We start from the raw sequence: 57,671 nt of genomic DNA, 5'->3' as shown, positions 1-57,671 counted from the left end.
CGGATGCTTCCTTGAACCAGGGTAGCGAAGCAAATTGCCGCCCGCTGGGGCAAATCGGCTGGCATCTTGCGACCACGATCCACGAAATGCTGACGCGTACCGGATTAAGCTTCTCCGGGCCGGAAGGCGAAGAAAAAGCGCCGGCCTCGGCTGCGCAAATTGCTGAAGCGTACCGTCAGACCTCGCAAGCGATGATGGATGCCATCCAGTCCCAGTGGACGGATGCGAAGCTGGCCGAGACAAGCGATATGTACGGCAGCCTATGGCCGAACGGGCTGACGCTGCGAATTTTCATTTCCCATGAAATCCATCACAGAGGGCAAATGACGATGCTGATGCGCCAGGCCGGGCTGCGCGTCCCTGACATCTACGGCCCGACGCGCGAGGATTGGATCGAAAGCGGCAGCCAGCCGCAGCTGTAACAGGCTTGTGCTGCGCCGGAGTGACGGCAGCCAGGCGCGAAGCTGGCCGAAGCGCTGGAGCGCAAGGTGCAAAACATGCAGCTAGGCGAAGCTGGCCGAAGCTGGGGCGCAAGGTGCGAAGCATGCAACCAGGCGAAGCTGGCCGAAGCTGGGGCGCAAGGTGCGAAGCATGCAACCAGGCGAAGCTGGCCGAAGCTGGGGCGCAAGGTGCAAAACACGCAGCCAGCCTCGGCCAGCTTATCAACAGGTCCAGCTCCATAAAAGGGGCGCATAAAAGGCAGGAGCCTTCACGCAAGCGGTGAATGCTCCTGCCTTTTTGCATACCCTGCAATTTCCGCGCCATTGACCGACCGATTCATGTGTTGTTTCCTTCTGCGCCTATACGGCTGCTCATTTCCTGAATGCTCAGATGATCTGAAATAAAGGGCTTTCCCGCACATGATGCACCGGAACCGCCGGGAACATCGCGGCCAGTCGTTCCGCCAGCAGCTTCATCCCCGGCTCCTCGCTTTCGGCATGCCCTAAGACAAGCAGCGCCTTACGCTTTCCTTGCCGGATCGCTTCGCGCACATATTCCGGCGTTTCCCATTCCGGTCCTTCGCCGTAGATCAGCAGCTCGACGTCCTCCCGCTCGAATAGCGGGATCGCCGTCGCGCCGCCGCCCCGGTACCCGGCCAGCAGGCCGAGCCGGGTACAAACCATGTCCGGATCTCCGAGAAGCCGGACATACGGAATGCCGAGCCGCTGCTTGACCAGCCGGGCGATGTCCTTCAACGGAGCCGGAGGAATGGCCAGCAGCGAAGCCGCAGGCTGATGCTCGCGCACATACGGCTCCCACGCCAGCTCACGGAGCAGGCCGACCATAATGCCGTCCGGCTTGTAGCGGTGCATGTAGTCATGGAAGCGAAACACCGCAATATTCGTCTGCTCGATAAATTGCCGCTTGGCTTGCTGCACGGAGCCTGCGCTGCTGCCGCTCTCGGCTTCGTCCCAGTGCGAGAAAAACAGTCCTTCATGCGCAATGACCAGATTAGCCTGCCTCGCCAGCGCTTGCTCCAACACCGATTGAGTCGGCATGAAGGCCGTCACGATGCCTGTCACTTCCATCTGCGGATCGCCGAACTTCAGTGTGTCTACCGTTTGCTCCAGCTTGCCTGCAGGCTGAATCAGCGCCTCAATCACCATTTGTACAGTCGGTCGCACGGGCTTCCCTCATTTCCCTAATTCCGTCATATTCATGCCGGTATGTTCAGGCTTTCCTTACATGCCGTTCGGATAAACGATCACCTTCAGGGTGCTGCTTTTATGCTTCGAGGCCTGCTCCAGCGCTTCGCCGGTTTGGTCAAGCGTGTATTTGCCGCTGATGAGCGCCTCCGTCTCGACCAAGCCCGATGCCAGAAATTCAATGCCCATCGGGTAGGTGTTGGCGTAGCGGAAGATGCCGGCAATATCCAGCTCATTGTCCGCGATAAATGGAATCGGCAGCGGAATGTCATCCTGCGCAGGCAGCCCGATGATCGCCAGCTTGCCTCCGCGCCGGATCGACTGGAGCGCAGAGCGCAGTGCGTGAGGACTGCCCGCCGTCTCCCAGGCCACATCCACGCCTTCCCCGCCGGTCAGCTCTCGGATTATCGCCGCCGCATCGTGCTCTCTGGCGTTAATGGCATGGGTCGCTCCCATCCGGAGCGCCGCCTCCAGCCGCTTCGTCTCCAGATCGGTGACGAAAATCCGGCTTGCGCCAAACGCTTTGGCTGCGGCAACCGCCATCAGCCCAACCGGCCCCATCCCCATGATGGCGATGGTGGAGCCTGGCTGCAGCCTGGTGCGCTTCGCCGCATGAATGCCAACCGAAAACGGCTCGTTCAGCGCCGCCGTCTCGAAGCTTAGCTGATCGGGGATCGGAAATACGCAATCCTCGCGGATCGTGATATATTGGACGAACGCCCCGTCTACCGGCGGCGTCGCCAGAAATTGCACATCAGGACACAGATTGTAGCGTCCCTCCTTGCACAAGCGGCATTGGCCGCAGGTGACGCCAGGCTCGACCGCGACCCGGTCGCCGGGCTGCACGCGCTTCACGGCGGACCCCACCGCCCGGACGATCCCGGAGCATTCATGGCCGAGAATAATCGGCTTCTCCACGACGAAGCGGCCGATGCGGCCTGTTTCGTAATAGTGAACGTCAGAGCCGCAAACCCCGACCGCCATCACTTGAATCAATGCTTCATTTGGCCCCGGAACAGGGACTGGCAGCTCCTGAATGACAATTTCTCCTGGCTGCGGCATGACCGCCGCCTTCATGGTTGCTGGCAAGCTGAACATCGTTTCATCCTTCTTTCAATTGGAGTAGTGGCGCGCCTGACGCGAGCCGGTCAAGCTGTCTACCCCTTGACAGAGCCGAGCAGCGCGCCTTGGGGGACATGCTTTTGCAGGAATGGATAGCGGGCGGCTGCAAATGTAAAACCAGACTGTCGAGATCGTCTCGACAATCTGGTCAGCCTCGCGGTCTGTCCAGACCGGACATCAGACCGTGGACAGAGGCAGCCCGTGCCCGGCTTATTCATACGGGGCGATTTCCTGAATGGAGCCGTCCTCGTTGTAATAAAGCTCGGCATACTTGACGCAGCGCTTGTGGTTCACTCCGCCGGATAGCGAGCAGTCGTGATAAAATAAAACCCATTTCTCGTCAACCTGCACAATCGAATGATGCGTCGTCCAGCCGCTCACGGGCGCAAGCAGCCTCCCTTTGTACACATAAGGCCCCTGCGGCCGCTCGCTCACCGCATACACGAGGTAATGCGTCGTTCCGGTTGAATACGACAAGTAATACAAGCCGTTGGCTTTGTGAAGCCACGCGCCTTCAAAAAACCGCCGCTCCTCGTCACCCGCCGTAAGCGGCTGACCCGCTTCATCAACGATCGACACAGGCTGCGGCGCCTGCTTAAAGGTCAGCAGATCGTCGCTTAATTCCGCGATCTGCGGTCCGAGTGCGGGCAGCGCTCCGTCCGGACCCGCCGCCTCCGCGTTGAAGCGGCCCTCCTGCCATTTCTCCAGCTGCCCGCCCCACAGACCGCCGAACACCATATAAGCCCGCTGATCCTCATCAACCAGCACGGCCGGATCGATGCTGAAGCTGCCCGGGATATAGCTCTCCTCCGCCTGGAACGGCCCCGACGGCGAAGCGCTTGTGGCCACGCCGATCCGGAAGATGCCTTCCCGGTCCCGGGCCGGGAAAAACAAATAATACGTATTGTTTCTATACGCGGCATCCGGCGCCCAAAGCTGCTTGGAAGCCCACGGAATGTCCTTGAGGTGAAGCGCTTCCCCGTGATCCACGCACGGAGAAGTGAGAGTATCCATGGACAGCACATGGTAATCCTCCATCGCATACTGATCGCCGTTATCATTGGAGGGGCCATCGTGGTCGAGATCATGCGAAGGATAAATATAAATTTTGCCTTCAAATACATGCGCGGACGGGTCTGCCGTATAAATATGCGTCACCAGCGGTTCTTTGGGCTTCGACGAGTTCATGAGAATACGCTCCTTTTTTTGGGGGTGTTGGGGGATGTCATCAGTTCCGGGCAGCCGGTCGCGGACGCGCTCGCGCTCGAAACCCTCTTGCTCACACCGACCTTTGTGGCGGCAATCTTCAGACGTACGCTCGCACAAACGGTCTGCGCGGGCGGTATTGCTCGGGCATTCATCCGCTGCTCGGCCTCAGGTCAGGACCAGCCAAGTGTTTTCTTGCCTGCTTCCAGCGCGGCAATAATACGCTCCACGTCATAGACACTGCCCGTCCATGTCCCTCCGCTGACCGATTGCAGCGCAGCCCATAGCCGGGTATCGGCGGGAAGCTTGGGGTCTGCAGCCAGGCCGGGATGCGGCTCGCGAGCGGCCAGCATGGCGGCGCCTTCCTCCGGCGTCAGCGCTGTCTCCGTCTCCGCGTCACCGACAACATGCAGACTGCCTTCAAGGCTGTTGCGGTCGATCACGATATCAATCCAGTCGCCGTCGCGCAGCTTGCCGATCGGACCGCCCGCCAGCGCTTCCGGCCCGACGTGCCCGATGCAGGCGCCGGTCGACACGCCGGAAAACCGGGCGTCGGTAATAAGCGAAACATGCTTGCCGAACGGCAAATGCTTCAGCGCCGAGGTCAGCTGGTACGTTTCCTCCATGCCTGTCCCCGAAGGTCCCCGCCCGATGAGCGCCATCACATCACCTGCCTGGATACGCCCTGTCTTGATCGCAAGGATCGCTTCCTTCTCCGAGGTAAACACCTTCGCCCGGCCCCGGTGGCGATACACGCCATCCGGCTGTACGACCGACGGATCAATGGAGGTGGACTTCATGACCGACCCTTCAGGGGCGAGGTTGCCTATCGGAAAGGTGATCGTGGAAGTCAAGCCCCGCTCGCGAGCCCGGGCCGGACTCATGATCACCTCGTCCGGATCAACGCCGTCCAGCTCTCGCAGCTTGCGGCGCATCGTCTGCCGCCGTTCGCTTTGCTCCCACCAGTCGAGCACCGTCTTCAAGGTTTCGCCGCTGGCGGTCAGCACCTGCTCCTCAAGTACGCCGAGCCGCCGCAAATGAAGCATGACCTCGGGGACGCCCCCTGCGAGAAATACCCGGACAGTCGGATGATCGTCCGGACCGTTCGGCAGCACGCTGACAAGCCGGGGCACCCGCTTGTTGATCTGAATCCAGTCCTGTACCGTCGGCACAGGCAGACCCGCTGCATGCGCAATCGCCGGAATATGCAGCAGCAGGTTGGTAGAGCCGCCAAAAGCCGCATGCACGGCCATCGCATTGCGGATCGCCGCTGCTGTTAACATATCCTTCAGCTGCAGCCCCCGCTCCTCCAGCTGCATCATCGCACGGGCCGACTGTCCGGCCAGCGCCAGCCAAACCGGTTGCCCGGACGGCGCAAGCGCCGCATGAGGCACCGTCATCCCAAGCGCCTCGGCAACGACCTGGGCGGTGGCCGCCGTCCCGAAAAACTGGCAGCCGCCGCCAGGTGTCGCACAGGCGCGGCAGCCAAGCTCTGCGGCTTCCTTGAGGCTCAACTCGCCGCTTGCGTAACGCGCGCCGATCGTCTGTATTTTCCCCGCATCCTCCCCATCGGTGGGCGGCAGCGTCACGCCTCCGGGTACGATGACGGAAGCCAGTCCGGGCAGGCCGGCCAGCGCCATCATCATGGCGGGCAGCCCCTTGTCGCAGGTGGCGATGCCAAGTATGCCGCGGCGTGTCGGCAGCGAGCGAGCCAGCCGCCGAAACACAACAGCCGCATCATTACGGTAAGGCAGCGAGTCGAACATCCCCTCCGTTCCTTGCGAACGCCCGTCGCATGGATCGCTGACATACCCGGCAAACGGCACCCCGCCTTGCGCGGCAATTTCTTCGGCAGCGGCCTGAACGAGCAAGCCGATCTCCCAATGCCCGGTATGGTAGCCGAGCGCTACAGGGCTGCCGTCTTCCTTGCGGATGCCGCCCTGGGTGCTGAGCAGGAGGTATTGCTTGCCCTGCAGCCGGGAAGGCTGCCAGCCCATCCCGACGTTTTGGGTCAGCCCGAACAGCTCGCCGCTTGGCGCATGCCGGAGCATGTCCGGCGTAAGCGGCAGCGCGCCGGACGGCCCGGCTGCGTGCGAAGCGAGCTCGTAGAGGTCCGCTCCTTCCTCGCTTCCCCCCATGATCCTATCCAATAATTCGCTCATCGCTATGCCGATCCTCCTTGAGATCGAGTCGGTAAGGTGAAGCTTTTGCTCCGCTCAGGCTTTAACAAACACGGTTTTGATCGACGTGAAAAATTCAATCGCCGCCTGGCCCTGCTCGCGGGAGTGGGAGCTGGACTGCTTCATACCGCCGAACGGGGCTTGCAGCTCCACACCTGCCGTTTCAGAGTTGACGCGAATAAGCCCCGCATCCATATCCTGAATGAAATGCAGCAGGTTTCCGATGTTCTGGGTATAAATGGACGCGCTAAGTCCGTAATCCGAATCATTGGCCAGCCGGATGGCGTCCTCCATGGAGTCGGCGACCATCAGCAGCAGGACCGGCCCAAAAATTTCCTCGCGGGCAATCGTCATCTCCGTCGTCACTTCATCGAACAACGCCGGCGTGACATAGAAGCCCTGCTGCAGCTCCGAGTCGTCCGGGCGAACACCGCCATACAGCAGCTTTGCGCCCTCGTCGATCCCCTTTTGGATGTACGCCAGCACGGTGTTCATCTGGCTTTCATTTGCGCACGGTCCCATCCAGGTGGACGCCTCTAACCCATGTCCCACCTTGATCGTCTGCAGCCGCTGCACGAGCTTGTCGCGGAACGCCTCATACACGTCGCGCACGACGATAATGCGGCTGGTCGCGGTGCATTTCTGCCCTGTGGACCGGATGCCGCCGCTGATCGTAGCGTCCGCCGCCAGCTCCAGATTCGCATCGGCCGCGATAAGAATCGGGTTTTTCCCTCCCATTTCCAGCTGGTATTTCGCGCCTCTCGCCAGCGCTGCCTGACCGACCCGCTTGCCAACGTCATTGGACCCGGTAAACGTAATGCCGTTCACATCCGGATGCTCCGCCAGCCCTTGGCCGATCACCGAGCCGCTGCCTGTAACCAGATTGACGACCCCGGCGGGAAATCCGGCCTCGGCGAGGCATTCGATCACCTTGGCCGCAGTCACTGCGGCATCCAGCGCGGGCTTGAGCACAACAGCGTTGCCGTAGACAAGCGCCGGGGCCAGCTTCCAGATCGGGATCGCCACCGGGAAATTCCACGGGGCAATGACACCCACAACACCTAGCGGGACGCGGGTTGTAAACATAAGCGCCTCACTGTCGGTGGAAGGAATGACATCGCCGACCTTGCGCAAGCCTTCGCCCGCATAGTAGCGCAGGATCGCGACGCCCCGGGCCGTTTCTGCGCGGGCTTCGGGCAGCGTTTTGCCCATCTCCCGGGTCATGATGCTCGCAATCTCGTCCAGCCGCTGCTCCAGGATATGGGCTGCTTTATACAGCAGCTCCCCGCGGGCTGCGCCGGAAAGCTTCCGCCAGCCGTACTGCGCCGCTTTCGCCAAAGCTACCGCATCGTTTAAGTCGTCAAGCGACGAAGACTGGACAAAACCGACCGTTTCGCTGCGGTTGGCCGGATTCATACTGGGCACGGTTTGTCCGGTGACGGACGCCCGCCATGCCCCACCGATATAATTGAGATACACAGGCGCTTCAGTAACATGGGCTGCCACGAATTATTCCTCCTTCTGCGGATAAAGCGCTGCATCGTGCATGCAGCTTCAATTGGGCTGTTGCCCGGCTTCGAGTTGTCTGCCAGGATAGCCGGTCGTACTTGTTCAGGCGGCTGCTACGACCGTATTGACGAGCGTGCCGATCCCGGTGATGTCGATCTCAATCCGGTCCCCTGCCGCCAGTGTAAACTCGTTCGGCGGTACAATGCAGGTTCCGGTTAACAGCACCGTCCCTTCGAACATGTCGTTATCCCGTTTGAGGTACGCCGCCAGCTCCTCCAGCTTGCGCTTCAATTGCTTCGTATTCGCTGTTCCTTCGACCGCCAAGCTTCCCTCGCGGTAAATGCGGCAAGTGATCTGCAGACTGTAAGGGTCTGCGACCGTGTCCGCCAGCCTGACCGCCGGGCCAATCGCGCAGGAACGGCGCCATATTTTGGCCTGCGGCAAATACAGCGGGTTTTCACCTTCGATATCGCGGCAGCTCATATCGTTGCCGATCGTGTAGCCGACGATGATCCCGTCCGAATCCAGCACAAGTCCAAGCTCCGGCTCGGGAACTTGCCAGGCAGAGTCGCTGCGCAGCTGCACAGCGCCGTTCGGACCGACGGTCCGCGCAGCCGTCGATTTCATGAAAATTTCCGGCCGCTCCGCATCATACACCTTATCGTAGAAGGTAAGCTGCTCCGCATGGCTGCCCGCCGCTTCGTAGTTGCGGGCTTCTCTGCTGCGCTCATACGTAACGCCGGCCGCCCATACCTCCGGAGCCTCAAGCGGAACAAGCAAGGTTAGCGCGGACTCTTGCTCGGCAAGCGGCGCGGCGGCAGCGGCGGCTTCCTCGACCAGCGCCAGCGCCGATAGCTGCCGGGATCTGGCTGCCTGCAGCAGGGACATGAAATCGGCGTAAGGCAAATCATAAATTACGCCAGCATCCGTTACGGCGGCCAGCTGCGGTTGAGAAGCTTTGACATATCGGATGATTCTCATCGTACAGGAACACTCCCATTTGTTTTATATTATAAAACTATGTTCTTGAAAAAGTTTACGCCGACCCTCATCGAGCCCGGATTAACGAAAGGACAAGGCCCGGTTGAACGCGCAGGCCAAGGCCTAGCTCCGATACCCGAGGAGAGCGGATATGCTGGCCGCTTCGCTGCGGAGCAAGGCGATAAACTGCGCAAACTGCGCATCATCAACCGCGGAGATAAGCGTTGATAAGCTCATCGCTGCGATAACGTGACCCGAATGGTTACGGATCGGAGCGGCTGCGCACCGTACGCCCTGCTCATTCTCCTCGTGATCGACAGCAAATCCCTGCGTCTCCACAACCGCCAGCTCGGCTACAAATTGCTCCCGGTCTGTGATCGTTTGGACCGTGTGCCGGACAAACGGGTACTGCTGCAGCAGCTTGTGGAGCTCCTCCGGCTCCAGATCCGCCGCCAAAATTTTGCCGACCGCGCTCGTATGCAGCGGAATGCGGCGGCCGATGCGCGAATAACGGATCGCGGCTTTTTCTCCCTCGACCTTGTCAATGTAAACGCCTTCCTTGCCTTCGCGAATGACAAGATTCGTCGTTTGCCCTGTGCTGGCTGACAACGATACAAGATGCTTGCGGGCGACCTCGCGAATGTCGAGCTGCTGGAGCAGCAGCTGTCCCTTCTCGATCAGCCGGATGCCGAGCCGGTATTTGCCGGAATCGGCATTCTGGTCGATGTAGCCGTGGATTTGCAGCGTTTTCAACAAGGCATGCACCGTGCTTTTGTGCAGCGCCATCTTTTCGCTGATTTCGGTAATTTTTAACTCGGTCGTATATTCATCAAATAAGTCGATAATACGCAGCGCTCTGTCTAACGCTTGAATGAGGGGCATCTGTAATCTCCCGATCCTGGCATTTGTTTTATATTATAAAACCAAGTTCTTGAATTCAGCTAAATCTTAGCACGAACTGCGCCAAGGATCAATCCCCGATCTGCCGGCGGTCTTTGCTGCAGGCGGTTGCCGCAGTTCCGGCAGCTCGGGGACGCCGAATGCCGCCCACAGTCATGCGGCATTGTGCCTGGCGGGTCATGGTTGTCCGTGATGCCGTGCCAGACCGCCAGCTCCTGCCAGGCGTGGGGCTGCCCTGCCAAACGTCCGGCAGTTTGGCAGCTATTTGCTCACGGACGCGTAGTAATCCGCAAATACGTCGGCGAAGGCATTTGCGGTCAGCAGAGATTCCTGCAGCGTATTGTTGGCGCCGCCGAATTCCAGCAGCAGGCTGCCCGACGAGACGGATTGATTATATTCCCCGTCACCTTGACTGGAATCTTTCAGCAGCACACCGCGCGATAAGCCGGGATATTTCTTTTCCAGCCCTTCGTGCAGGGCTTGCGCAAACTTTTTATTTTTCGGGTACTGGTTGTGGCTCGTCCCGATGACAAATAAAATTCGCGCATACGTCTTGCCGCCGATCGTTACCGAGGTGTTCGCCCTGGGCACATCGCTGTCCCGGTGAATATCGAAAAAATAAGATAACGAAGGGCTTGCTTTCGCAGCAGTCTGGACCGCTTTACGAGACACGACATAGGAATGCCCAAACCCAAGCTTTTGCTCCGCGAGCTGCTCGGCAAAGTCCATATTGGACGCAAAGGACGAAATCCCCTTCTGCTCCAGTACGGTCCCGAGCTGCTTGCCGACCAGCGTAATGTTTGTCGTCCGGTCGTCAATGGAGGCGCCGGCTGTGCTGCGGGCGACATTTTTCCATGATTCGCGATTATGCGTATGGTAAATATATACCTGCTTGCCCGCCAGCTTGGCTGCATCCGCATCGCTGCGGCTTGCCGTATCGGTCTCTACCACCCAGGCGGCGACATATGCCGTCGTTTTATTGCCGAGCGAAATCCGGTACCAGTCGCCTTCCTGGGCGACAATCGGATACGACTGGCCAGGCTGCGCCTTGGCGACAATGGCCTCATCAGTGCCCGGTCCCTTGCGCAAATTGGTAACATCGGTAATATGGACAACCGACTCCTTGCCCGGAGCGGACTGTCGGGGCTGGGACGGCGGTTCCGGCTGCGGCGCGCCCGGCTTGCCGGAAGCGGCCTGCGGCGGGTCCTGAATTTGCTCGACGTAGTCGTTGAACACCCAGCCGTTCGTTTTGTCCGACAGCTTGATATGTACCCATTGCTCCTGCTCGTCCAGCACCTCGTAGCGCCCGTTCGGACCAATCATCTGGATGACGGTCGCCGTCAGCTTAGGCGCTGTCCGTACGTTCAGCCGGTCCACCGTGCTTCTGGCGTAGGTGACCTGGGTCGCGTCCTTGCTGCTGCCGGCTTTGGCTTGAGCGCCTGCGGCTCTCGCAGAGGACGGCGTCTGTCCGAATGCGGCATCGGCCGTGCCGAGCAGCAGACATGCACTGACAATTGCACTTCCGATTTGATAACGCAGCAAGAAAGGTCCTCTCCTCTATGTCGAAAATACGGTCAAAGTGTTCAATTCGACAGAGGCGGGCGAAATCCTGCCAGAGTTTGCTGGATTGGGGCGAATCGTCTAAGCGTACGACAACCCTCTCGCTAGCTTTACCTCCAAATTGTAGCGCGTGAAAAAATCGAGGTTAGCGGAAGGCGAGCCTTATGAGTGCCATTAAGCTCAATAACCGCTTGGTGAGCGGCGCTGCCCATTCAGGCTGACTCGCAAGGCTTCTCCGCTTTCAAACGCTGGATTAAAAAATCGCCGTTTGACATCGTAACATTGGTTCTGTTTTCATGGTACCTCCAACCATTACTTAATGCATAGTGAATCAGTTTTGCACAAATGCCAGGTTGCATCAGATTAATTTCCCAATTCACATTCCAGGAAAACAGGATCGCAAAACATGAGGTTTTAGTAGCTGCTGCGTATATTTTGAAGCTTATGTATTCGTTCTCTGAACGTTGATCAATAATACAATAAAATAACTGATTATTAACCGAAACCTTCTTGATTTCCTTTGCAAATAACTTCATGAAGCTCCCCCTAAACCAGCCAATCGACCTTGGCATGCCGCTCAATCGCCTCGATCAAAAACTGACCAAATGACGGACTAATTTGTACCGCCGTCCCTTCTCTTCCCTCAAACCATTGATAGACAGGCGGTTTATGTCCCGCATGCAGCTCTCCTTGAAAAAGCCTGCCTGACCAATGGCCGACCGCCAGCAAAAACTCCCGGTATGCCTGCGGAAGCACGTTGCCGATCACTCGCTCCAGCTCGGCAAGCTCATGCTCCGTACAGCCTGTGAACGACTGCCCGGTCTGCAGCTTTTTATCGCGCAAACGGGCCAAAATTCCATCCTTGCGCCAAAAATCCGGAGCGTTCATTTCCACAGAATCCTCTTTTCCTGTCCTTACTTAGCTCATATCCAGATACGGCGGGCTGGACTGTTCGGGCCTCCGGCGGGATACGCCGCAAATAAAGGTCAAATCAGGCTACAAAGCCAGCAGCGAATCCACGTCAAGGTGAATCACCCCGCCAGGAAACGCCGAGGTTTGCGCGCAGACGGACAGCTTATAGCCGGGATCAAGCTCATATTGCCTGAACCGGTAATGCGCCCATGCATCGCCGGACGCCAGCTCAACAAGCTTGCCCTGCTTGCGGAAGCTGAACGACTTCAGCGGAAGGCCAAGCCCTCTGCCGTCGGCTTTGATCAGAGCCTCCTTCAACGTCCAAATGTCAAAAAAATAGTCCATGCGCTGCTCCTCGGGCAGCGCCGCCAGCTGCGTCAGCTCCGCAGCGGAACATACATGCTCGGCAATGTGCAGATCAAGCGGCTTGACCTGCTCCACATCAATGCCGACCGGACGCGCATCCACCGCGCAGACGACCCAGTCGCCCGCGTGCGAAACATTAAAATGCACAGCGTCAGTTTCTGCCAGCTGCGGCTTTCCATAAGCATTGCAAGCGAATCGAAGCTGGCTGCCCTCCAGCCCGGTCAAACGGCTGATCGCAGTATACGCCAGCAGCTCCCCGATCGCCGAACGGGCGGCGTCCTGCACGTACCGCATACGTGCGACCTTGAGCTGCTTTTCCGGCGACAGCCGGGGGCGAAGCCGGTCCAGCATCGGCCGGTCCGGCTCCGGCGTTAAATGTACAGCAAACACGTGCAGCGTAAGCAAATTCGGTTTCCTCCTGCTCCTCATTCATAGCGCAGCGCTTTCTGTATGTATTCGATCCGAGCGTTCGATTTCCTGTCGCTTCACAATTAGTTCATGTAACGGGCAACAGCACGTGACCTCTCCTTCAGGAGAATATCAAGGGCTGTTTGCCGACAACGCGTTACAATTTATTAAAAATTCTGTACAGGATCACGGCGATTTCCGCTCGGGTGACCTTGTCATTCGGACCAAGCAGCTCGCCGTCTCCGATCACAAACCCTTCCTTAACCATCAAAGCTATCCTGTCCACCGCATACGGCGCCACAGCCGAATGGTCTCGGAACCGCTCGATGTCCGCCGGGCCGCCCGGACGCGCGCTTGCTTTCGCAAGCTCGAGAGCTCTTGCAGCAAGCACCATCATATCCTGGCGGGATATAGACGCTTGCGGATGGAAAGCCTTGTTGTCCAGGCCCTGGCTGATCTCGCTGAAGTCCGCTGTCAGCCCCAAGGTTCTGATCAGCAGCACCAGGAAGTCTGCCCTTGTAGTATGTTGCTCCGGTGCAAATGTCGTTTCGGAAGTATCGGTGATGTATGCTGCCGTATGAAATACTTCAGCCTATTATGAGCCATTCCCTGCATCCGTTCATAATCCTGAGTGAACTTGGATGTGCGCGACATAACCTCCTGTTATAATAAATAAACACGATAAAAAGATCCCGAGATCCTCACCGCGTTAATGATTCATCCTTCGAACAACTTCGCATAACTTGCTAGTCATGGAAAAGTAACATACAAAAAAAGGAGGTACCTGAATGAGAGTGATTGATTTGTCATTGCCGATTTCAGATGGGATGCCTGTTTATCCCGGCGATCCGCAGGTCATAGTCAAGGTAGCGCATACCTACGGGAGCCATACCTGGGAGCTGCGGCGGCTTGCAATGGGCAGCCATACCGGAACCCATGTGGACGCGCCTTCACATATGCATCCTGGCGCCGCGACATTGGACGAGCTGCCGTTGACGCGATTTTTCGGAGCGGCGCGCGTCGCGAGAAGCGAAGACCCTGCTTGGCCGGAAGGCCGGGGGCTGTTTTTCATCGAAGCGGTCGGGCTGGAATGCTTCGACCGGCTCGCTGTGCTGCAACCGCCATTCGTTGGCGGTGAGCTGTCCGAAGAACTGGAGCGGGCGTTGCTAGGTATCGGAGTGGTGACGTACACGGGGCTGCAGAGCCTGGAGCTTCTTCCCGGCGGAACCGACTTTATGTTTTACGGGTTTCCTCTGCGGATTGCCTGTGGCGACGGGTCCCCGGTTCGGGCTGTTGCGGTGGTGGAGGCGCAGCAGGCTTCCGGAACAACCTGTGGCTGAAACAAATCGTGACAGTCCAGGACGCAGGTGCTTGTCCGTGACTGTCACTAGGTTTACTGGGATGCTGGAAATGGCCGCGTGCGGAGCCGCGGATGCTCTGGAAGCACAGCGGCCAGCAGTCTCTGCACCGCCGGCTGCGAGGACTGGAAAATTTGGTCCTTGTCCTCGCACAGCTCAACAAGCTCCCCTTTCTCCATCACCGCGAGCTGATCAGAGATCGAATATGCGGCTTTCACATCGTGGGTGATAAATAAATAGGAAAGTCCAAATTCCGTCTTCAAATCGCGAAGCAGCGCCAAAATATGGGTTTGGTTCACCATATCCAGACTGCTGACCGATTCATCCAGCACAATCAGCTTCGGCTTGAGCGCAATCGCCCGGGCAATATTAATTCGCTGCAGCTGGCCGCCGCTGAACTGATGCGGATATTTACGCATATCCTCCGGCTTCAAGCCTACGCATTCGAGCAGCTCGCCGATCATTCGCTTTTGCGCCTGCGCGGACAAGCGCTCGTAGTTGTCCAGCGGCTCCCCGATAATGCGTTCAGCCGTCATTCGCGGGTTGACCGCCGCATAGCAGTCCTGAAAAACGACCTGCAGGTTGCGCCGCAGCGATCTGCGCACAGCCGCATCCGTTTGATACAAATCCTGTCCTTGAAACCATACCTGGCCATGCTGAGGCTGCTCCAGCCCCAGAATCACTTTGCCAAGCGTACTTTTTCCCGCGCCGCTTGTGCCAAGCAGCCCGAGACAAGTCCCGGCTTCGAGCGACAGCGAGACGTTGGAGAGTACGGGCGACCGCCGGGCGGAACGCCACAGCTGCCGCCGTTCTCCGTACGTATGGGAAACTTCCTTCACCTGCAGCAGCATAAGCTCACCCTCCTCCTGCTTCAGCTTGCGGTCTGCCGGGCAGCGCAGGTCTCGCTGTCAGCAGCTGTTTGGTGTACGCATGCTGCGGCTGATCGAACAGCCGGCACACCTCCGCCTGCTCCACGATCCGCCCGCGCTGCATCACCGCAACCTCATCCGCCAGCTCCGAGATCACGCCGAGATCATGGGAGATCAGCAAAATCGCGGTGCCGCACTCCACCCGGAGACGATCAAGCTGCCGCAGCACTTGCAGCTGGTTGACAACGTCGAGCGCTGTTGTCGGTTCGTCCGCGATGACGACAGCCGGCTTCAAGCACATGGAGATCGCGATCATCACCCGCTGCAGCATGCCGCCGCTCAGCTGAAACGGGTATAAGCTCATCAGCTTGGCAGGCTCCGGCAAATTCATCTGCTCCATCGAAGCCATCGCCAGCTCGCGCGCCTGCTTGCTTCCAAGCGTGCTGTGGGTGCGGATCGTCTCGATAAATTGCATGCCGATCGTATAGACCGGCGTAAAGGCGCTCATCGGATTTTGCATAATAAATCCCATTTCCTTCCCGCGAATCCGTCGCATTTCCTCGGCCCGCAGCCCGTTCAGCTCGCGGCCGTTCAACCGGATGCTGCCCTCCGTCACGGCTTGCTTCCGATCCAGCAGCTGCAAAAGCGCGCTGCACGTGATCGTTTTGCCGCAGCCGCTTTCTCCGACCAACCCGAGCACCTGACCTTGCTTGAGCTCAAATCCGATTTGCTCGACCAGGGTCAGCAGCGCCCCCTGCTCTGTTTTTACTTTGACCTGCAGGCCGCTCACCTGCAGCACTTGGCGACTTTGCTCTGTCATGGGCCTCATTCCTATTCAAGCCTATTTACATGGAAATTTTAATAGCGTCGTTTGACTCCAAACCGGTCTGACAAAGCTTCGCCCAGCAAATTGCAGGTCATCACGACCAGCAAAATCAATAGGCCCGGATAGATCATTAATTCAGGATAACTGCGGATAAATGCTTTTCCTTCGTGAATCATCGCTCCCCACTCGGGCGTAGGCGGCTGAATGCCCAGGCCGAGAAAGGACAGCGCCGAGATGTCCATGATGGCCCAGCCCATCTCCAGCGTGCCCATCACCACAATGGGCGGCAGCACATTCGGGATAATATGCCGTCGCATAATGCTCCAGGAGGAGGACCCGCTAACCCGGGCGGCCGTAATGAAGTGACGCTCCTTCAGGCTGACGACCAGGCTGCGAAACATGCGGGCGTAATACACCCACTGCACAAGCGCCAGCGCGAGCACAACCTGCAGCAGTCCCGGACCGAACACGCCGACGATGCCAAGCACAAGCACAAGATTCGGAAAGGCCATGACCCCTTCGCAGAAACGCATCAGCAGCGTGTCGACCCAACCGCCCTTGTAGCCCGCGATCAGACCAACCACGAGGCCAATGCCCAGAGAGCTGACAAAAATAATGACGGCCAAGCCAAGTGAAATTCGTGCGCCGTACAGCAGCCGCGACAAATTGTCCCGGCCCAGATGGTCGGTACCGAGCCAATAATCAGCCGAAGGCGGCTTCAGCTTGAGCGCGAGGTTCACCTTGATCGGATCATGCGGTGAAATCCAGGGAGCCAGCACCGTCACGAGCATAAACAACGCTAAGATGATTGAGCAGGCCGTAATCATATTCCGGCTTTTGAGGGCGACGCGGAGGCGTTCCATCATGATGCAGCCCTCCCCTTCATCGAAATTCGGGGGTCCATATACAGCTGCACCAGGTCAACGATTAAGTTGCATACGATGAACAGACCAGCGGCCAGAACGACGTAGCATTGGATGACCGGAATATCTCGATTGAAAATCGCCTCGACAAAATAGCGGCCGAACCCCGGCCACGAAAACACCTGCTCGACAATGATCGTCCCGGTGAGCAGCTTGCCGAGGTTCATGCCAAGCCCCGTGATGACCGGTGAAATGGCCAGCTTCATGACATGCCGGACCATAATGATCGTTTCTTTGATGCCGCGCGTCCTCGCATACACGACATAAGGCTCCTGCAGCTGCTCCAGCACGCTTGTCCTGAGCAAGCGAGTGTAGATGGCGATCAGCGCCAGCGACAGCGTTAACGTCGGCAGCACGAGATGCGCCCACGAGCCGCGCCCTTCCACCGGCAGCCAGTCCAGCTTGACCGCGAAAAAAAACATAAACAGATAGCCGAGCCAAAATTGCGGAATCGACGCCCCGAAAAAAGCAAGCAGCCGACTGATCCCATCAATCAGGCTGTTTTTGTACAAAGCGGACAAAAAACCGAGAGGCACGCTGACCAGCAGCGCCAAGCCGACGCTGCTCAGCGCGAGCTGGATCGTTGCCGGCATTTTGGCCGTGACCTCCTCCCAAACGGGCTCATTCGTCAAATACGAGCGGCCGAAATCAAGCCGGCTGATCTGCATGACGGTCCGCGCATACTGTACGATCAAGGGCTGATCCAGCCCGAATTCATGCCGCTTCTCGGCTAAAATTTCCTCGGTCGGATGAATGTGGGCCGCCGTCAGGTAGGCTTCGGCCGGGTCCACAGGGGACACATGGATCAGCGTAAACGTAATGAGTATGGCGAACAGCGCAATGGGAATGATGGCAAGCAGTCGCTTCACGATATAGCTGACCATGAATAGCCTCCCCGCTGGTTACTGATTCGTTTCGATTCCGTCGAATGGATGCTCGTCCCGGTTCGCCGGGAACTTGAACGTTTTCATCGTTTTTTGGTACACGACCGTTTTCTTGATATACGATACAGGCACAATGGCCGATTGCTCCTGCAACGTTTTCAAAATCGAGCTGTACAGCTGCTGGCGTTTCGTCTCATCCGTCGACGCCAGCGTCTCGCGTACCTGCCGGTCAAGCTCCTGCTTCATCGGCAGACGGGCATGGGCTTCCGATACGCCCCAGCCTTTTTCGGCGACGACATTAATGAAGGAATGCGGATCATACGGCGCTCCGTAGTTATACCAGAAGTCCACATCAAATTCGCCCGCTTTCCGGCGTTTGATCTGCGTCGTTAATTCAAGACCGGTCAAGTTCAGCCTGACGCCAATGCCGGCCCACTCCGCTTGCATCGTTTCGCCCATTCCTTTTTGAATCGGATCGGTTTTGTCATAGATCAATTCCAGCTCAAGCGGCTTGCCGTCCTTTTCACGTACCGTTTTGCCAGCGGGGAGCTTCCAGCCTGCTTCGTCCAGGTACTGGTTCGCTTTCTCTACATTGTAGGCAATCGGTTGAACGTCGACTTTGGTATACGGGAAGTTGTTGGATAAAATAGCGTCCGCCTTTTCCTCCAGCCCCAAGGTGATGCCCTCCACCATCGCCTGCTTGTTAAAGCCGTGCTGGAGCGCAAGCCGTACTCGCAGGTCCGTCAGCTTGTCGTTGGACGTATTCAGCAGCAAGCTGCGCGTGCCGACAGGCTGGGACAGCTCCGTTGCGTATTTATCCGATTTTTTCAGCTGGTTAAAGGAGTCCATGCTGATGACGCCTTCGCCGTAGATCAGGTCCAGCTCGCCTTTTTCAAACGCCAGCACGCGGGTTTCGGCATCCGGAATAATTTTCACCGTCACTTTATCAATTTTCGGACTCGTTCCCCAATAATTCGGGTTGCGCGTAAACACAGCAAATTCGTCCTTTTTGTAATCGGCCAGCATCCACGGTCCGGTGCCTACCGGCTTTTTCAGGCCCTTGGAGGTATCGCCGTCGTCCGGGAAGCCGGCTTCGCCGAGAAAGCGCACAGGCCGAACAAGCGAAAGATCCTGCAAGGCCGGGTAATAAGGCGCCTTCAGAATCAGCTTGAACGTATATTCGTCAATGACCTCCGTCTTGTCCAGCGCATTGATCACGCCAAGCCAGCTGTGCAAATTCGGATTTTTCATCACGGCATCGAAGTTTTTCTTCACGATCGCAGCGTTAAACGGCGTTCCGTCGGAAAATTTGACATTTGGGCGGAGCTTGAAGGTATATTCCTTGCCATCAGGGGAAATCGTCCACGATTCAGCCAGGTTCGGCTCCAGCTTGCCGCCGTCCTTGTAGCTGATCAGCGGCTCATAGATCATGGATTGGGCAAACAATTGCGAGGGGTTGTACGTATGCGAATTCATCGTCCCGACATCCCGAGGCCAGGACATCGTAATCGCCTTCTCGGCGGCCACCGCTGTCTTGCCGGTGTCGGCGGCTGGAGCCTGCTCCTGATTCGAGCAGCCGATCAGGGCGGCCGAGACGAGCATAATCGCAGCCGTCACCGAAAGTAATGTTTTCTTGCTTCTGCTGAGCATGGTGTGATAAACTCCTTTTTCAATCGTTAATAATGATTCTCATTAATAATAGTGAAAAGCATGTGGCGTGTCAATGAACATGCTGTGTAAGCTTTACGCGACAGCGGGCAAGCAGCAAATGTGAAAAATCCGCCCTTTGCTCCCCCGGCAAGCAAGCTTGGCTCGTTGGGAAAACAGCGGGCGGATATGAGCTGCTGACAGATGAACGGAGGTCATTAGCCTTGTCCGCTCAGGAAATATGAAACTCCGGAAACGTTGGCGTATCCGCAAGCAGCGAGCGAGTGTACGGATGCCGGGGGCTGGAAAGAAGCTCCCCGATCTCCGCTTGTTCGACGATGGCGCCTTGCTGCATGACCATCACTCGCTGGCACAGCGAAGCGACCACTGCAATGTCATGCGAGATAAACAAATAACTCATGTTTTGGCGCTGATGCAGCTCGCGGAGCAGGACGAGCATCTGAGCCTGAACCGATACATCCAGTGCGGACAGACATTCGTCCAGCACCAGCAGCTTGGGCTCCGGCGCCAGCGACCGGGCGATGCAGACACGCTGGCATTGGCCCGTGCTCAGCTCATGCGGATACCGCTGCAAGAAGGCAGCGGGCAGGCCGACGGCCTCCAGCAGGCGTATCAGAGCAGCTTCCAAGCCTTGCCTGCCCCCGCCCGGCTTGCGCTGAAAGTGGCGGACGGATTCCAGCAGGCTTCGTCGGACCGTCCAGCCGGGATTCAGGCTGTTGCGCGGGTCCTGGAATACCATCTGGATCTGCTGATGGGAGCTTCGCCGGACCGCACGCTCCTGCAGCGAACGTCCGTTCCACTGCAGGCTGCCCGCATCCGGCCTCTCCAGCCCGACGATACAGCGGGCAAGCGTGCTTTTGCCGGAGCCGGACATGCCGATTAGACCGACAATTTCCCCTGGCCCGATCGAAAAGCTGATCTCGTCCAGTACCTGCTTGCCCTGATACGTTTTACGCAATCGTTCCACGTTCAGCAACCGCTGTTCCTCCTCTGTACGCGTCACTTGCCTCCCCGGCCGCAGCCGGGATGCGAAGGGACGGAATCGCCGCGAGCAGTTGGCGGGTGTACGGCTCCTGCGGATTCGTAAATACCTCGCGGACCGTTCCCTGCTCAATGATGCGGCCTTCCTTCATTACACAAATCCGGTCGGCTACCTGGGCGACGAGCCGCAAATCATGCGTAATGAATATCATCGCCGCCTGGCGCTCCCGCTGCAGCCGAGCCAGCAGCTCCATGATCCGCGCCTGGGTGCTGACATCCAGCGCGGTCGTTGGCTCATCCGCGATCATCACGGCGGGCTCATTGATGATCGCCATCGCAATGACAACCCGCTGACGCATTCCGCCGCTCAGCTGATGCGGATATTGCTCCGCCGCCGTTTCCGGCAAGCCAACCTGACGGAGCAGTTCATGGACATGCGCCTTGAGCTTGGACTTGCCCGCCGCAGCCCATAAGTCCGGATGGGCCGTCATACATTCGCGCAGCTGCTCGCCGATTTTCAGCACCGGGTTCAGCGAATCCATCGGGTCTTGGGTAATGTAGGCCAGCTGGCGACCGCGCACCTTCCGCCATTCGTGCCATCCCCACCCTGCCGTATCCGCTCCAAGCAAGCGGACCGTCCCGGCGGTCTGCTCAAGCGGCTCGCGCAGCAGGCCCATTAACGCGAGTGCCAGCGTGCTTTTGCCAGAGCCGCTTTCACCGACCAGCCCGAGACATTCGCCGGGCCGCAACTGCAGGCTGACCGCTTCCAGAATTGGCTTCGGCGTGGCTGGCTTGCCTTCGGCGGCGGCGACCGCCAAGCCTTCGACTGCCAGCACAGCGGCTGCCGGCGGCGACGCCAAAGCCGCTCTCGTCTGCCGCTCTGCCGTTAAGGCTTCCAGCGGCCACGCTGCCGTTCGCGTCGGCGCTGCTCCTTGCCTCTTCTCGGCGGACGCTGCAGCACGTCCGGCCGCAGCGTCCGTCAGCTCCGCTTGCGCTTCCGGTCCAGCCGTCCGACCTGCCGCCGCCTCCAGCGCTGCCAGCACCCGGCGCCGCTTTCTTCTGCCGCCGAACAGACGCGGCATCTGCGCCGTTCGCGGCTCCAGCGCGTCTTTCAGCGTATCGCCCAAATAATTGGTGCCCAGCACCATCAGGAAAATGGTCAGCCCAGGCGCGAGAAACAGCCACGGCGCTTCCTCGATGTAAGCGCGCCCCTCATTCAGCATGGCTCCCCACTCCGGCTGCGGCGGGCGAATGCCGAGCCCGAGGAAGGACATCGAAGCGATGCTGAGAATGATACTGCCGATATCCAGCGTCACCAATACAAGCATCGGTCCCGTAATCGAGCCGAGAATATGCGTCCCGATAATTTTCCATGCCGGAATGCCGGAGGTTCTGGCTGCCTGCACGTACACGTCATTGCGCACCGATAACACGAAGCTGCGGAAAATGCGGGCAAAGGACGGCCACGAAACCGCCGCAACGGCAATCATCAGGCTGGTTAGACCCGGTCCCATCATGGAAGCGAGCGCAATCGCCAGCACAAGCTGCGGGAACGAAAACAGCACATCCATCAGCCGGGTAAGCGCCATATCGACCCAGCCGCCGAAGTAACCGGCTGCAAGCCCGATCACGAGGCTTAATGTAATAATCAGACTGACCGCCAGCAGCGACGCGCCCAGCGAAGCTTGGCCCCCGTGCATCAGTCGGGACAGCACATCCCGGCCGTAATTGTCCGTGCCGAGCCAATGCTCGCTGGACGGCGGCAGCAGCGCCTGCTTGTAATCGACCTTGAGCGGGTCGTAGTCGGAAAACCAGGCTGCGCCGACCGACATCACCGTGATCAGCACGATCACGCCCAACAGCATAATCGCCAGCGGATCGGATTTCAGCGCAAGCAGCAGACGTCCGCGAAATCGTTTATCCATGCGGTCCCCCTTGCTCCAGCCGAACCCGCGGGTCCATCCAGCGATACACAATGTCCACGATCAGATTCAGCCCAATATACACAACAGCCATCAGCAGCGCAAAGGCCTGAATGACCGGATAATCCCGCCCGGTAATCGCATCCACGACATAACGGCCGACCCCCGGCCAGGAAAATACGGTTTCAATAATGACCGTCCCGCCGATCAGCCCGCCTACGATAAGTCCAAACGAGGTCAGCACCGGCAGCAGTGCATTCGGCAGTGCATGCTTGAACAAAATGGTTCTGCGGCGCAGCCCCTTCGCTTCGGCCAGCATCATATAGCGCTGCGAAAACACCTGCAGCAGGCTCGTCCGCAGCAGCCTGGCTGTCACGGAGGACAGACCGATGCCAAGCGTCAGCGCCGGCAGCAGCAGATGCCAGGCTCCGCCCCGTCCCATCGTCGGCAGCCAGCCGAGCTTAACGGCGAACCCGTACATCAGCACCAGCCCGAGGAAAAAACTCGGCACCGACACGCCGATCAGCGCGATGACCCGCGTCACATGATCGGCCAGCTGGCGGTGGTACACCGCACCGGCGATGCCGGAAGGAATCGCGATCAGCAGCATAATCAGCAGCGCGCCGCCGGCCAGCTCCAGCGTAGCCGGGAACCGGCTCAGCAGCTCCTCCAAAATCGGCGTCCTGCTGCGGAAGGATACGCCGAGATCGCCGCGCGCGATTTTCCACAGCCAGGAGCCGTACTGGACGACAAACGGCTGATCCAGCCCAAGCTGCTTGTGCAGCGCCTCGGCATCCTTCTCCAGATCGCTCAGATTGGTGCTTGGATCAAACATCGTCAGCAAAATCGCCCGTGCCGGATCGCCCGGAATAAACCGGATCAACGCAAAGATAAGCAGCGTAATTCCAAACAGCGCAGGCACCGTCAACAGCAGCCGTATGGCCGTGTAGCGCAGCAGCTTCATTTTGTGAGGTACATGCCGGGTACGATTTTGGTTTTCAGGTTACTGTCGATCCCTTTCACCTTCGTCGTATAAGCGGCGCCCCAGCGTGTGTTGTTGAACAGATAAATAATGGGCACATCCTGCTGCACGAGCGTTTGAATCTCTTGAGCCAGCTTCACTTGCTTGCCTGCATCGAATTCGGACGTCAGCTGTTCAATCAACTTGTCCACCTCCGGATTGCTGTAGCCGCCGTAGTTGGACGCCACACCCGTATGATAATACGAATACAGCTGCCCGCCGATATCGCCGGTCGCCGTGCCGCAGGAGCAATACGTTGCGGTGTCAAAGCTGCCATCCAGCATCATCTGGTTGGACGCCGTCGTTTCGACCGGGTTCAGCACGATCTCAATGCCCACGCCTTTGAACTGCGACTGCAGCGCGACGGCCAACGGCTGGAACACCGTGTACGTGAGCATGCTGAGCTTCAGCTTCTGCCCGTCCTTGTTGGCGCGGATGCCGTCGGCGCCCTTCACCCAGCCGGCTTCGTCCAGCAGCTTTTCCGCTTGTGCGCGGTCCGTCTCGGCTCCGGTCGCAATCGCGTACGGCAGGCCAGCCGGGAAATGGCCGGTCGCCTTGGCGGCAAAGCCCCGGCTTACCCCTTCGATCAGCTCCTTGCGGTCAACCGCGAGGTTAATCGCCTGGCGAACCCGCTTGTCCTTCAGCGCAGGCACCTTCTTCATATTCAGCCACAGATTGGTCGTCTGGCCGATCGGGAAATACGTAGCGAATTTTGTGTCCTTCTCATAAGACACCCGCTGCTCAACCTCCACGTTCATATCGGCATCGGCGTCGCCGTTTTTCAAAGCAAGTAAACGCGCCTGCGCATCCGCGCCCAATCTGGCTTCGAGCCGCTGCAGCTTTGGCTTCTCGCCCCAATAGCCGGAGAACGCTTCAGAGATCAGCAGCTCGCCCGGCGTAAATTGCACAGGCTTCATAAAGCCGGTCAAATCCGCCTGCGTATTAAACTTGTCGCCCAGCCGCTCCGCTTCGGCCGTATTATGAATCGCAAAGCCATTCAGCTTGAACACAAAGTTAGGGTCAGGCTTCGGCGTTTTCATCAGCAGATGCTGGCTGTCCTTCACCGTAAATTCCACGCCGCCGATCTGCGAAGGGCCGCGTTTGTTCAGCTTCTGGTGACGCTCCAGCGCCGCCTTCACCGCCGCCGCATCCATTGCCGCACCGCTCCAAAACTTCACATTCGGCTGCAGCTCGATTTCCCACAACGTCGGCTCGACGTTTTTCCACGATTTTGCCAGCCAAGGTCGGATTGAGCCGTCGTCATTCAGCATGACCAGCGGCTCGGCGATGCCGTCGGACGTAATCCGTTGGGCATCAATATGGACCGGATCAAGCGAGCGCGGCATATTCAGCGTCACATATTTTAACACCTGCTCGGCCGCCGCCTCGGTGGAGCTTGCCCCGGATGGAGCAGGCGAAGCGCTTTCGCCGCCCGGCTTGGAGGAGCAAGCCGCCAGCAGCAGGATGATCAGTACTAGTGCGATGGATCTGGATGTTTTCCAGCTTCGTAAATCAGATGTCATGTCGAATGCCTCCCGGTTGCATTGAAGTTAGTTGCAGTTGATTGAACTTAGTCGAAGTTGATTGAAGTTAGTTGAAAGTTGAACATGGTTTTGCTGCCGTACTGCCGTTTCATCCGTATAACCTGCTGCAACGCCTCCTTAGATTTCACTGTGAACTTGCGTCTACGGCGTGAAGAGACCAAAAAAGGCATCTCTACCCGAAGAAATAAGGTAAAGATGCCCGCGTTATCGTAAGCAAACCCCGATCAAGGCCATTCATGAAGAAGTGGCCGCGTTCCCGAGGCAGGTCAACGCTTCTCTTAACACTTCCCTATCTTCCGTAGGTTAACGCAGTGTTGTCAGAACAGGCAGGTCTCCTGGCTCCGGAATTCACATCAGCAGCGGCCTTCCCGAATCCTTTCCAGGACCAGTGGCATTATCGCTGTGACTTCTCCGTTACAGTGGCGGGACCGCGTCGGCATTGCACCGAACTTCCCTTTTAAGCTCTGGCGTTTCTTACATTTGCCAAAGCACCCATTCCCACAATATGAAATTACATACTGCTCTATCATACACGAAAATCATAGATTTGCAATTGCCGGCCGCTTACATCTGGTTTAAGATTTTGGTCTGCTCGTCAAGCAGTCCGGCCGCTTCGCCGATGCTGACAAATTCGGCCACCGCCTGCTGAATCTGGCCCTGGCTGCTTACAATCGCTTCACGCAAGCTGAGCGAGCTGACATTCACCTTGCCGACCTGCTCGGATACACCCGCAATCGACGTTTCAATTTCTTGCGCGGCCGCCTGCACGTGCTCCGCCAGCTTCCGAACCTCGGTGGCTACGACTTGAAAGCCGAGTCCGTGCTCCTTCGCATGCGCAGCCTCGATAGCCGCATTGAGCGCAAGCAGATTCGTTTGCGAGGCAAACTCGCGGATCGTCAGCACGATGCGCCGGATAGAGCGAATTTTTTGCTCCAAATCGGATAACACGCTGCTGTTCAGCTCGTTATCGCTCACAACCTGATCCATCACGGCCGCTACCCGTTGACTGCGGCTTATCCCTTCCGTCGTGCGGCCAAGCAGATCCGCCGCCATCCGCTGCAGCTCGCTCGTCAGCCCGGCGGCCGTCCGCTCCCGCTCCGAGATATCTGTCGCTACCTTCAGCACGGCCACCGTTTGGCCGTTCGGGCCAAGTACCGGCATGTAGGTCGCTTCCAGCCAAATTTGCGCGCCGTTTTTGGCGACGCGGACAATTTTCTGCTGAAAGGCGACGCCTGCACGCAAGTTGCTCCAAAGCCGCTCGTAAGCCGGGCTGTTGACGAACCCCGGCAGGCAAAACTGCCGGTGCAGCTTGCCGGGCAGCTCTTCGACCTTGTAGCCCATGGCGCTGGCAAACCGTGCGTTGGCCCACAGCACCTCGCCCTGCAAATTAAATTCGATCATGGCAAGCGATTGCTCCATCGCTGCCAATACAGCCTGATTTTCCAGCACTTGCGTGCTTGTCGTTGCGCCTTGCTGCTTGTCTGACATGGCTGGCTCTCCTCATTGCGCCGCTTCTGTTGGCGGTCGGCTTTAGTTGATATGCTTGCTCTTGCATTCCTGATCAGCCGCGCAGATGACCGGCCGGCCCTGGATGCCGGCTGGCGATCAAGGATGGCAACGATCATCAAGCCGCTGCTGCGGGCTACGACTGCGTATCCGGCTGTTCATGCGACCGGAATTCCAGCAAGCCTGCCCGGGTCACCTCGTCCCGGTGAATTTCGGACAGCTCCTCCAGCAAGGTCATCCCGCGTTCGGTCAAGCGCACAAATACGCTGCGCCCATCCTCGGGATTCGGAAATCGCTGTACCAGCTCAAGCCCCTCACAGCGCTTGACCAGCTCGATGCAGGCATGCGGAGTAATTTGCAGCCGCTCGGCCAGCTCCTTGGGCGTCGCATAATCGCGCTCGGGGAAGCCCATGATCGCAAGCATCAGCTGGTGGTATTGCGGCGTTAATCCTTTCGCCCGCGCCGCTTCCTCGCTGAAGCGAATAAATTTGCGGATGCGATAGCGAAATAAGGCAAGCTGTTCGTATATTTCTTTCGACAGTTTTCCTGGCTGCATGATCCCGTCCCTCTCACCAAATTAGAATACTTCCAATGTACCGTATTCTCGGGCCGGGGACAATGATAATCCGTACCTCGCTTACGTAATGTTACCTTTATAGGCGAGTTTCGTTACGATTCGTTGGAAACAGAAATTCGGGTCGTTTTATGTTAGTTTATATAACATAAAAACCTTGACTTCAATCGCTTTGCGATATATATTTTGAACAACGGTGTTAGGTTTTATGACTTACATTCCCTGTCTAGAAATGCTGGTGATCCCGATATGGCAACGAAAAAAATAAAAAGCGTGTGTCCCTACTGCGGAGTCGGCTGTGGGATCGTTCTTGAGGTGGCAGATAACCGGGTCGTCAAGGTAAGCGGCGACAAGGAGCATCCGACCAATTTCGGACGGCTCTGTACGAAGGGCAACACCTGTGAGCAGGCACTTACAGAATCCGGACGTCTGGAGTACGCGCATGAGCGGCCCGCCCGCGGAGGCGAGCTGATCCGGAAGCCGATGGACCGGATGATCAGCGAAACGGCTCGGCGGCTGCGGTCGATACTCGACGAGCACGGTCCGGACGCCCTTTCCTTCTACGTATCCGGCCAAATGTCGCTGGAGTCGCAATATCTCATTAATAAGCTCGCAAAAGGGTATGTTCGCACGCAGCATATCGAGTCCAATTCACGCCTCTGTATGGCGAGCGCGGGCAGCGGCTACAAGCTGTCGCTGGGCGCTGACGGTCCTCCCGGCTCGTATGAGGATATCGACCGGACCGACCTATTTTTCGTCATCGGGGCCAATATGGCGGACTGCCATCCGATCTTGTTTTTGCGGGTCATGGACCGGATCAAGGCCGGGGCGAAGATGATCGTGGTTGATCCGAGGCGCAACGCAACCGCCGACAAGGCGACGCTGTATATGCCGATCCGGCCGGGAACCGACCTTGCGCTGCTGAACGGGCTGCTGCACCTGCTCGTGCGGAACGGGCAGACGGACCCCGCCTTTATTCAGGAATTTACTTCCGGCTGGGAGCAGATGCCCGAATTTCTGGAAGCTTACACGCCTGAGCGGGTTGCCGACATGACCGGACTCCCGGAGGCGGATATTCGCCAGGCGGCCCAGTGGATCGGCGAATCGCCCGACTGGATGAGCTGCTGGACGATGGGCCTCAATCAGAGCACGCACGGCACCTGGCATACGAACGCGATCTGCAATCTGCACCTCGCGACCGGCAAAATTTGCCGGCCGGGCAGCGGCCCCTTCTCTCTGACGGGTCAGCCGAATGCGATGGGCGGCCGTGAGATGGGCTATATGGGCCCCGGCCTGCCCGGCCAGCGTTCGCTGCTCGTCGAAAGCGAGCGGCACTTCATCGAGGACCTGTGGAGCATCTCGCGCGGCACGCTGCGAACCGAGGGCGGCAGCGGCACGATCTCCATGTTCCAGCGTATGCAGGCCGGCGATATTAAAGCGTGCTGGATCATCTGCACGAATCCGGTCGCAACGGTGTCCAACCGCAAGCAGGTGATCGCAGGACTGCAGACGGCAGAGCTGGTCATTACGCAGGATGCGTTTCTGGACACGGAAACAAACCGCTATGCCGACATCCTGCTCCCCGGTGCGCTGTGGGCCGAAGCCGAGGGGGTTATGATCAACTCGGAGCGCAATCTGACGCTGATGCAGCAGGCTGTCGAGCCGCCGGGCGAAGCGCTGGCGGACTGGCAAATTATCGCGCGGGTCGCCTGTGAGATGGGGTATGCGGACGCCTTTACGTACGGGTCGGCCGAGGAGGTTTACCGGGAAATCCAGCAGGCCTGGAACCCGAAAACCGGCTACGACATTCGCGGAGCAACCTACGAGCGGCTGCGTGAAACGCCGATCCAATGGCCCAGCGCCCCGGCTAGCGCGCACGACCGCAACCCGATCCGCTATACGAATGACGGCGTCAGCCAGACGCTCAAGCTAAACGCAGACGGAACGAAGCCTCGGCTTGTGTTTCCGACCGACAGCGGCAAGGGGCAGTTTCTCGCCCGTCCCTATATGCCGCCGGCCGAGATGCCGGACAGCGAGTACCCGTTTGTGCTAAACACAGGGCGGGTGCAGCATCAATGGCATACGATGACCAAAACGGGCAAAATTGCGAAGCTCAACAAGCTGAACCCCGGACCGTTTGTTGAAATAAACCCGGAGGATGCCGCAGCGCTCGGGATCGCCGATCAGGATCGCGTGGAAATCCGCTCGCGGCGCGGCTCCGCTTTCCTGCCTGCGGTCGTGACCGACCGGGTGCGTCCCGGCAGCTGCTTCTCCCCTTTCCACTGGAATGACACGTTCGGGGAACAGCTGGCAATCAATGAGGTTACCCAGGATGCGGTGGACCCGATTTCCTTCCAGCCCGAATTGAAATGCTGCGCCGTCACGCTCGTCCGTGCGGCCCTTCCTGCCGCAGCGCCTGCCGTCTGTCCCGAGGACAGCGGCATTCCCGCCGGCTATGCGGACGACATCGAAACCATTCCGAAGGAGGAAGTTTACATGGCTCAAATCGACACGTTAGCCCGTATGCTGGGCATTGAATCTTCACAAGCCGTGACGCTGGATACGACCGAGAAGGTGTATCTTTCCGGATTTCTGACGAGCTTGCGCGAAAATGAAACCCGCGCCGTGCCCGGCGTGCCTGTACTGCCTTCCACCGCGCCGCTGGAGCCGATCAAGCGTTATTGGCTGGACGGCGTCCTGGCGGGATTGTTTTCGCGCACGTACTTGCCTGAGCCTGAAGCCGGCGGCGGCGGCGTCGCGACGCTTGCCCCTCCCGCTCCCGCGGCTTCTGCCCCCGCCGCTGCTCCATCAACAGCGGAACCTGCCGGGAGCGCGGATGCTCGGCCGCAAGTCACCGTTGTGTGGGCGTCCCAGACAGGCAATGCGGAGGACGCAGCCAAAGTGACCGCCAAGCGGCTGGAAGCGGCCGGCTACGCCGTCCGGCTTGTGCCGATGGATCAGCTCACACCTGCCGGACTGGCAGGAGAAGCTGTGGCGCTGTTTGTCGCCAGCACTTTTGGCGCGGGCGATCCGCCGGATCACGCAGCCGATTTCTGGCGGTCGCTGCAGGCGGAGGATGCCCCTCGCCTCACGGAGCTGCGCTATGCCGTGCTGGCCTTCGGCGATTCGAGCTATGATTCCTTTTGCGGCTTCGGCCGTCTGCTCGACGCCCGGCTGGCGCAGCTCGGCGCACGCAGTCTTGCAGCGCGCGCCGATTGCGACACGGACGATGAAGAGCCGGCTACCGCCTGGATACAGGGCGTTGAGCAGGCGCTCAGCCAGCCGGAATCGGAGCCTGCTCCTCCCGTCGCTGTGCCCATAGATCGCGCCCATCCGCTGCATGCGCCCATGGTGATCAACCGGCGGCTGAACCGCGAAGGCTCGGAGAAGGATACGCGCCTGTATGCCTTCGACATCCGCAATAGCGGCTTGCACTACAAGGCAGGCGATGCGCTCGGCATCTGGCCGACGAACAGCCCGGAGCTGGCTTGTGAATTGCTTGAAGCGTTAAAGCTTCCTGCCGATGCTCCGGTTACGGTCAAGGACAGACAGGTTTCCTTGCTGGAGGCGCTGGAGCGGCATCTGGAAATAGCCCGGATTACGCCCGGCCTGCTGCAATTCGTCCAGCAGCGGTCGCAGAGCGCCGAGCTGGAACGGCTGCTGCAAAAGGAGCAAAAGGCGGAGCTGAAAAATTGGCTGTGGGGCCGCCAGCTCGTCGATTTGCTGCAGCAGTTCCCGATCGCAGCAACGGCCCAGGAGCTGGTGCAGCAGTTGAAGCCGCTCCAGCCGCGGCTCTATTCCATCTCCTCCAGCTCCAAGGCGCACCCGGATCAGGTGCATGTCAGCATCTCGACGGTACGGTATGCATACGAAGGCAAGCCGCGAAATGGCGTGTGCTCCAGCTTTCTCGCCGACCGGGCCGCTGACGGCCTTGTCCCGATTTTTGTCCAGCCGTCGGCGCACTTTCATCCCCCGGCCGACCCGGACGCGCCGATGATTATGGTCGGGCCGGGTACGGGTGTCGGACCGTTCCGCGGCTTTTTGCAGGAGCGGCAGGCCACCAAGGCGGCAGGGAAAAACTGGCTTATTTTCGGCGAGCAGCGGGCGGACTTCGACTTCTACTTCCAGGATGAGCTGGAGGCGCTGCGCAAGGAAGGCTATTTGCATCGGCTGGACACAGCGTTCTCTCGCGATCAGGAGGATAAGCTGTACGTCCAGCACCGGATGCTGGAGCATGGAGCGGAGCTATGGGCCTGGCTGCAGCAGGGCGCGCATTTCTACGTGTGCGGAGATGCCAGCCGGATGGCCAAGGAGGTCGATGCAGCGCTCAAGCAGGTCGTCCGGCAGCACGGCGGAATGAGCGCGGACGAGGCCGAAGCTTACGTGAAGGAAATGGCGCAAGCCAAGCGATATGTACGGGATGTATATGCGTAGTCATGCGTTCGCCCCGCAGCCTGCACGCGAATGACTCCATTTAACACGACAAACCGCCGAGCCCCGGTTGTTCAGACGAACAGCCGGGGCTCGGCGGTTTTGTAGGCGCATTTGCCTGCTCCATCAGGCGGAGTAAGCAGTCCGGGACCGAGTCCGTGTCAAGGATCATGAAGCTGAGCCGCATGGCGCCGTACCGCTCACAGCATGTACGGAGAGCTTGGCTGAAACGCCGCTCCCTCCGCTCCTGCTGCTGGCTTGCCTGCGAGTGAAAATCCGCTCATAACCTGGTTCCAGGCGTAGTCCGAGCCCCGCCAGCTTGGCCCTTGCGGCACCTTGACCGCACACACGTCCGGCAAGCCCCAGCTCTCCTCCGTCACCTCCCAACGCGGGACTGCATGCGTGTTAATTAGGAGCAGGCGGTACCCGCCTTGCATCAGGGTATCCAGCGCAGCCTTGAGCTGCACCGCCTCCTCCCTGCTCGCTCCGGTACGAATGAACAGCACTGGCTTCTGCTGAATCGTCTGCCCGAATCGGGCAACACGCCGGTCCAGCTTCGCCTTAAATGCCGGGTAAGCGTCCCACCAGCGCGGATTCGTCAGCGGAAAATCGTGATAAGACACAATATCGTATACCGGGTCGTGGATCACAAAGCATTCCTGCGTCCGGTCCACAAGGCGAAGCTTATCGAAGTCCATCAGCCCTTTGAAGCGCCGGCGCAGCAAATGAACCAGACCGGGAATCGAATCGGACGTAAACCAGTCCAGCGGACCTGCCGCCTGCCGCAGCCCCAGCCTTTCCAGCTGATAGGAAACCTGACACGTTGACCCGAGGCTGATGTAGCTTTTATAAGCACCGACACATTCGTTCCATCTCATCGCATTCACTCCCGGCGTTTGCATCATGGAGTTGTCTGTCCAGGCGATTGCCCGGAAGCTCCGTACTACAGTATGCGTTTGCCCGGAAAGTGGTGAATTTAGTTTACATAAAGTAAACTATGTAAACTAAATTCAGATGACAGCCTCCTTCAGATTAGAGCGCTGTTCTGGTTGAGACTCTTTGCTGCATAATGAGGCGCATTCCCGGAAAGCAGCCTGCCTGCAGCCGAGGCACTTTTTCAAATCCAGCTGCAATAATGCGAAGTCCAGCGCCTCACCCGTATGCTCAAAAAAGTGCTCGGCGCCAATTTGCGTGTATAAGCCGGTCTTCTGCAACACGTCCAAAGGCTGGGCTTGAATGCCGGATACAAGCACGATGCCGCCTGATTTGGCACAATGCTTCACCAGGCTTGCCAGAGTCGATTCACCTGTAGTGTCCATAAAGGGTACTTTTCCCATGCGCAAAAGCAGCACGTTGGACTGCGGCAGAGTCGGGTCAGGGATGAGCTGTTCAAATTTATTGGCAACGCCGAAAAAAAGCGCTCCTTCGATGGTATACATGCCGATTTGCGGACAATCGCGGGCTTCCGTGACCCTGTGGGCTTTCACTTTTTCGTGTCTGGCTTTGGGGTCAGGCAATACTTTGGTTACAACCAAGCCGTCGCTCATTTTTTTCACAAACAAAAGAACCGTCAACAGGAGGCCGATTTCAACAGCTGTTGTTATATCCGTAAGGACAGTCAGGACAAAGGTAATGAGAAGGATCGCGGAATCGCTCGTTTTGGTTTTCAAGACATGGACAAATTCGTTCCGTTCACTCATATTCCAGGCAACGAGCATCAAAACAGGCGCCATGCTGGCAAGTGGAATCTCTGAGGCATAAGGCGCAAACAACAGGAGCACCAGCCAGACCACAAGTCCATGGATAACGCCGGACAGCGGCGAAAACGCACCGTTTTTGATATTGGTGGCCGTCCGTGCTATCGCTCCTGTCGCGGGAATGCCGCCAAAGAGAGGGGTAATCATATTGGCGATGCCTTGTCCGATCAGCTCCCGGTTACTGTCATGGCGGCTGCCGGTCATCCCGTCAGCTACAACTGCCGACAGCAGCGATTCGATGCCGCCGAGCATAGCGATCATAAAGGCGGGGCCAAGCAAAGCTTCAATGCGATCCCAGCTCAGCTCAGGGAAATGAAAATGAGGCAATGTGTTTGGAATGGCCCCGAATGACGACCTGATCGTCGCTACGTCTCCCTTGAACAGTACGGTCGCTACTACAGTCGAGACGACCAGCCCTGCCAGAGAACCCGGAACCTTTGGCAGAAAACGAGGTGTCAGGAGCATAACAACCAAACAAACCGCCGCTGTACTTACACTGTAGAAATTCGTGGTTGCGAGGTTCATCACAATTTCCTTCATATTGGGCAAAAAATGCTCATGCTTCTCGATCCCTCTCAAGCCTAAAAAGCCGGCAATTTGCCCGGTGAAAATAATGACCGCAATGCCGGCTGTAAACCCGAGCGTGACAGGACGCGGAATAAACCTGATCAACACGCCAAGCTTGCATACCCCCATCAGAACAAGGATGATTCCCGCCATAAATCCCGCGATCAATAAATTTTCGTAGCCTACCTGCATGACAATGGCGAGGAGAATCGGAATGAATGCACCGGTTGGGCCGCCAATTTGAAATTTGGAGCCTCCGAACAAGGAAATACAAATACCGGCAACAATCGTTGTATAAATGCCATATTCCGGCTTCACGCCGGAAGCAATAGCAAACGCCATCCCTAGTGGAATGGCGATAATACCAACAATGAGGCCAGAAATGAGATCCTTACGAAATGCGGCCGCATGGTAGCCTTCAAACCTTCCCATCCATTTCATCGGACAACCCTTCTTTTCTTCATATATTTGATTATTTGAATATATGTGAAATGTTACTCCCGGCAATGATGAATGTCAATCGCCAAAAACCCAGGCTTGCTTGGCAAATTCGGGAGCGGATAGCAAAAAAACAAGGTGATCCCTGCTATTGCTCACGGATACCCTTGTTTTCCGGCTAGGGTTCATTTCGAATGACTTCAAGCAAAGCAATGGCGTCAACGAGATGATTATCGAAGATCTGCTTCGTGACTGCAAGCAAATCTTTAATCAGCGGGTCACGGAGGGAATAAATAACGGACGTCCCGTCCTTGATGCCTGTCACGACATTTTTATTTCGCAGTACCGACAGCTGTTGGGAAACGGCTGAGCCTTCCGAGCCTAAAATACTTTGGATTTCGTTTACATTTTTATCGCCCTCACTCAAAACCTCAAGAATTCGAATTCGCATTGGATGCGCCAGCGCCTTAAAAAAGTCGGCTTTGAATTGCTGGATAGGTTGACTCATCGCTTACGCTCCCCTACTGGCTTTACTTTTGAATATATGAATATCATAACACAACGTCAAGCAAAAACATGCTCCAAGATGACACGACTGAAACACCTTGGAAAAAATTGCTATTCGACGGCAGGTGCTGTATAATGCCTATCACCTTCACGAACTACACGACGGTCAATAAAATCGAAAGCGAGTGAAACCAACGCATGATCATGGAGCACAGCACATGTACTGGAAACGGGATTGCGTATACGATCCGGTCCGCAAATACGACCGATGCCCCGGCGCTGTCCGCTTTGCGTCTGCAAGTGGATGGAGAAACGGAAAATTTGGACCGAAAGCCAGGAGAGGCCTTCATCGACGCGCCCGGCTTTGAGTCTATTATTCGAGAGGACAGCGAGCATCCGCGAAGCTTGTTTCTGGTGGCGGCCGTTCAGGATCGGATCGTCGGATTTTCTCGATGCGCAGGAACGGATTTAAGCCGGATGGCGCATAAGGTTGAATTCGGCGTAGCTGTATTGAAGGAGTTTTGGGGCTGCGGCATCGGGAAAAGCTTGCTGGCCGCCTCCATCTCCTGGGCCGATGCTCAGGGGATCAGAAAAATCAACCTGCAGGTGCTGGAAACGAATGACAGAGCCATTCGTCTGTACAAGCAGCATGGCTTTATGGTCGAAGGCGTTTTAAGGCAGGACAAGCTGCTGTCGGACGGTGTCTTTTACGATACGCTTGTGATGGGACGATTAAAGAGTACATAATAATTATTATGTCAACTTATTTCTGGCAGCACGTGATTTTTTAAGGTGAACGAACCGCCTAGCTGCTCTTTTCCTTCTAAATATCCGTTTACCTTTCCGATAGCGTAATATGTTTCGCAGCATGGACCGATCCTTCAATTCCCTGAAAGGTGAAATGAGCGGCTTGAAGTTAACCTCGATGATCCATACCTGACCCGTAAGGTCAAAGCCGATATCGAAGCCTAATATTCGCTGCAAGGGGTGTTGTCGCTCGATTTGCCGGGCTGCTCGCAGCACAACAGCATATGTGAATAAAGCATATGGAGCCGGCTTTCCCCCGTGGAATGGTTGGCTCCGTACACTTCGGACCTCTGTTTTCATAAATATACATAATTAATATTATGTAAACAAATAACTCGGGCAGCCCCCCTCGCCTTGCGAAAGGTTAAGCTCCTCCCTTATACTTTGGTTAAACTAAACCTAGCTTAGCTACTTGCTGCTCACTGAAGCCTGGAGGAGGATTGACCTAATGAACTACTATGTGGTGGATGCATTTGCCGAGAAGTTATTCGAAGGAAATCCTGCGGGGGTTTGTATCCTGGAGGATTGGCTGTCCGCAGAGCTGATGCAAAAAATCGCCGCGGAAAATAATCTCTCCGAAACGGCCTTTGCCGTCAAGGAAGATCAGGCCGCCTATCATTTACGGTGGTTTACGCCGGTAGAAGAAATTGATCTGTGCGGACACGCCACGTTGGCTACGGCTTATGTCATCTCCAACTACTATGACACCTCCGTCGAGCGCTTATCGTTTCGAACGTTAAGCGGCGAGCTTATTGTTGATAAAATCGGAGATTGCTATGAGCTGGATTTTCCCAGCAGAATGCCGGAACCGCTCCCCCTCGCCTCGCAAATGATCGAAGCGCTTGGCGTCACGCCCGCCGAAGCTTACCTCAGCCGCGATCTTATGCTGGTGCTGAATAACGAGGACGATGTGCGGCATGCGGCGCCGGATTTCTCCAAACTAAAACAATTGCCGCAAGGCTTGGGTGTTCTGATTACGGCTGAAGGCAGCAGCTTCGATTTTGTATCCAGAAGCTTTTTTCCGAAGCTGGATGTCAACGAAGATCCCGTTTGCGGCTCCGCGCATTGCAGTCTTGTTCCCTTCTGGGCCAAACGGCTGGGCAAATCGGATCTGGTAGCGAGACAGCTCTCGAAACGCGGTGGAACGTTGCACTGCAAATTCGTCGGCGACCGGGTAAAAATTCGCGGCTCCGCCGTGATTTTTGCGATTGCCGACCTGCAGCTTGAATCGCTGGACGCCTAAGAAAAGCTTCTGATCGAAGCGCCTTCGCCGAAGCTGCATGCGTGCTTTAGCGACAGCTTTTCTTCAAAAAAACAACGGCTAGCTCGTCTGAGTTAGCCGTTGTCGCCTGTAGGCAGCACCCTGCTATTCCAGAGCCTTGGGCGCAGCTAGCCTAACATAAATCAGAAACAGTCCGCACACGATCGCAATCAGGCCATGTCCCCCGAACACGTCCCAGCGGGCTGCGAAATAACCGAAAGCAAAGCCTCCTCCGCCCCGCTGCTGGCCGTGCGGCCAAGCCCGGTGAGAACCATAACAAGCGCGAACTGCCAGAACGACGAAGCGCCCAGCAGCAGCGCAAATTCCAGGCAGCCCATCGCCGCAGCCGCAAACAAAATTTCCGCATAAACGACCAGCTGCACCGTCATGCCCCGCTCTTCCCAGAACAGCCGCTCAATGACATAAGCAGGGATCAGGCTGGAAAAGAAGCGGAATACATAAAGCTTCCACACATGGGATCGCACGCTGGACTTGTTGCTCATTGACTTGTTGCTCATTGACTTACTGTTCACAGGCAGGTTGTTCATCCTGAAGGCTCCTTTTCGCATGAATGTAGGTAAATTTCCTACCATTCATGCCTGGAGGCGCCCGAGAACGACAAGCCGGTCAAGCTTAACTGGGAGGTCTTGGTTGCAGCATCATGTATCGCTACTTCGGTTTAGGATTCATTTTCTCCGTCCAGCGGGTAAAAGATAACGTCAACCGGAAACGCCGATCCGGCCGCAGGCGAAAACGCCAAATCAAGTGACGGCTCGGTGCCGTTCGTCCGGGCAATAATCGTATAACCCTGGTAATCCATCATAACACCGGACGGCGGTGTCTGCACAATGCTGCCGTTGACCATAAACGGTCCCTTGAACACGCCGCCGCGCGGCAAAACAAGCACGGACATTTTCGGCGGCGCTTCCACATGGATATGGTACATCACACCGTAATTACCGAGATTGGTGGACGGCTTCTGCTCGAAAGCATCATACCCGGTTACAAATACGTCGGTCTGTCCGTCGCCAATCGGGAAGCTGGAGGGCTTCTCCAGCCTGGATGCATCCACGTCCCACTGCACCTCGGAGCCGGTAAACGTGCCGCGCACATTGCCGCTGTACGGCAGCGCCGGAAAGTCGGCGACCTGCTCCAGTCCTTCATCCTGCTCCAGCGCGACGAACGTAAACTCAACCTCGCCGTCCGTCTCGACATCATAGATGACATTGACGCCTTGCCCCGGATAAAAGTTTGGCATCGTCCGGTAATACGCGGATTCGCCCGGCTTCAGCGCCAGCTGCTGGGCTTGCTCCGGCTGTCGGTCGCCCTGCAGAAATTCTATGGTTGCTTCATTGCCGATCAAATTCGCATAAATCGAAGGGTACACTTCACCCTGATTCGTCGTCTTGACCGTCACCTGCTGCGTCTTGCTTGGATTATGCGCAATAATAGCGAATTTCATTTTACGGGCAGTGCCGTTTACATGGTCCGCATACAGGCGGGCTTTGCCGTCGACCTTGTCCCGGTACAGCATGCCTTTCTCGGTAAACGTTTCCGGACTGTCGCTGACAATCAGCGGACGATCGGACGGCTTCCGCTCGGTCAGCTTCAACGCCGGAATGCCACGCAGCCGCTGCCGCAGCACCGTTTCTTCCTCCTTCACAAACGTACCGACTGGCCGGTGGTACACCTCGTACGTAAACGCATCGAGATACGGCTCATTCTTAACCAGCACGTTGCGGGAAAACGTTTCGCTCGCTTGACCCGTGCTGTCCGTCACCTGCAGCGATACTTTATACAAGCCTGGCGTGAAGATCGCTTCGGCGTTGCCCGTCCACTGCACACCCGACAGCTTGTCGCCTTTCGGATCGTAGCTCAGGTCCGTGTATCGGATCGGCTCGCCGATGCGGTAAAACTCCCGGTCTACCACAAATTTGGCGACCGGCTTCACGTTGGGCAGCGTATCGTTGGCAAACAGCGACGGATCGTTGCCCGACCGGATGTACGTTAATTCCACCCGCCCCCGTCCTTCCTCGATGCGCGATTGAATCGCCACATAACGCTCAAGAAACGTCAGACCGATATACAGCCGTTCCTGCTCCAGCCGCACCTCCTCGCCCCAAGGCTGTGCCGAGCCGTTGACATATACAGTTTTATTAGCAAGCGACAGCTCCAGAAACGCCTGCGGAGTCGTCATTTGCGCCGCTCCCTTCTGTTCATTCCATTGCACAGGCAAGCCCAGCCAGTTGGTCAGCTCCGCTACGGGCAAATAATAATGGTCGCTGCGCTTGAGCAGCGGCAGCGAATGCTTCAGCTCGGTGCCGTTCAGGTAGGCGGTCGAGGCTTCGGGGTACAGCAGCAGATGGTTGCCCTCGGGCACCGAAGCGGCAGCCAGCGCCGATTGCCCGCTGTGAGCGCCGATCAGGCAAAAAGCGCCAACCGCCAGCAGCCACGGACGAAGCTTGACTAGATAGTTAAATATGATCACGTTATAAATCCCTTCTCTATATAGGTAACTGCGGCTGTGCGCGCAGCAGGCTCACTTTTTTTCCGGCAGCGGGTACAGTATCCACTCGACCTGCGGGCTGCTGCCCGGCGCAGCCATCCATTCGATGTGGACGGCGGACTCCAGGCCGTTCGTCCGGGCGACGACAAACGCGCCGTCCTCGGCCGTCAACCCTCCGTAGGGCAGCGGCACAAGCTGGCCGTCCACCCGCAGCACGCCGTCGGCTTGTCCGACCTTTACGTGCAGCGCAATCGCCGTAGGCTGCGGCTTATTATAATGAAGCGTCTGCAGCACGCCAAGCTCGGACACGGAAAGCGGCTCACTGGACCAGACTGAAACGGCGGTCAAGTTTTTCTCCGGCTCGACCACGTCCAGCCGAATTTCGGACAGCGCGTAAGCGGTGCGCGGATCAACGGAAGGCTGCTGCTTGTCAGGAGCAGAATCAGCCGACGACGTGCCTAAGCCTGTATCCGGCAGGCTGCCCGGCACCTCAACAGGAATCTCAGCACGCTTGTCAGCCAACCCGTCCGAAAGCAAGGCGTCAGCACGGCTGACCTGGTTGCCGCCAGCGGGCAAAGCGGCGGCACCGACGCTGCCCGTCGGTCGATGCTCCTTCGGCAGTTCAGCCTGCATCGCCGGCGTGAACAGCTGGCGGAAGGATTGCGCCGCATCGCCGACCTGGGCAGCTGCGAAGCCGATCCGCAGCGGGCCGTCTGTTGTCACGTCACGCAGCAGCACGGTTCCTTGCCCCGGCTCCAGCCTGACCGTGCCCAGCTCGACCGTTTTGCCCGGGGGCACCTCAACGGCAGCTCCGCCAGCAGGCTGGAGCAAAAAGTCGGCGACCGCTTCCCTGCTGAGCGAGCGGTGCAGCACAGTCGGCGGCAGCTCGCCTTGAGCCGTTGTACGCAGCGTCCGGCTGGCAGCTGAATCGTTATAAGCGAGCAGCTTCAGCTCAACCGGCTTCGCCATGCCGTTGCTGTGGTAAGCGGCCAGCCGGGTCAGACCGGTCACGCTCTGCTGCCGGATTGCCCCAAGCTGCCGAATAACCGGCTGCTCACCGCTGAGGACACGAGGACGGTACGATGACGTCGTCACCAGTCCGTTCAAGGGCTGGGCATGCTCGGCCGCAGCCTGCCAGGCCGCAGTTTGCGGCTTGATCAGCGAGCCTACAGGACTCCTGTACCACGGGTATTCGGCTTCGCTTAAATAACGCTCCGCCGTAACCCGAATCTGGCGGGTATACGTCTTGCTCCAGCTGCCGTGGCGGTCGCGGGTTTCCATGGACACCGTATAGGTGCCCGGCTCGAAAAACGCTTCCCGCTTGCCCGTCCACCGGTATTCAGGCAAGCCTTCGGCATCGGGATCATAGCTCAGATCGAGATAGTGGACAGGCTCGCCGAGCCGGTAAGTCGCTTTGTCCGTAGCAAATACGGCAATCGGGCTTGAATTGGGCTGCGTATCCCCGGCATAATCAGATTCCTTGTAAGCGGTATCTGTCGGCGTCACATAAGTCACAACAGCCTTGCGTGCGACAGATTGTCCCGGCTCGGCCAGCGGATCAACCTTCAGCGTCATGTACGGTGCGACCCAGTGCAGCTTGACCAGCAAGGCGCCATGGCGCACAACAGCCGTATCCGCCTCTTCAGCCTGCACGCCGTTGACCGCCGCCGTTCCGCGCTCCAGATCCCATTCCAGATAAGCAAGCGGCGCCTTCAAGCCGACAACCCGACGCTCTTCATGCCAGACGGCTTCCATGCCGACCTGCTCGCTGAGCCAGCGGAGCGGCACATACAAGCTGTCGTCGATCAACTCGGCTGCGGTTTCCAGCGGCACCGGGCGACCGTCGATGTCCGCAAAGCGCTGCTGAGCTTCCATTTCAATATGTATCGTCGTGCCTGCAGCGTCAATCGCTGACACACGGGGTTGCGCGGCCAGCGCTGTCGCCAGCACAAGGGCAAGCGCGGCCAGATGTTTTTTCTTCAAATTCAACGTACTGCTACTTAAAATACGAACAACTATATCCATATCAAGAATATTCCTTCTTCAATGTGCCTGTTCTCGACAAATAACGGTCTACTAACATTTGATAGAGCACTCCAAAGGCTTAAATTCCCGACTAGCCATCGGTACATGTGTACATTCGCTTGCTTATGCGATTTTATACACGGTAGCATTTTTTAAATTAACAGCAGCGTTCACATCTCGATCCATCCTGCTTCCACAATGATCGCAGACCTAGATTCGATTTGAGAGTTTCAAATCAACTTTCTTATGTCCACAACAAAAACACAGTTTGGATGAGGGATAGAAACGATCAACCATTCTCAATTCAATTCCATTCCTTTTGCATTTTACTTCTAACTTCGCACTGAATTGATGGAAGGATTGCCCCACTACTGCTTTGGCTAAATGCCGATTCTTCATCATTCCTCTAACATTCAAGTCCTCAATCGTTATAAAACTTGGTTTTTGCTTTATGACCTGATTAACCGCTTGGTTAATGTGGTTTTCTCGAATATTAGAAATTTGTTGATGAAGTCTCTGTATCTCTGTACCTTGAGGACTTGTTTCTGGATATTTTGCCTAGTAGCAGATTCCTCCTTTTTGTTTTTGGATTTTTTATAACTTTCGTATTTTCTCGAAAGTTTTCGTTGCTGACGCTTCAATGACTTTTCCAGCTTGTTCACTTTAGATATTTTGTTTATATTTTGTACGGGTTGATCTTGATTAGACAGGATTGCAAAATCTTTAACTCCTAAATCAATCCCAATCCCATCTCGATACGTAACGTTTCTCTTTTCGATCTGTTCGTCTACTAAAACAGAGACATAGTAGCTGCCTGCTCGTTGTGAAACGGTTCCACTTCTAATGATTGACTTTGTAGGCAAGTAGCCAAACTCTTTTAACTTCACCCATCCAAGCGTAGGTATTTTGATTCTGTGGCGTTCACATGGAATCATCATGTTTGCATCATTTTTTACAAAATACATCTTTACGTTCTGATTTTTCTTCTTTTTAAACCTCGGTAATTTCTCCACATTCATAATCGACTGCTTAACCGCTTCAGCATAAACCTCTTTAATCCACGTGTATTCAGGGTTATTCGGTATGAATTCTTTATTTAACGACTTAGAAAAGTCCATTCCTGACCTGAATTTTTCATTTTTTTACGTCTCTCTTGATTGTGTGCGAGATAAAAATTATAGACGAATCTACAAACTCCGAGAGTTCGATTGAATAGTTGCTTTTGTTCTTCATTCAATTGAATCTCTGTTTTGTACGATCTCATTCGAATTCATCCTTTATGTCTTCTTTGTATGTTCTTAATCCGTATACTCTACACCTTCATCTGCAATGATTTTGGAAACTCTAGTATAGATAACAGCCTTGCCTTTATTTTCGTTTTTGAGAAGCACCAGTATAGGTACTATATTATTCATGCGAATAGGATCTTCGATCTGTCGGTGTTCGATATGTCGTCAGCATACCTTCCATCTTTGAAGCGTTTTTATGGATACATTTAATCATTCAGCAAGTTCCTTATCGCATTCTCCTTTGACTAATTGATCGGGTAGAGCACCATTATAACACAGGCAGGCGCGGACGAATGCGTTCCTGGGCCTCGGCCAGCTGCTTGTTATCGACATGGGTATAAATTTGCGTCGTGGAAATGTCCGAATGCCCCAGAAGCTCCTGAAGCGTCCGCAAATCCGTGCCCCGGCGAAAATGCGTCGTTGCAAACGTATGCCGCAGCTTGTGGCTGCTGATCTTCTTGTCCTTGAGCGTCGGGCGGCTCGTTTTCACGGCAAGCGAGGTCCGGTCTACAATGGTCTGAATCGTCCGAAGGCCGATCCGGCGTCCCTCCTGCGAGACAAACAGCGCCGACAGCTCCCCGTGCCTCGGCTGCTGCCGTTCGCGGATATAGGCGGCCAGCACCTCGGCAACGCCTTCGTGCAGCGGCACGACGCGCCACTTCCGTCCTTTGCCCATGAAGGTCAGCGAAGCTTGTCCTTCGAGCTGCACATGCTCCAGGTTGAGCGCACGCACCTCGGACACACGCAGTCCACCGTAGGCCATCAGCAAGCATATCGCCAGATTGCGCAGCCGGTAGCGTCCGCTCACGCAGGCGATGAAGTCAGCCAACTCATCCTCGCTCAGAAACACCGGCGTCTTATGCTTCTCGACCTTCGACTTCTTGACCGTCATCGCCGGGTTGCCCTGGAGCTTCTCAAATTCATTCAGCGCATGATAAAAGCACCGCACCGCCGACACCATCCGGTTAATCGCCCCGTCCCCGGCTCCCCGGTCACGCATCACCTTCTGGTATCGCATAATATGGGACTTCGTTACTTTAGAGGGGGGCAGCTGGACATAGCGCAGAAAGGTTGCCGCTTCCCGTACATATTCAGCCTGCGTGCGGGACGTATAGCCGCCGTTCTCCAAAAAAATGAGAAAATCGCTTAAATCCTGCTCTTGCTCGGCATAATGCTCCACGACCTCCGCCTCCTCTGCTTTTCCTCCCAGCATAGCGAAAAAACGGTCGAAAAACAAGCAGCAAATGTATATTTGGCGCTTGTTTGAAATTAAAAGTCCCAAAATACGCTTACTATAGTTGAGAAGCAATACAAAAATAAGTAAACTAGAGGTATTCATGAAGGAGGCGTTACTATGGCAAGTGAACCTGCAGCAACTGAAACCGCAACGATGGAAATTGGCATCAGCACATTTTTGGAAGCAACCCCCGATCTGCAAACCGGCAAAACGATCAGTCACGCAGAACGTCTGCGCAACGCGGTAGAGGAAATCGTCCTGGCCGATCAGGTCGGACTTGATGTATATGGCGTCGGCGAGCATCACCGGTCCGACTATGCGGGCAGCGCCCCTGCTGTCGTGCTGGCAGCTGCCGCAGCGATGACGAAGCAGATCCGGCTGACGAGCGCCGTCACGGTGCTGTCCTCCGACGATCCGGTTCGCGTGTACCAGTCCTTCTCCACCCTGGACGGCATCTCGAACGGCCGGGCGGAAATTATGGCCGGACGCGGTTCGTTTATCGAATCCTTCCCCCTGTTCGGCTACAGCCTGGAGGATTATGATGAATTGTTCGAGGAGAAGCTGGAGCTGCTGCTGGCGATCCGCGATTCGGAAAAGGTAACCTGGTCCGGCCGCCACCGCGCGCCGATCCATAACCTGCCCGTCTACCCTCGCGCCGTGCAAAGCCCGCTGCCTGTCTGGATCGCAAGCGGCGGGAACCCGCAATCCGCGATTCGCGCCGGCGTGCTGGGGCTGCCTATTGCGTTTGCCATTATCGGCGGCATGCCGGAGAGCTTCGCTCCGCTGGTGTCCTTGTATAAGGAAGCTGCGGCGAAGGCCGGGCATGATCTGAGCAAGCTGCAAATTGCGACCCATTCGCACGGCTTCGTCAGCGACACGACGGAGCTGGCGGCCGAGCAGTTTTTTGCGCCGACACAGGCCCAGATGAACGTGATCGGACGCGAGCGGGGCTGGGGACAGTCGTACAGCCGCGCAACCTTTGACGCAGCCCGCAGCATGCGCGGCGCGTTGTATGTCGGCGATCCGGAGTACGTCGCGGAGAAAATTTTACTGCTGCGCAAAAACCTCGGCGTCACCCGGTTTTTCCTGCATGTCAACGTCGGGACGATGCCGCACCGCGACCTGCTGCACGCGATCGAGCTGCTCGGCACTAAAGTTGCGCCGATCGTACGCAAGGAGCTGGCCCGCGAGACGGCTGCCAACTAGGCTGGAGCGTGGACTCGCGTAGACTCCGCGTTGACTCGGGCCAGCAGGCGTGATGCTTGCCTTAGTCGAGGCAGGAGTCACGCACCAAAATAGCAAGCCGAGCGAACCCGTTGCGCGTCCGCTCGGCTTGTTTCTTTTGCGTTGAGCTGTGCAGCGGGTTCTCCTCATAGCTTTCTAGTAGATCGCTCCAGAAGTATCGTTACTTTCAGTAAGGCTCAAGATTAATGACTAACACGAGCCTTTAGGTACATGGGGATCTATCTACTAGTTACAGCAGTCCGCTCCTCACGGTCAGTGACTGCCGGAGGTTGACAGCTGCGCCCCCGATTCGATAGAGTCATCATGAAGTGAACCGAAAGGAGTTTTCTCCTCGTGACTATCTCTCCACCACCCCTCTCTCAGCTGCAAGCAGACTGTGAAAGCTGCTTTGGCTTGTGCTGTGTGGCGCTGCCATTTGCCGCCTCCTCCGACTTCGCGATCGACAAGGCCGGAGGTGTGCCCTGTCCGAATTTGCAGCCGGATTTCCGCTGCGGCGTTCATCTTCATCTGCGCCAGCTAGGCTTCAAGGGCTGCACGGTCTACGATTGCTTCGGCGCTGGCCAGCGCGTCAGCCAACAAACATTCGGCGGACGCGACTGGCGGCAGACGCCGGAATCGGCGGCGCAAATGTTTCACGTTTTCCCGGTTATGCGCCAGCTGCACGAGCTGCTCTGGTACATACATGAAGCGCTCGCCCTGCCCTCCTCCCACCCGATTCGCGAAGCGCTCACCCGCGCGTTGGAGACAACCGAGCAGTTGACCCAGCTTGACCCAAGCGCATTGACTTGGCTGGACATAGCCGCGCACCGCGAGGAAATCAATACGCTGCTGCTGCAGGCCAGCGAGCTGGCCCGTGCCGAAACGCTGCGCGAGCGCAAATCGTCGCCCGGCCGCCACAAGCTTGACCGCCGGGGAGCCGATCTGATCGGAGCAAAGCTTCGCGGCGCCGACCTGCGGGGAGCAAGCTTGCGCGGCGCTTACTTGATCGCCGCCGATTTAAGAAACGCAGACTTGCGGAGCGCGGACCTGATCGGCGCAGATTTCCGGGATGCGGACCTGCGGGGCGCGGACCTTACAGGAAGTCTGTTCCTCACCCAGTTTCAGGTGAATGCGGCCCAAGGCGATGCCAACACAAAGCTGCCGCCTGCGCTGTCTGTTCCGCCGCATTGGCTGGCTGCTGACAAGAAGCGTTAGTCCTCGTCGGCAATTCGATTCGCTTCCCCGGCTCAAGGAAGCATCCGTGAATTTCTTGCTGGTCTAGCTCATCTGATCATGCTGCCGCTCGCCTTCGTCCAGTTTTCGACAAAAAAGTTGCACTGCGTTCATAACTGGGATAAACTACCTGTACACGCAGGCGTGAGCCCCAAGCTCCCATGAAATCCCAGGGACATTCGCACCTCAAGCCCCGCAAGGGTTTTGGGCGTTTCGGAGTCGAATTGCGGCCTGAACATACAGCTGAAATTTGAGGTTCGCACTTTTGGCGCCTAGAGCCCTTGTCCGGCAAGGCTTTTTAGCGGGTGCGTCGCTCCTTATATGGGAGCGTGGATTGAAACGAAAAAACAGTCGCCATGACGCCGCACATTTAGTCGCCATATACGGAAGCCTGAATTCACTAACATATGGTTAGCTAACATGATAACGATAAAAGCTTGTCACCCAACCAGGGATCAGCTATAATAGGTTCTTTAAGAAAATTACTCTAGCAGAGGGGCTCAATGTCTAGCACAGAGCCAGCAGGTGACCAAAATGATCGAAGTAAGGGCGTCCAAGCTTAGCGATGGGGAGTTTAATCGAGGGGTTTTTGCCACCCAGGATATAGCCAAGGGACAGTTGTTCCACGAGGCTCCTGTCATCCCGTACCCGAATGAAGAGCATGTGCATATCGAAAAAACATTGCTCGCAGATTATGTTTTCGAATACGGTGCGAATCATTCAGCACTGCTCTTGGGTTATGGGATGTTGTTTAACCATTCCTACACGCCCAATGCCCATTATGATTTGAATTTTGACAACCATACGGTCGATTTCTTTGCTTTCACTGATATTAAGGCGGGGGAAGAAATATTGATTAACTACAACGGAGAAGTGGATTGCAATGACCCGCTCTGGTTCGAGGATAAAGGCGAGCCAGCAGAGTAGCGCCTTCCAGACGTAGACATTCCGCTATAAGCCAGCCGCAAGCAAGACGCTCTTAAAGAAACAGCGACGTTCCCTATCATTCGGAGAAACGCCGCTGTTTCTTTTATATTCAGATGATATCCGGCAACATAGCTTTGCCAGTCGTCCGCCAATACCCAAAACGCTGCCCCACCTTTAGTCGCCGCTTAATCCTGCTGAATCGGATCGGGCTGAAGCCCTTCATCCTTCAGCTCCTCCTCCGTTTTCAAGCCTTCCATATCCTTGCCAAGGCGTTTGATTTCCTCCAGATTCGGAGCCATCGAACCGTTCATAATTTCCTCGATCGGCTTGTCCGCCCCCTTCTTCTCGGCGAATTTCTCATGCTCCTTGACCGTTGTTTTCAGATCCTCATTTTTATAATCTTGGTCAGCCATCGCTTACCGCCTCCTTGTAAGTGTAAATCTCTTCTTATGTTTAACCGGAGGCGGCCTTCCTTAAACCCCACCATACTTTAATTTTCCGAGCGCCCGTACTTTACTTCGCGGTCTTCGTCTAATGCAGAGGAATACCAGTCCGTCCATTGGCACATAGGTGTTAAATGAATTTTATAAGAACTTTCCCTTTTGCCCATACGATTGATTATATAAAATTAAGCTTGCTTAAATCATACAAAAGGAATCAGTTTGAGGAGTGGTTTGTGATGCTTGTAACGATTTGCAACGAAAAATTTTTATATAGAGACACGGAGTGACGAGCTGAGGTTCCTCTAAGACTTACATGAATGAATTGCATTAACATCTTGTAAGCCTAAAGTAGCGGCAGAAGGAGACTGAGCATGACAATAAACAAAAAAAGTTCGAGAACAATTGTCATCAACGAAGAACATTTTACCTGGACTGTCTCCCCCGATAGCGGGTATATTGTTATGATTGCAGAGCTTAAATTTTATAAAGGAAGGCGGCTTCAAGTACATGTTGAATCAGATATAAACAGTTTTTGGGCGAATTTCCCCAATACAGAGCATTTGAACTTAAAGATTATTAGACCCAAAGATGTAGCGCTTTTTATAAGCCAGGCACTTGAACAGGGTTGGAACCCTAAGGAAAAAGGCCCGCCCCTGGTCTTTAAACTTGACGGTACGCAACTCGTGAAAATTGAACGTTCTGAATAGCTTTCTTCCAAAAACGAGATGGCCATTTAAAAAGTGTAACCTCTGAAAACAAGTTTTTCATGCAAGTTATACGAAAGTGTATAGCTGATTGTTCGATCCCACCGCCGTGCACCGCGTACGGCGGCGGGATCGAGTCCACGTCTATCAACGCGGCGTCGTCGTCCGTCGAAGCGACGAAGTACTCGGAGATCAGACCCATGAGCCTGAACATGCCCCCTTGCCCTCCCTCAACACGCTGACCATACCGAACGCCCGCACGGCTCACGACCGCCGCGCCTTTAGGCGACACGTCCTAGCCCTACCGGGGTAGCGGTGCTCAGTCAGTGACCTCGAAGACGGTGACCGCGCCTCATTCCACCCTCCGGTCAAGCCGGAGGGCAGGCTAAACCTTGAAACGCTCTTGGGACTAGGTGGCATCCTGCTGTTCCAGCCATCGCAAAATCACTTGGTTTGTTTCTTCCGGCTTTTCTTGCTGGATCCAATGACCGCAATCCAGATTGACCACTTCCACATTGGGCACGAACGCTGTCAGGTTTTCAGACCTCTGGATCGCATCCCGGTCGCCGTAGATCATGAGGGTCGGCTGTTGGATGATTGGGTTCACGTCTGCCAACAAGCGCCAGTTGCGGCAAGGTTCCTGTACCAATTTATGCCGCCCGTGAACCCTGATGTTTCAAAGGCGGAGACGAAAACAGCCAACTCGCTGTCGCTCATGAGGGACTCACCGAGTGGTGTTTCTGCTCTGGAGAGATTGATCAACGACATACCTGGCTGAGGCTCTGTCGGGGGCTCGTTCTTCCGGTACATGTTGCGAAGGAACTGGAGTGTATTGTCTTCGAATACGGCGTCTGCGACGCCTGGCTGTCGATTGAAGTGGACAAAATAGTGGTCGCCTCCAAGTCTTTCTTCCATGAACTCGATCCAGGGTTTTTCTCCGCGCTCTTGGTAGGGCAAGCTCAGATTTATCACTTTGTTTACACGGTTGGGATGCAATAAGGTCAGTCCCCAAACGACCATTGCACCCCAATCATGACCGACAAAAGTGGCGTCTTCGTATCCATAGTGATCGAGAAGTGCGATGAGATCACCCGACAAATGTTCAATGTCGTAGTCTGTTACTTCGGTCGGACGGGATGAGTTGCCGTAACCCCGCTGGTTTGGGACGATGACATGGTAGCCCGCTGCGGCAAGGGCAGCCACCTGATGGCGCCAAGAAAAGGCATGCTCTGGCTAACCAAGGCTGGTTTCGTGTGATTATACAGATAAAGACGGGGCTGTAACGAATCGAATGGTCGAACCCTATGAGCTGCATTTTAGCGAATCGAGTTGGTATTTGAAAAGATTCTGTTTACATCGACAGGGATATCGAACATTCAAGTTATCCCGAATCGATCATATTACGATGGATGAACGCGCGTTTCGTCCTAGAGACGACTACCGCAATTCGTCAAGATTAAGGCCTGTATATCGGCTGGCATAAAAGATCAATTCATCGAAAGGTATGGTCGAAAAAGTATTGAAGACCATAGCTCTGGATGTTTATTGGCAACCATGTATGTCCCTCAAAATCGTAAGGGATTTCAATTTTTAGCAAGCTTCGGCACGCATCTAAAAGTAGTAGAGCCCAAAACCTGTGTTGAAGACTTTCGAAATTATTTATATCAAATGATGGAGAACTATTCCTGATAAAGGTCTCGTCCCGGCATATATGACCGATTCCACATGAGTTGGGTCTTTACGCGCTTCTTCATAGATTTAGCATCGAAGCTTCAACCTTCAACTCAGCTTTCCGCTTTACCACTATTTGTGATACGGTTCTCTGCGCTGTCTCTAACGGCAAGTTTTAGGGCCATCCTTTATGGGATGGCCCTTTCGCTTTGTTCAACTATCGTATCCTTAGGACAATCGTTACTTTTTCTTTACTGGTATCCAGATCTCACCTTGTGTATGCCCTGGCATTCCATAATACATTTCAAGTTGAGGACCCTCAACCTGTTCGTATCCAGATATCGGGAACCATTCGGTATATATTCGTTCCCATAGTTTTTGTAAATCACATTGCGGCTCCGGGAAAATAGCCCATGTTAAAGCTGGGACAGAAAGCCTTGTAAATCGCTCCGGAATTTCAAGTCCCTTCGGTAAATGATAGCATACCATGTACTTGAATGATTCTCCCGTATGGTCATATAAGGCAGCGTGCAACACGGTATTACCAAATCGCCCCAGCAGCTCGTTCATTAAATCCACACTGCCGTCTTCATCACATTGTTTACGAAACTGAGGAACATCAGTAAATGCCGTTTGCAAATCCTGACTAACATGACCATAAACGCCGAACATCTCAAAAGCCCCTCTTTGTTCGATCCGATAATTCATCTCGATATCTCCTTTTATTGAGATATGAAAGGATATTCGAGGATAGGCTTTTAAGGACACGCCTTTATCGCGCGCAGATACCGGCATGATCCCATGGAGATTTTTGAACGCCCGTGCGAACGCTTCCGGCGATTGGTATCCATATTTCATGGCTATATCGATTACCCTCGCATCGGTTGTCTGCAGTTCAAAAGCCGCCAAGGTCAATCGTCGACGTCGGATGTACTCGGATAACGTGATGCCGGTGATGAACGGAAACATTCGTTGAAAATGATACGTAGAGCAACAGGCAATCTGCGCTATGTCCTCATATGAGATATGGTCCGCCAAATTCGCTTCGATATAATTCATAGCGCTTTTCATCCTCTCCAACCAATCCATCGTTCTCCCTCCCTTCGAGTTAAATACTATCGCAAATAAAAATGACTCGCCGTGCATTTCCTGCACGAAATTGTCAGCATCGTTCTGTGACCCCAAAAAGCTCGCAAAAGCCCGTTTGCGCCTACTTTCCCCCCACGCTATCTGTTTCAATAATGAAATGAAAGGTGATCATGTGTTTTGAGAACGTTTTGAAGTCTACGATCCATGCTCTGCATCCGAGATTACATTCTTTGCTGCGTGTTATTTTAGAATGTTTTTCTCCAAGTATAATTCTCGAAGAAACAAAAACAAGGGAAGACCCAGTGAAGGACCTACCAGTAGCGTACCTGCAATCGGCAGCCATAAATATTTCATTCTCTTTCTGGTGCCTTCTAACAGAATGAATCCCATAAGCACGATCGCGGTAACTAAAACATCCATCCATGCAAAAGCTCCGATACGCGAACTGGTTATGGCTTCAAATAGGAGAGACAAATCGAGGCCGTTGCTCACGACCCAAGGGATGAACTGCGAGTAGGGCAAGACGAGTCCAAAAAAAGATAATACTCCGTAAAAGTACTTCATTTATAACCCTCCGATTCAAAAAAAGTATGCCTTGCTGTCCGCTGTTCGCAACGGTAAATTTCTTGCGTCCGACGCCTTTTAGCGCATGAACTTCCACACGAAAAAACCGCAAAACGTCCAACTACAAGTATATATCATTTCCTTGAATCACACCAAGCCCCCTCACAAGAGGGGGCAGAAGCCAAGCAGCAACTGGCAGACAGCATGTCCGATCCCGTCCCGCTCCAGCAAGTCAGGCTGGCGCTCTCACAATTTCACAAGCTGCTTGAAGAGCCGCCGCCGGAGACGCAAAAGACACTGCTCCAGACCGTCGTGAAGCAAATCCACAGAAAGATCGGCGCAAAGTCGCGGGCATTGAGCAAGAGCGCGAGGCTTGACAAGAAGCCGAACGGAAGCGTAAGGAAGAGGAACGCCGTCAGCGTGTACATGAAGAAGTTGACCAAACACTGATGCTGGGGAATTTATCGGAGGACTACGATATCGCCTGCAAAATAAGACGCTACATTGCTGCAGTTGAGGCATCTGGAAACCTTGATCCAAAGACAACGGAATGGCTAGAATGGGCAAAAGCCAAGGCAGACCGGTATGATCCAACGATTGGCCGGGAGGATGAGTTTTTCGGGAAACGTGATCACCGAAGGAACGCTGACGAAAAAGAAGCTGGAGCGTAAATGGCGGTGATGAGCGGGAAAAGCAAGTGGACCTTTGTGTTCTTCAGGCCCGCTTGCTGTTCCAAGGGAAAGGTACCATTTCATCTCCCTGAGCAACATCCCTTTAGAAACCGTAGCCGTATGCGCCCAGCATGTACGGGGGTGTGAGAGTTCAGGGGGTTCGTCACCCCCTGCTGCTCGTTTCCGTGCTACCGTATAATTTCGCGAAGCAGGCCCCTCGTTCAAGCAATTCCCGATACGTGCCTTGTTCGACAACGGTTCCCTCATTCATGACCATGATCAGATCCGCTTTCTCCACGGTGCTGAGCTGATGAGCGATCAGAATGGTCGTGCGGCCTTCCATCAATTGGTTGAGCGCCTGCTGCACCCAATATTCCGATTCGGAATCCAAGGCGGACGTTGCCTCATCCAGCAGCAAAATCGGGGCGTTCTTGAGCAATGCGCGGGCAATGGCAATTCGCTGTCTCTGACCGCCTGACAAAGACTTCCCGCGCTCCCCCACCTGCGACTGATACTGCTCGGGCAGCTCCTTAATAAAATGATGCGCATGCGCCGCTTTGGCCGCCTCTATGACCTCCTCTTCCGTCGCTTGCGGATTTCCGTAACGAATGTTCTCTTCGATCGTTCCGCTGAACAGGAAGGCATCCTGCGGCACATAAGCGATGCGCGCGCGAAGCTCGTCCAAGGTATAATGTCCAAGCGGCTTGCCTTGAATCAGAAGCTCCCCGCCGTCAATGGGGTAGAAGCCCAGCAGCAGCTTGATCAGCGTGCTTTTGCCGCTGCCGCTGCTGCCTACGATCGCGGCGATTTGTCCTGGAGCTACTCGCAACGATACATCGCACAGCACTTTTTTGCCTGGCTGATAGGAAAATTCTACGCTCTGAAGCTCCACCATGGCAGGCGAAGATGCAGACGAAGTCTTAAACGCAGGCTCATCCTCTTGCCGAGCTCCGATTTGCTGCGGCTCCTCTTGCTCGTCCAATAATTGCTGCAGACGCTGCGCACCCGCCAACGAGTTCTGCGCCATGGACAGCGTCGTGCCGAAATTCATAATGGCGTGGGTCAGATTGATTTGAAGCACGGCCAGCGCCGCTACGGTTCCCATTCCAATAAGGCCATAGGTATAGAGCAAACTGCCTGTGGCAATGATTCCGCAGAATGTCACATAACTGACAAAATGATTCACGGCGGCCAGCATGCCATTTTTTCTGGCGGTGTGTGTGGCTACGCTCGTTGCTTGTTCATTCAAGCTTGCATACTGCGCATAGATCGGCTGGATATGGAATAATTTCACAAGCTGTATCCCTCCGATAAAGTCGGAGAGTTTCTCCGTCATCCTGGCCAGAAGTTGGAGCGATTGCTCGGAGAGTGTGCGAATCTGCCGTACAAACCGGGCGCTGATCGCAAAGGAAACCAGCAAAATGGCAAGCGAAGCGCACGCAAACGGCCAATGAACGACAAACATCGTCACAAGCGAGCCCACACCGAATACGAACTGCAGCAGCAGCACGAAATAAACGCCTGTGTAGGTCACTTCCAAAGTGTTCACGTCGTTGTTCATCCGAGAGAGGATATCTCCGTTGTGCGTCTGCTCCAGATACCTCGACCGAAGCTTGCAAAGCTTGGCAAAAAGACGCTCCCTTATATCCGCCATCGTCAACTCCACGCTGCTGCGAAACATATAGGAAAAACCCGGAGCGACGAAATTCACGAGAAACAGGGAGCCGGCCAATATAAAAATTGCACGATACATCAGCGCAGTATCCTGCGACACTGCAAAATCGACGAGACCCTGGACAACCAGGCTGAAAGATACCAAAAACAAGCTTTGAATGGTCGTGCTTATACCAAGGCCGACGAAATAACGAATTTTGCGTCTTTTGCTCATAAAGTTTAGGATATGACCAAGTTCCTTCGCTTGGGAGACCATTTCAGCCGCTTTCATGAGAAGGCCACCTCCCTGCTTTTCACAAGGGCGGTGGTAAACTCTTGATGGTACGAACGAGCGTACAAACCGTTCAACGCCAGCAGCTCGCTATGATTGCCAGCTTCTGCAATTCCCCCCTGCTCCATGACCAGGATTTCATCCGCCTTCTCGATCGTTGACAGCCGGTGCGCAATCACAATGGTTGTTCGGTCTTTCATGAGCACCTTCAGCGCTTCCTGAACGTAAAATTCAGACGCCGTATCCAGAGCGGATGTAGGCTCGTCCAAGAGCAGGATAGGCGCGTCCTTGAGGAATGCGCGCGCAATGGTGATCCGCTGGCGCTGTCCGCCGGATAGAAGCCCGCCCCTCTCTCCTACCTCGGCTTGGTACCCGCCGGGAAGCTCCATGATAAACGAATGCGCATTGGCCAGCTTCGCCGCTTCGATCACCTCGTCCATCGTCGCGTGCTCCCGTCCGTAAGCAATATTGTCGGCAATCGTGCCGCTGAACAAATACGCATCCTGGGTAACAACCGAAAAACAAGAACGAAGCTCATTCGGGTTGCTGTCTTGAATCGGTTGGCCGAAAATTTGAATCGCTCCCTGATCGGCAGGCAAGGGATAAAATCCGCATAACAGCTTAAACACCGTGCTCTTTCCCCCGCCGCTCGCTCCGACCAGCGCAACGGTTTTCCCTTCCGCTACCGTAAAGCTGAGATTTCGCAGCACAGGAGCGTTGTCATCGTAAGCGAACGTAACGTTATCGAATGCGACAGGCGGATCATCCGTTCTTGTAATCGAATGCCCCTCCAGATGTTCGGCAGGCTGCTTCAGCATTTCGGCCACCCTCTTCAAAGCCCCGGTCATTTGAAAGGTGTTCGTAATCAGAGTCGGGATGTGATCCAGCGGCTCCAGACATAAATTAAGCAGGTATAGAAACGCGATCAATTCTCCGGCGCCAAACTTTCCTATGGATATTAAATAGCTGCCGTAGATCACGGAGAAGATAATCGGACTTAGCATCAGCGAAAACAAGATCGGGTCAACCCAAGCCTCCCGTTTTCGCACGGCCAGCTTCTTGCGCAGCGTCAATTGAAGCAGAGACTGATACGAACGAAGCAGCATTCCCGAGAGCAGGTAGCTTTTTACAATCGGCATTCCGCCCAGCGTATCCTGCGCAATAGCGTTCATTTGCCCCATATGCTCTTGCGCCTCTTCCGTCAGTCGCTGCATTTGTTTGCCGACCCAATGCGATACGAACAAGGAAATGGGAAGAAGCAGAAGACTGAACAATACGAGCTGCCACTGAATCCAAATCAAATAGATGAAGCAGCCGATAAACAACAACGGATGGTAAAACCATTGCGCCAAATCCCGGCTCATGAATTGATGGATGACCTGCAGGTCATTGCTGGACCTCGACAGCACATCCCCGGAGTGCTGCTTTTCGATATAATAAACAGGCAGCTTCCCGATATGGTTCATCATATGATTCCGAATATCTCTTATGGCCAAGGCGCTGCTTCGCTCCACGCCGAACGCCATAAAATACTTCGCAGGAACGCCGATCAGGATGACGGCAAAAACCGTGAAAACGATGGGCATGACGAGCCGTCCTGCCCCATTCTCCGCACGAGTCGTTAAATCTTGAATGAAACTGCCTATCCATATCTCGATCAGCGCTGCCGCCATGGCCGAGACAATCCCGACGATCATCCACCCTATGTGAGTTTTCATATATGTCCATAACCAGAGAAATGATTTACACAGGGTCAATCCGTCTTTTCGCTCTTGCACCACATGTTGTCCCCTTTCAAGGTATGCGCAGGGTTAATCGGCTTCAAAACAGCACCTTATGAGCTTCCATCTTCCGCTCAATGATGAGTTGGACGATGCGCCCAATCACGTTCGCGTTTTCTTCCACGTATTCGGGAGCAAACACCTGCTCATGAACTCCGGCGAGCTGATATTCCTCGTAGTTTTGCCGGGTCGCTTCCTGCCAGGACGGCCTAGGTTCAAGCGCTCCACGCTCTCTGGAGCCCTCCGCGATTAGCCCGTGAATATTCGCCTGAACCGTGCCCGAGTGAACCAGTTTCGCTCCATAGGTCAGATACGCCCGCACTTTGCGCTCCACGCGTTCGCGAATGAACGGGTTGTCGAGCAATTCTTTCTCCATCCCTTCGGCAGGCTCCAAAATTTCTTTGATGTCGCTTTCCACTTCGTCCATCGGAGTTTCGAATTGTTTATACAGCGAGTCCAGCATGATCAGGTCGGAGACGCGGCCGCCTCTTTTCTCTATCGCTTGGGCCACCTCATACATCAGATTGCCGCCCAACGAATACCCCAGCAGCACATACGGCGAGCCGTCCTGCACGCGGACGAGCTCCTCCACATAACGGTCTGGAATGTCCTCGCAGCCATCCGTATCGTCCATAAAATCTATGGCGTAAAGCACGCAGCGGTCATCCAGCTTCTTCGCCAGCTCCATATAGCTTATGCCATATCCGCCCCCCGGAGGAAAACAAAAGACGTTGATCGGTCCGTTCTCGTTGAGTTTCATAAAGCGGTTGCCGCTGCGTCCCTCATGCCCGGATTGCCAAATCTCATACGCCATCGCTTCGACGGACGGATTCTGGAACATGTTGTGGAGCGAGATTTCGACTCCCGTTGCGGCATACACTTTTTGAATCAATTGCATAAGGCTTAAGGAGTGGCCGCCCAGATCAAAGAAGCTGTCCTTCACACCGACCTTCACCGGGCCGAGGATCTCTTGCCAAACACGCACGAGCTGCTCTTCCAGCGGTGTACGGGGCGCGGTGTATTCTGCACCGGTATGCACGCTTCCCTCCGGCGCGGGCAGCGCCTTGCGGTCCGTCTTCCCGTTCGATGTCAGCGGCATCTTCTCCAGCTGCACGAAGTACGACGGAATCATGTACCCCGGCATTTCCTCCGACAGCTTTCCTCTTAGCTCGCTCACCGTCAGCGCCTTGTCCGCTACCAAGTATGCGCACAGCTGCTTCTCGCCGCTTTCGTCCTCTCGCGCGATGACGATCGCTTCCTGTACCGACTCCACCTTCAACAGCTGCGCTTCCACTTCCCCAAGCTCGATCCGGTACCCGCGGATCTTGACTTGATGGTCGATCCGTCCCAAGTATTCGATGTTCCCGTCCGGCAGCCATTTCGCCAGGTCCCCTGACTTGTACATCCGTTCTCCCGGCGCAAACGGGTTCTCCACGAACTTCTCCGCCGTTAGCTCCGGACGGTTCAGATACCCGCGCGCCAGCCCGTCTCCGGCCACATACAGCTCTCCGGCCACGCCCGCCGGCACGCATCGGCGGCCCGCATCCAGCACGTACGCCTTCAGCGTAGGGATCGGTCTTCCGATGTTGCTTCTGCCCTCTTCGATTTCCACCTCGGTGATTTCCTTGTACGTCACGTGTACCGTCGTTTCCGTAATCCCGTACATATTGATCAACTGCGTAGCCGGGTACCGCTTCCTCCAGTCCTTCAGCTGCTGCGGCGCCAGCG

Annotated in this window: 49 protein-coding genes, 2 pseudogenes and 1 riboswitch (1 of these 52 running past the window's edge); of the genes and pseudogenes, 11 read left to right on the top strand and 40 right to left on the bottom strand. The window is 55.8% G+C overall.

Annotated features, from left to right (window positions below; genetic code table 11):
* Positions 1–422, top strand: the 3' portion of a protein-coding gene (locus tag AC6ROY_RS21060; RefSeq protein WP_500102567.1) for a DinB family protein. It extends 79 nt beyond the left edge of the window; the window shows 422 of its 501 coding nt (coding positions 80–501); its start codon lies off the left edge, out of view; it ends in the stop codon at positions 420–422.
* A 405-nt stretch (positions 423–827) separates the two neighbouring features.
* On the opposite strand, the gene AC6ROY_RS21055 is transcribed toward AC6ROY_RS21060, so the two are convergent.
* The 12 genes from AC6ROY_RS21055 to AC6ROY_RS21000 form a co-directional block, all read right to left on the bottom strand.
* Positions 828–1,625 (bottom strand): Nif3-like dinuclear metal center hexameric protein, encoded by a 798-nt coding sequence (locus tag AC6ROY_RS21055; protein WP_500102566.1) that lies wholly within the window; start codon positions 1,623–1,625, stop codon positions 828–830.
* Positions 1,626–1,682: 57 nt separating this feature from the next.
* Positions 1,683–2,744 (bottom strand): NAD(P)-dependent alcohol dehydrogenase, encoded by a 1,062-nt coding sequence (locus AC6ROY_RS21050; protein ID WP_500102565.1) that lies wholly within the window; start codon positions 2,742–2,744, stop codon positions 1,683–1,685.
* Between the two features lie 234 nt (positions 2,745–2,978).
* Complete coding sequence (locus tag AC6ROY_RS21045; RefSeq protein WP_500102564.1) at positions 2,979–3,956, bottom strand: glycoside hydrolase family 43 protein; 978 nt, start codon at positions 3,954–3,956, stop codon at positions 2,979–2,981.
* Between the two features lie 191 nt (positions 3,957–4,147).
* The gene (locus tag AC6ROY_RS21040) at positions 4,148–6,136 is read right to left on the bottom strand and encodes a YjhG/YagF family D-xylonate dehydratase (protein ID WP_500102563.1); all 1,989 of its coding nucleotides are present in this window, start codon (positions 6,134–6,136) and stop codon (positions 4,148–4,150) included.
* 54 nt (positions 6,137–6,190) lie between these two features.
* Positions 6,191–7,660: an alpha-ketoglutaric semialdehyde dehydrogenase GucD gene (gene gucD, locus AC6ROY_RS21035; RefSeq protein WP_500102562.1), complete on the bottom strand. Its 1,470-nt coding sequence runs from the start codon at positions 7,658–7,660 to the stop codon at positions 6,191–6,193.
* A gap of 105 nt (positions 7,661–7,765) precedes the next feature.
* Positions 7,766–8,644, bottom strand: coding sequence for a fumarylacetoacetate hydrolase family protein (locus tag AC6ROY_RS21030; protein ID WP_500102561.1), 879 nt, complete (start codon positions 8,642–8,644; stop codon positions 7,766–7,768).
* A gap of 123 nt (positions 8,645–8,767) precedes the next feature.
* Entirely contained in the window at positions 8,768–9,526 is a 759-nt protein-coding gene (locus AC6ROY_RS21025) for an IclR family transcriptional regulator (protein ID WP_500102560.1), read from the bottom strand.
* A 279-nt stretch (positions 9,527–9,805) separates the two neighbouring features.
* Entirely contained in the window at positions 9,806–11,086 is a 1,281-nt protein-coding gene (gene spoIIP, locus AC6ROY_RS21020; RefSeq protein WP_500102559.1) for a stage II sporulation protein P, read from the bottom strand.
* A gap of 230 nt (positions 11,087–11,316) precedes the next feature.
* Positions 11,317–11,640, bottom strand: a complete 324-nt coding sequence (locus AC6ROY_RS21015) for a hypothetical protein (protein WP_500102558.1) — start codon at positions 11,638–11,640, stop codon at positions 11,317–11,319.
* Between the two features lie 10 nt (positions 11,641–11,650).
* The gene (locus AC6ROY_RS21010; RefSeq protein ID WP_500102557.1) at positions 11,651–11,992 is read right to left on the bottom strand and encodes an SMI1/KNR4 family protein; all 342 of its coding nucleotides are present in this window, start codon (positions 11,990–11,992) and stop codon (positions 11,651–11,653) included.
* Between the two features lie 108 nt (positions 11,993–12,100).
* Positions 12,101–12,787, bottom strand: a complete 687-nt coding sequence (locus tag AC6ROY_RS21005) for a 4'-phosphopantetheinyl transferase family protein (protein ID WP_500102556.1) — start codon at positions 12,785–12,787, stop codon at positions 12,101–12,103.
* Between the two features lie 160 nt (positions 12,788–12,947).
* Positions 12,948–13,292, bottom strand: coding sequence for an S-layer homology domain-containing protein (locus AC6ROY_RS21000; protein ID WP_500102555.1), 345 nt, complete (start codon positions 13,290–13,292; stop codon positions 12,948–12,950).
* A 286-nt stretch (positions 13,293–13,578) separates the two neighbouring features.
* Here AC6ROY_RS21000 and AC6ROY_RS20995 point away from each other — a divergent pair, with 286 nt between their 5' ends.
* Positions 13,579–14,130: a cyclase family protein gene (locus AC6ROY_RS20995; RefSeq protein ID WP_500102554.1), complete on the top strand. Its 552-nt coding sequence runs from the start codon at positions 13,579–13,581 to the stop codon at positions 14,128–14,130.
* Positions 14,131–14,183: 53 nt separating this feature from the next.
* Here the strand turns inward: AC6ROY_RS20995 and nikE are convergent, their stop codons facing one another.
* The 11 genes from nikE to AC6ROY_RS20940 all read right to left on the bottom strand — a co-directional run bounded on the left by nikE (position 14,184) and on the right by AC6ROY_RS20940 (position 26,848).
* Positions 14,184–14,999, bottom strand: coding sequence for a nickel import ATP-binding protein NikE (nikE, locus tag AC6ROY_RS20990; protein WP_500102553.1), 816 nt, complete (start codon positions 14,997–14,999; stop codon positions 14,184–14,186).
* Between the two features lie 4 nt (positions 15,000–15,003).
* Complete coding sequence (locus AC6ROY_RS20985) at positions 15,004–15,837, bottom strand: ABC transporter ATP-binding protein (protein ID WP_500102552.1); 834 nt, start codon at positions 15,835–15,837, stop codon at positions 15,004–15,006.
* Between the two features lie 38 nt (positions 15,838–15,875).
* Positions 15,876–16,706 (bottom strand): nickel ABC transporter permease subunit NikC, encoded by an 831-nt coding sequence (nikC, locus tag AC6ROY_RS20980; protein ID WP_500102589.1) that lies wholly within the window; start codon positions 16,704–16,706, stop codon positions 15,876–15,878.
* Positions 16,706–17,650: a nickel ABC transporter permease subunit NikB gene (gene nikB / locus AC6ROY_RS20975; RefSeq protein ID WP_500102551.1), complete on the bottom strand. Its 945-nt coding sequence runs from the start codon at positions 17,648–17,650 to the stop codon at positions 16,706–16,708. Before nikB (AC6ROY_RS20975) ends, nikC (AC6ROY_RS20980) begins: the two co-directional genes overlap by 1 nt.
* An 18-nt stretch (positions 17,651–17,668) precedes the next feature.
* A complete protein-coding gene (nikA, locus tag AC6ROY_RS20970) occupies positions 17,669–19,300 on the bottom strand; it encodes a nickel ABC transporter substrate-binding protein (RefSeq protein ID WP_500102550.1) in 1,632 nt (543 codons plus the stop codon).
* 229 nt (positions 19,301–19,529) lie between these two features.
* Positions 19,530–20,285, bottom strand: a complete 756-nt coding sequence (locus AC6ROY_RS20965) for an ABC transporter ATP-binding protein (protein WP_500102588.1) — start codon at positions 20,283–20,285, stop codon at positions 19,530–19,532.
* Positions 20,269–22,224 (bottom strand): nickel transporter permease, encoded by a 1,956-nt coding sequence (gene nikC, locus AC6ROY_RS20960; RefSeq protein ID WP_500102549.1) that lies wholly within the window; start codon positions 22,222–22,224, stop codon positions 20,269–20,271. The genes AC6ROY_RS20965 and nikC (AC6ROY_RS20960) overlap by 17 nt, the downstream gene beginning before the upstream one ends.
* Complete coding sequence (gene nikB / locus AC6ROY_RS20955; protein ID WP_500102548.1) at positions 22,217–23,185, bottom strand: nickel ABC transporter permease; 969 nt, start codon at positions 23,183–23,185, stop codon at positions 22,217–22,219. The genes nikC (AC6ROY_RS20960) and nikB (AC6ROY_RS20955) overlap by 8 nt, the downstream gene beginning before the upstream one ends.
* Positions 23,182–24,765 carry an ABC transporter substrate-binding protein gene (locus tag AC6ROY_RS20950; protein ID WP_500102547.1) on the bottom strand — a complete coding sequence of 528 codons (1,584 nt, stop codon included), beginning with the start codon at positions 24,763–24,765 and terminating at the stop codon, positions 23,182–23,184. The genes nikB (AC6ROY_RS20955) and AC6ROY_RS20950 overlap by 4 nt, the downstream gene beginning before the upstream one ends.
* 329 nt (positions 24,766–25,094) lie before the next feature.
* A riboswitch (cobalamin riboswitch) is annotated at positions 25,095–25,297 on the bottom strand.
* Between the two features lie 53 nt (positions 25,298–25,350).
* Complete coding sequence (locus tag AC6ROY_RS20945; RefSeq protein ID WP_500102546.1) at positions 25,351–26,274, bottom strand: methyl-accepting chemotaxis protein; 924 nt, start codon at positions 26,272–26,274, stop codon at positions 25,351–25,353.
* Between the two features lie 154 nt (positions 26,275–26,428).
* A complete protein-coding gene (locus AC6ROY_RS20940) occupies positions 26,429–26,848 on the bottom strand; it encodes a MarR family winged helix-turn-helix transcriptional regulator (protein ID WP_500102545.1) in 420 nt (139 codons plus the stop codon).
* 267 nt (positions 26,849–27,115) lie between these two features.
* On the opposite strand from AC6ROY_RS20940, the gene AC6ROY_RS20935 reads away from it, so the two are divergent.
* Entirely contained in the window at positions 27,116–31,300 is a 4,185-nt protein-coding gene (locus tag AC6ROY_RS20935) for a sulfite reductase subunit alpha (protein ID WP_500102544.1), read from the top strand.
* A gap of 197 nt (positions 31,301–31,497) precedes the next feature.
* Here the strand turns inward: AC6ROY_RS20935 and AC6ROY_RS20930 are convergent, their stop codons facing one another.
* From AC6ROY_RS20930 to AC6ROY_RS20920, 3 genes are all read right to left on the bottom strand, one after another.
* The gene (locus AC6ROY_RS20930) at positions 31,498–32,175 is read right to left on the bottom strand and encodes a DUF1796 family putative cysteine peptidase (protein ID WP_500102543.1); all 678 of its coding nucleotides are present in this window, start codon (positions 32,173–32,175) and stop codon (positions 31,498–31,500) included.
* Between the two features lie 132 nt (positions 32,176–32,307).
* Complete coding sequence (locus tag AC6ROY_RS20925) at positions 32,308–34,062, bottom strand: SulP family inorganic anion transporter (RefSeq protein WP_500102587.1); 1,755 nt, start codon at positions 34,060–34,062, stop codon at positions 32,308–32,310.
* Between the two features lie 175 nt (positions 34,063–34,237).
* Positions 34,238–34,567 carry an ArsR/SmtB family transcription factor gene (locus AC6ROY_RS20920; protein ID WP_500102542.1) on the bottom strand — a complete coding sequence of 110 codons (330 nt, stop codon included), beginning with the start codon at positions 34,565–34,567 and terminating at the stop codon, positions 34,238–34,240.
* 197 nt (positions 34,568–34,764) lie between these two features.
* On the opposite strand from AC6ROY_RS20920, the gene AC6ROY_RS20915 reads away from it, so the two are divergent.
* On the top strand, positions 34,765–35,313 hold the full coding sequence (locus AC6ROY_RS20915) for a GNAT family N-acetyltransferase (RefSeq protein ID WP_500102541.1): 549 nt from the start codon (positions 34,765–34,767) through the stop codon (positions 35,311–35,313).
* Positions 35,314–35,319: 6 nt separating this feature from the next.
* On the opposite strand, the gene AC6ROY_RS20910 is transcribed toward AC6ROY_RS20915, so the two are convergent.
* Positions 35,320–35,673 (bottom strand): YheC/YheD family protein, encoded by a 354-nt coding sequence (locus AC6ROY_RS20910; protein WP_500102540.1) that lies wholly within the window; start codon positions 35,671–35,673, stop codon positions 35,320–35,322.
* 148 nt (positions 35,674–35,821) lie between these two features.
* Between AC6ROY_RS20910 and AC6ROY_RS20905 the strand changes: the two genes are divergently transcribed.
* Positions 35,822–36,616, top strand: coding sequence for a PhzF family phenazine biosynthesis protein (locus AC6ROY_RS20905; protein WP_500102539.1), 795 nt, complete (start codon positions 35,822–35,824; stop codon positions 36,614–36,616).
* 188 nt (positions 36,617–36,804) lie between these two features.
* Here the strand turns inward: AC6ROY_RS20905 and AC6ROY_RS20900 are convergent, their stop codons facing one another.
* The 5 genes and pseudogenes from AC6ROY_RS20900 to AC6ROY_RS20880 all read right to left on the bottom strand — a co-directional run bounded on the left by AC6ROY_RS20900 (position 36,805) and on the right by AC6ROY_RS20880 (position 43,634).
* The gene (locus AC6ROY_RS20900; RefSeq protein WP_500102538.1) at positions 36,805–37,182 is read right to left on the bottom strand and encodes a hypothetical protein; all 378 of its coding nucleotides are present in this window, start codon (positions 37,180–37,182) and stop codon (positions 36,805–36,807) included.
* A 131-nt stretch (positions 37,183–37,313) separates the two neighbouring features.
* On the bottom strand, positions 37,314–39,122 hold the full coding sequence (locus AC6ROY_RS20895; RefSeq protein ID WP_500102537.1) for a stalk domain-containing protein: 1,809 nt from the start codon (positions 39,120–39,122) through the stop codon (positions 37,314–37,316).
* A 51-nt stretch (positions 39,123–39,173) separates the two neighbouring features.
* Positions 39,174–41,165 carry a stalk domain-containing protein gene (locus AC6ROY_RS20890; protein ID WP_500102536.1) on the bottom strand — a complete coding sequence of 664 codons (1,992 nt, stop codon included), beginning with the start codon at positions 41,163–41,165 and terminating at the stop codon, positions 39,174–39,176.
* 123 nt (positions 41,166–41,288) lie between these two features.
* Positions 41,289–42,429: pseudogene (locus tag AC6ROY_RS20885) on the bottom strand (RNA-guided endonuclease InsQ/TnpB family protein).
* Positions 42,430–42,722: 293 nt separating this feature from the next.
* A complete protein-coding gene (locus AC6ROY_RS20880; RefSeq protein WP_500102535.1) occupies positions 42,723–43,634 on the bottom strand; it encodes a tyrosine-type recombinase/integrase in 912 nt (303 codons plus the stop codon).
* Positions 43,635–43,808: 174 nt separating this feature from the next.
* Between AC6ROY_RS20880 and AC6ROY_RS20875 the strand changes: the two genes are divergently transcribed.
* The 3 genes from AC6ROY_RS20875 to AC6ROY_RS20865 all read left to right on the top strand — a co-directional run bounded on the left by AC6ROY_RS20875 (position 43,809) and on the right by AC6ROY_RS20865 (position 47,075).
* Positions 43,809–44,897 carry an LLM class flavin-dependent oxidoreductase gene (locus AC6ROY_RS20875; protein ID WP_500102534.1) on the top strand — a complete coding sequence of 363 codons (1,089 nt, stop codon included), beginning with the start codon at positions 43,809–43,811 and terminating at the stop codon, positions 44,895–44,897.
* 372 nt (positions 44,898–45,269) lie between these two features.
* Positions 45,270–46,130, top strand: a complete 861-nt coding sequence (locus tag AC6ROY_RS20870) for a pentapeptide repeat-containing protein (protein WP_500102533.1) — start codon at positions 45,270–45,272, stop codon at positions 46,128–46,130.
* 552 nt (positions 46,131–46,682) lie between these two features.
* Complete coding sequence (locus AC6ROY_RS20865; protein WP_500102532.1) at positions 46,683–47,075, top strand: SET domain-containing protein; 393 nt, start codon at positions 46,683–46,685, stop codon at positions 47,073–47,075.
* Between the two features lie 185 nt (positions 47,076–47,260).
* Here AC6ROY_RS20865 and AC6ROY_RS20860 read toward each other — a convergent pair whose 3' ends face one another.
* Positions 47,261–47,488, bottom strand: a complete 228-nt coding sequence (locus tag AC6ROY_RS20860; protein WP_500102531.1) for a hypothetical protein — start codon at positions 47,486–47,488, stop codon at positions 47,261–47,263.
* A gap of 401 nt (positions 47,489–47,889) precedes the next feature.
* Between AC6ROY_RS20860 and AC6ROY_RS20855 the strand changes: the two genes are divergently transcribed.
* On the top strand, positions 47,890–48,225 hold the full coding sequence (locus tag AC6ROY_RS20855) for a hypothetical protein (RefSeq protein WP_500102530.1): 336 nt from the start codon (positions 47,890–47,892) through the stop codon (positions 48,223–48,225).
* Positions 48,226–48,631: 406 nt separating this feature from the next.
* Here the strand turns inward: AC6ROY_RS20855 and AC6ROY_RS20850 are convergent, their stop codons facing one another.
* Together AC6ROY_RS20850 and AC6ROY_RS20845 are read right to left on the bottom strand one after the other, a co-directional pair.
* Positions 48,632–48,829, bottom strand: coding sequence for an alpha/beta fold hydrolase (locus AC6ROY_RS20850; RefSeq protein WP_500102529.1), 198 nt, complete (start codon positions 48,827–48,829; stop codon positions 48,632–48,634).
* Positions 48,826–49,425, bottom strand: coding sequence for an alpha/beta hydrolase (locus tag AC6ROY_RS20845; protein ID WP_500102528.1), 600 nt, complete (start codon positions 49,423–49,425; stop codon positions 48,826–48,828). The genes AC6ROY_RS20850 and AC6ROY_RS20845 overlap by 4 nt, the downstream gene beginning before the upstream one ends.
* A gap of 37 nt (positions 49,426–49,462) precedes the next feature.
* Between AC6ROY_RS20845 and AC6ROY_RS20840 the strand changes: the two are divergent.
* Positions 49,463–49,911, top strand: a pseudogene (locus AC6ROY_RS20840) (WYL domain-containing protein); the annotation flags it as partial.
* A gap of 222 nt (positions 49,912–50,133) precedes the next feature.
* Here the strand turns inward: AC6ROY_RS20840 and AC6ROY_RS20835 are convergent.
* Both AC6ROY_RS20835 and AC6ROY_RS20830 read right to left on the bottom strand, forming a co-directional pair.
* Positions 50,134–50,982, bottom strand: coding sequence for an AraC family transcriptional regulator (locus AC6ROY_RS20835; RefSeq protein ID WP_500102527.1), 849 nt, complete (start codon positions 50,980–50,982; stop codon positions 50,134–50,136).
* A 240-nt stretch (positions 50,983–51,222) separates the two neighbouring features.
* On the bottom strand, positions 51,223–51,546 hold the full coding sequence (locus tag AC6ROY_RS20830) for a DUF2834 domain-containing protein (protein ID WP_500102526.1): 324 nt from the start codon (positions 51,544–51,546) through the stop codon (positions 51,223–51,225).
* A 204-nt stretch (positions 51,547–51,750) separates the two neighbouring features.
* Between AC6ROY_RS20830 and AC6ROY_RS20825 the strand changes: the two genes are divergently transcribed.
* Positions 51,751–51,996 (top strand): hypothetical protein, encoded by a 246-nt coding sequence (locus AC6ROY_RS20825; protein WP_500102525.1) that lies wholly within the window; start codon positions 51,751–51,753, stop codon positions 51,994–51,996.
* Positions 51,997–52,380: 384 nt separating this feature from the next.
* Here AC6ROY_RS20825 and AC6ROY_RS20820 read toward each other — a convergent pair whose 3' ends face one another.
* From AC6ROY_RS20820 to AC6ROY_RS20810, 3 genes are all read right to left on the bottom strand, one after another.
* Positions 52,381–54,162 carry an ABC transporter ATP-binding protein gene (locus AC6ROY_RS20820; RefSeq protein ID WP_500102524.1) on the bottom strand — a complete coding sequence of 594 codons (1,782 nt, stop codon included), beginning with the start codon at positions 54,160–54,162 and terminating at the stop codon, positions 52,381–52,383.
* Positions 54,159–55,880, bottom strand: a complete 1,722-nt coding sequence (locus AC6ROY_RS20815; protein ID WP_500102523.1) for an ABC transporter ATP-binding protein — start codon at positions 55,878–55,880, stop codon at positions 54,159–54,161. The genes AC6ROY_RS20820 and AC6ROY_RS20815 overlap by 4 nt, the downstream gene beginning before the upstream one ends.
* A gap of 103 nt (positions 55,881–55,983) precedes the next feature.
* The coding region (locus tag AC6ROY_RS20810) for a non-ribosomal peptide synthetase family protein (RefSeq protein ID WP_500102522.1) at positions 55,984–57,671 on the bottom strand (1,688 nt) is incomplete at its 5' end.

This window comes from Paenibacillus sp. sg306046 (assembly GCF_059821225.1).
The sequence above is the reverse complement of the archived record's forward strand: the minus strand, read 5'-3'. Positions and strand labels throughout refer to the sequence as shown.

Coding starts and splice junctions, on each gene's coding strand:
- AC6ROY_RS20890 (WP_500102536.1), bottom strand. CDS start 41,165: ATGGATATAGTTGTTCGTATTTTAAGTAGCAGTACGTTGAATTTGAAG.
- AC6ROY_RS21050 (WP_500102565.1), bottom strand. CDS start 2,744: ATGTTCAGCTTGCCAGCAACCATGAAGGCGGCGGTCATGCCGCAGCCA.
- AC6ROY_RS20925 (WP_500102587.1), bottom strand. CDS start 34,062: ATGAAATGGATGGGAAGGTTTGAAGGCTACCATGCGGCCGCATTTCGT.
- AC6ROY_RS20825 (WP_500102525.1), top strand. CDS start 51,751: ATGTCCGATCCCGTCCCGCTCCAGCAAGTCAGGCTGGCGCTCTCACAA.
- nikC (WP_500102589.1), bottom strand. CDS start 16,706: ATGGAACGCCTCCGCGTCGCCCTCAAAAGCCGGAATATGATTACGGCC.
- nikB (WP_500102551.1), bottom strand. CDS start 17,650: ATGGTCAGCTATATCGTGAAGCGACTGCTTGCCATCATTCCCATTGCG.
- nikC (WP_500102549.1), bottom strand. CDS start 22,224: ATGGATAAACGATTTCGCGGACGTCTGCTGCTTGCGCTGAAATCCGAT.
- AC6ROY_RS20830 (WP_500102526.1), bottom strand. CDS start 51,546: ATGAAGTACTTTTACGGAGTATTATCTTTTTTTGGACTCGTCTTGCCC.
- AC6ROY_RS20815 (WP_500102523.1), bottom strand. CDS start 55,880: ATGAAAACTCACATAGGGTGGATGATCGTCGGGATTGTCTCGGCCATG.
- AC6ROY_RS20855 (WP_500102530.1), top strand. CDS start 47,890: ATGACAATAAACAAAAAAAGTTCGAGAACAATTGTCATCAACGAAGAA.
- AC6ROY_RS20860 (WP_500102531.1), bottom strand. CDS start 47,488: ATGGCTGACCAAGATTATAAAAATGAGGATCTGAAAACAACGGTCAAG.
- nikA (WP_500102550.1), bottom strand. CDS start 19,300: ATGCTCAGCAGAAGCAAGAAAACATTACTTTCGGTGACGGCTGCGATT.
- AC6ROY_RS21040 (WP_500102563.1), bottom strand. CDS start 6,136: ATGAGCGAATTATTGGATAGGATCATGGGGGGAAGCGAGGAAGGAGCG.
- AC6ROY_RS20875 (WP_500102534.1), top strand. CDS start 43,809: ATGGCAAGTGAACCTGCAGCAACTGAAACCGCAACGATGGAAATTGGC.
- AC6ROY_RS20985 (WP_500102552.1), bottom strand. CDS start 15,837: ATGACAGAGCAAAGTCGCCAAGTGCTGCAGGTGAGCGGCCTGCAGGTC.
- AC6ROY_RS21010 (WP_500102557.1), bottom strand. CDS start 11,992: ATGAACGCTCCGGATTTTTGGCGCAAGGATGGAATTTTGGCCCGTTTG.
- AC6ROY_RS20835 (WP_500102527.1), bottom strand. CDS start 50,982: ATGGATTGGTTGGAGAGGATGAAAAGCGCTATGAATTATATCGAAGCG.
- AC6ROY_RS20905 (WP_500102539.1), top strand. CDS start 35,822: ATGAACTACTATGTGGTGGATGCATTTGCCGAGAAGTTATTCGAAGGA.
- AC6ROY_RS20940 (WP_500102545.1), bottom strand. CDS start 26,848: ATGCAGCCAGGAAAACTGTCGAAAGAAATATACGAACAGCTTGCCTTA.
- AC6ROY_RS20900 (WP_500102538.1), bottom strand. CDS start 37,182: ATGAACAACCTGCCTGTGAACAGTAAGTCAATGAGCAACAAGTCAATG.
- AC6ROY_RS21045 (WP_500102564.1), bottom strand. CDS start 3,956: ATGAACTCGTCGAAGCCCAAAGAACCGCTGGTGACGCATATTTATACG.
- AC6ROY_RS20915 (WP_500102541.1), top strand. CDS start 34,765: ATGATCATGGAGCACAGCACATGTACTGGAAACGGGATTGCGTATACG.
- AC6ROY_RS20910 (WP_500102540.1), bottom strand. CDS start 35,673: ATGAAAACAGAGGTCCGAAGTGTACGGAGCCAACCATTCCACGGGGGA.
- nikB (WP_500102548.1), bottom strand. CDS start 23,185: ATGAAGCTGCTGCGCTACACGGCCATACGGCTGCTGTTGACGGTGCCT.
- AC6ROY_RS20950 (WP_500102547.1), bottom strand. CDS start 24,765: ATGACATCTGATTTACGAAGCTGGAAAACATCCAGATCCATCGCACTA.
- AC6ROY_RS21025 (WP_500102560.1), bottom strand. CDS start 9,526: ATGCCCCTCATTCAAGCGTTAGACAGAGCGCTGCGTATTATCGACTTA.
- AC6ROY_RS20995 (WP_500102554.1), top strand. CDS start 13,579: ATGAGAGTGATTGATTTGTCATTGCCGATTTCAGATGGGATGCCTGTT.
- AC6ROY_RS20930 (WP_500102543.1), bottom strand. CDS start 32,175: ATGAGATGGAACGAATGTGTCGGTGCTTATAAAAGCTACATCAGCCTC.
- AC6ROY_RS21015 (WP_500102558.1), bottom strand. CDS start 11,640: ATGAAGTTATTTGCAAAGGAAATCAAGAAGGTTTCGGTTAATAATCAG.
- AC6ROY_RS21030 (WP_500102561.1), bottom strand. CDS start 8,644: ATGAGAATCATCCGATATGTCAAAGCTTCTCAACCGCAGCTGGCCGCC.
- AC6ROY_RS20935 (WP_500102544.1), top strand. CDS start 27,116: ATGGCAACGAAAAAAATAAAAAGCGTGTGTCCCTACTGCGGAGTCGGC.
- AC6ROY_RS20945 (WP_500102546.1), bottom strand. CDS start 26,274: ATGTCAGACAAGCAGCAAGGCGCAACGACAAGCACGCAAGTGCTGGAA.
- AC6ROY_RS20920 (WP_500102542.1), bottom strand. CDS start 34,567: ATGAGTCAACCTATCCAGCAATTCAAAGCCGACTTTTTTAAGGCGCTG.
- AC6ROY_RS20820 (WP_500102524.1), bottom strand. CDS start 54,162: ATGAAAGCGGCTGAAATGGTCTCCCAAGCGAAGGAACTTGGTCATATC.
- nikE (WP_500102553.1), bottom strand. CDS start 14,999: ATGCTGCTGCAGGTGAAGGAAGTTTCCCATACGTACGGAGAACGGCGG.
- AC6ROY_RS20865 (WP_500102532.1), top strand. CDS start 46,683: ATGATCGAAGTAAGGGCGTCCAAGCTTAGCGATGGGGAGTTTAATCGA.